At 75.1% G+C, this 57,671-nt stretch carries 31 protein-coding genes (1 of these 31 running past the window's edge); 19 read left to right on the top strand and 12 right to left on the bottom strand.

Translation table 11 applies throughout. The features are described from left to right. The 8 genes from TNCT1_RS27525 to TNCT1_RS27490 form a co-directional block, all read left to right on the top strand. Nucleotides 1-5,093: the 3' portion of a non-ribosomal peptide synthetase gene (locus TNCT1_RS27525; protein ID WP_143637213.1), read on the top strand. 13,792 nt of this gene lie to the left of the window's left edge; the window shows 5,093 of its 18,885 coding nt (coding positions 13,793-18,885); its start codon lies beyond the left edge, outside the window; it ends in the stop codon at nt 5,091-5,093. A 13-nt stretch (nt 5,094-5,106) separates the two neighbouring features. Continuing rightward, nucleotides 5,107-25,152 (top strand): non-ribosomal peptide synthase/polyketide synthase, encoded by a 20,046-nt coding sequence (locus TNCT1_RS27520; RefSeq protein ID WP_143637210.1) that lies wholly within the window; start codon nt 5,107-5,109, stop codon nt 25,150-25,152. Nucleotides 25,153-25,345: 193 nt separating this feature from the next. Further along, nucleotides 25,346-25,549 (top strand): MbtH family NRPS accessory protein, encoded by a 204-nt coding sequence (locus tag TNCT1_RS27515; protein WP_067045059.1) that lies wholly within the window; start codon nt 25,346-25,348, stop codon nt 25,547-25,549. Between the two features lie 132 nt (nt 25,550-25,681). Further along, a complete protein-coding gene (locus tag TNCT1_RS27510) occupies nt 25,682-26,332 on the top strand; it encodes a GNAT family N-acetyltransferase (protein ID WP_143637206.1) in 651 nt (216 codons plus the stop codon). After that, nucleotides 26,329-27,588, top strand: a complete 1,260-nt coding sequence (locus TNCT1_RS27505) for an MFS transporter (protein ID WP_143637203.1) — start codon at nt 26,329-26,331, stop codon at nt 27,586-27,588. Before TNCT1_RS27510 ends, TNCT1_RS27505 begins: the two co-directional genes overlap by 4 nt. Nucleotides 27,589-27,708: 120 nt before the next feature. After that, the gene (locus TNCT1_RS27500) at nt 27,709-30,084 is read left to right on the top strand and encodes a SpoIIE family protein phosphatase (protein ID WP_235902931.1); all 2,376 of its coding nucleotides are present in this window, start codon (nt 27,709-27,711) and stop codon (nt 30,082-30,084) included. Nucleotides 30,085-30,164: 80 nt separating this feature from the next. Further along, a complete protein-coding gene (locus tag TNCT1_RS27495) occupies nt 30,165-30,437 on the top strand; it encodes a hypothetical protein (RefSeq protein WP_143637197.1) in 273 nt (90 codons plus the stop codon). A 71-nt stretch (nt 30,438-30,508) separates the two neighbouring features. Continuing rightward, entirely contained in the window at nt 30,509-31,939 is a 1,431-nt protein-coding gene (locus TNCT1_RS27490; RefSeq protein WP_143637592.1) for a cytochrome b, read from the top strand. Here TNCT1_RS27490 and TNCT1_RS27485 read toward each other — a convergent pair. Beyond that, the gene (locus TNCT1_RS27485; RefSeq protein WP_143637193.1) at nt 31,875-32,258 is read right to left on the bottom strand and encodes a cytochrome c oxidase subunit 4; all 384 of its coding nucleotides are present in this window, start codon (nt 32,256-32,258) and stop codon (nt 31,875-31,877) included. The genes TNCT1_RS27490 and TNCT1_RS27485 overlap by 65 nt on opposite strands. After that, on the bottom strand, nt 32,255-33,919 hold the full coding sequence (ctaD, locus tag TNCT1_RS27480) for a cytochrome c oxidase subunit I (RefSeq protein ID WP_174266480.1): 1,665 nt from the start codon (nt 33,917-33,919) through the stop codon (nt 32,255-32,257). The genes TNCT1_RS27485 and ctaD overlap by 4 nt, the downstream gene beginning before the upstream one ends. 161 nt (nt 33,920-34,080) lie before the next feature. Here ctaD and TNCT1_RS27475 point away from each other — a divergent pair, with 161 nt between their 5' ends. From TNCT1_RS27475 to TNCT1_RS27460, 5 genes are all read left to right on the top strand, one after another. After that, a complete protein-coding gene (locus TNCT1_RS27475; protein ID WP_143637188.1) occupies nt 34,081-34,449 on the top strand; it encodes a DUF6479 family protein in 369 nt (122 codons plus the stop codon). Nucleotides 34,450-34,571: 122 nt separating this feature from the next. Next, complete coding sequence (locus TNCT1_RS35920) at nt 34,572-34,748, top strand: hypothetical protein (RefSeq protein ID WP_174266476.1); 177 nt, start codon at nt 34,572-34,574, stop codon at nt 34,746-34,748. Between the two features lie 105 nt (nt 34,749-34,853). Then, the gene (rfbB, locus tag TNCT1_RS27470) at nt 34,854-35,825 is read left to right on the top strand and encodes a dTDP-glucose 4,6-dehydratase (RefSeq protein WP_143637589.1); all 972 of its coding nucleotides are present in this window, start codon (nt 34,854-34,856) and stop codon (nt 35,823-35,825) included. Further along, nucleotides 35,822-36,688, top strand: a complete 867-nt coding sequence (rfbD, locus tag TNCT1_RS27465; protein ID WP_143637186.1) for a dTDP-4-dehydrorhamnose reductase — start codon at nt 35,822-35,824, stop codon at nt 36,686-36,688. Before rfbB ends, rfbD begins: the two co-directional genes overlap by 4 nt. Further along, the gene (locus TNCT1_RS27460) at nt 36,685-37,488 is read left to right on the top strand and encodes a class I SAM-dependent methyltransferase (RefSeq protein ID WP_143637182.1); all 804 of its coding nucleotides are present in this window, start codon (nt 36,685-36,687) and stop codon (nt 37,486-37,488) included. Before rfbD ends, TNCT1_RS27460 begins: the two co-directional genes overlap by 4 nt. Here TNCT1_RS27460 and rfbC read toward each other — a convergent pair. The 5 genes from rfbC to TNCT1_RS27435 form a co-directional block, all read right to left on the bottom strand. Further along, nucleotides 37,478-38,083 carry a dTDP-4-dehydrorhamnose 3,5-epimerase gene (rfbC, locus tag TNCT1_RS27455; RefSeq protein ID WP_143637179.1) on the bottom strand — a complete coding sequence of 202 codons (606 nt, stop codon included), beginning with the start codon at nt 38,081-38,083 and terminating at the stop codon, nt 37,478-37,480. The two genes, TNCT1_RS27460 and rfbC, sit on opposite strands and share 11 nt — an antisense overlap. A gap of 4 nt (nt 38,084-38,087) precedes the next feature. Further along, nucleotides 38,088-40,025 carry a glycosyltransferase family A protein gene (locus TNCT1_RS27450; protein ID WP_143637177.1) on the bottom strand — a complete coding sequence of 646 codons (1,938 nt, stop codon included), beginning with the start codon at nt 40,023-40,025 and terminating at the stop codon, nt 38,088-38,090. A 122-nt stretch (nt 40,026-40,147) separates the two neighbouring features. Then, nucleotides 40,148-40,732 (bottom strand): hydrolase, encoded by a 585-nt coding sequence (locus TNCT1_RS27445; RefSeq protein WP_143637174.1) that lies wholly within the window; start codon nt 40,730-40,732, stop codon nt 40,148-40,150. A gap of 8 nt (nt 40,733-40,740) precedes the next feature. Further along, complete coding sequence (locus tag TNCT1_RS27440) at nt 40,741-42,138, bottom strand: MFS transporter (protein ID WP_143637170.1); 1,398 nt, start codon at nt 42,136-42,138, stop codon at nt 40,741-40,743. Then, nucleotides 42,135-42,572 (bottom strand): MarR family winged helix-turn-helix transcriptional regulator, encoded by a 438-nt coding sequence (locus TNCT1_RS27435; RefSeq protein WP_143637165.1) that lies wholly within the window; start codon nt 42,570-42,572, stop codon nt 42,135-42,137. Before TNCT1_RS27435 ends, TNCT1_RS27440 begins: the two co-directional genes overlap by 4 nt. A 130-nt stretch (nt 42,573-42,702) precedes the next feature. On the opposite strand from TNCT1_RS27435, the gene TNCT1_RS27430 reads away from it, so the two are divergent. The 3 genes from TNCT1_RS27430 to TNCT1_RS27420 all read left to right on the top strand — a co-directional run bounded on the left by TNCT1_RS27430 (nt 42,703) and on the right by TNCT1_RS27420 (nt 47,398). Beyond that, complete coding sequence (locus TNCT1_RS27430) at nt 42,703-45,750, top strand: FAD-binding and (Fe-S)-binding domain-containing protein (RefSeq protein ID WP_143637160.1); 3,048 nt, start codon at nt 42,703-42,705, stop codon at nt 45,748-45,750. Nucleotides 45,751-45,883: 133 nt separating this feature from the next. Then, the gene (locus TNCT1_RS27425; RefSeq protein WP_143637156.1) at nt 45,884-46,894 is read left to right on the top strand and encodes an SDR family oxidoreductase; all 1,011 of its coding nucleotides are present in this window, start codon (nt 45,884-45,886) and stop codon (nt 46,892-46,894) included. Between the two features lie 9 nt (nt 46,895-46,903). Next, nucleotides 46,904-47,398 carry a metallophosphoesterase gene (locus TNCT1_RS27420; protein WP_143637153.1) on the top strand — a complete coding sequence of 165 codons (495 nt, stop codon included), beginning with the start codon at nt 46,904-46,906 and terminating at the stop codon, nt 47,396-47,398. A 77-nt stretch (nt 47,399-47,475) separates the two neighbouring features. On the opposite strand, the gene TNCT1_RS27415 is transcribed toward TNCT1_RS27420, so the two are convergent. After that, a complete protein-coding gene (locus TNCT1_RS27415; RefSeq protein ID WP_143637148.1) occupies nt 47,476-48,582 on the bottom strand; it encodes an XdhC/CoxI family protein in 1,107 nt (368 codons plus the stop codon). A 464-nt stretch (nt 48,583-49,046) separates the two neighbouring features. Between TNCT1_RS27415 and TNCT1_RS27410 the strand changes: the two genes are divergently transcribed. Next, nucleotides 49,047-51,017: a translation factor GTPase family protein gene (locus TNCT1_RS27410; protein ID WP_143637143.1), complete on the top strand. Its 1,971-nt coding sequence runs from the start codon at nt 49,047-49,049 to the stop codon at nt 51,015-51,017. A gap of 74 nt (nt 51,018-51,091) precedes the next feature. Here the strand turns inward: TNCT1_RS27410 and TNCT1_RS27405 are convergent, their stop codons facing one another. Beyond that, the gene (locus TNCT1_RS27405; RefSeq protein ID WP_143637138.1) at nt 51,092-52,354 is read right to left on the bottom strand and encodes a YncE family protein; all 1,263 of its coding nucleotides are present in this window, start codon (nt 52,352-52,354) and stop codon (nt 51,092-51,094) included. 138 nt (nt 52,355-52,492) lie between these two features. Here TNCT1_RS27405 and TNCT1_RS27400 point away from each other — a divergent pair, with 138 nt between their 5' ends. Together TNCT1_RS27400 and TNCT1_RS27395 are read left to right on the top strand one after the other, a co-directional pair. Further along, nucleotides 52,493-53,155 (top strand): TetR/AcrR family transcriptional regulator, encoded by a 663-nt coding sequence (locus TNCT1_RS27400; protein WP_143637133.1) that lies wholly within the window; start codon nt 52,493-52,495, stop codon nt 53,153-53,155. Between the two features lie 123 nt (nt 53,156-53,278). Further along, a complete protein-coding gene (locus TNCT1_RS27395) occupies nt 53,279-54,304 on the top strand; it encodes an alcohol dehydrogenase (RefSeq protein ID WP_143637130.1) in 1,026 nt (341 codons plus the stop codon). A gap of 480 nt (nt 54,305-54,784) precedes the next feature. Here the strand turns inward: TNCT1_RS27395 and TNCT1_RS27390 are convergent, their stop codons facing one another. From TNCT1_RS27390 to TNCT1_RS27380, 3 genes are all read right to left on the bottom strand, one after another. After that, nucleotides 54,785-56,314 carry an MFS transporter gene (locus TNCT1_RS27390; RefSeq protein WP_143637127.1) on the bottom strand — a complete coding sequence of 510 codons (1,530 nt, stop codon included), beginning with the start codon at nt 56,312-56,314 and terminating at the stop codon, nt 54,785-54,787. Between the two features lie 79 nt (nt 56,315-56,393). Continuing rightward, on the bottom strand, nt 56,394-56,729 hold the full coding sequence (locus tag TNCT1_RS27385; protein ID WP_143637124.1) for a hypothetical protein: 336 nt from the start codon (nt 56,727-56,729) through the stop codon (nt 56,394-56,396). Next, the coding region (locus TNCT1_RS27380; RefSeq protein WP_174266475.1) for a cbb3-type cytochrome c oxidase subunit I at nt 56,726-57,671 on the bottom strand (946 nt) is incomplete at its 5' end. The genes TNCT1_RS27380 and TNCT1_RS27385, both read right to left, overlap by 4 nt.

Here is a 57,671-nt window from a genome sequence, read left to right as displayed (position 1 = left end):
GCCGTGCGGCGGACCGCCCGGCCGGTCCGCCCGACACCGGTGAGCTGCGCGCCTTCCTCGCCCGCAGCCTCCCCGACCACCTGGTTCCGGCCCTCGTCGTACCCCTGGAGCGGCTGCCGCTCGGGGCCACCGGAAAACTGGACCGGCGGGCGCTGCCCGTGCCCGAGTGGGCCGCCCCCGCCGCCGGGACGGCGGGCCGGCCGCCGCGCACCAAGGCCGAGCTGACGCTCGCCGCCATCTGGTGCGAGGTGCTGGGCATGCCCGAAGTCGGCGCCGACGACAACTACTTCACGCTCGGCGGCGACTCGGTCCTCGGCATCCAGATCGTCTCCGCCGCCCGCCGGGCCGGACTGGCCCTGACACCCCGGCACCTGTTCACCCATCAGACCCTCGCCGAACTCGCCGCCGTGGCCGAGCGGGTGCCCGACGCCACCGGGTCCGCCGTCCTCGCCGAGCAGGGCCCGGTGACCGGCGAGGTCCCGCTCACCCCCGTGCAGCACTGGCTGCTGGACACCCTCACCGGCGACCCCGCCCACTTCAGCCAGACGGTCTCCTGGGAACTGGCCGCCGACCCCGACGAGGCCCTGCTGCGGGCCGCCCTGGGGGCGGTGCTGGAGCACCACGACGCGCTGCGGACCCGGTTCGAGCCGGACGGCGCCGGCGGGTGGCGGCAGTACGTCAGCGCGCCCGGCGACCGCGAGCCGCACCTGGAGACGCACGACGGCGCGGCCCCGGACGAGGTGGCCGGCGCCCTGGGCGCCGGGTTCGACCTGGCCGGCGGGCCGCTGCTGCGGGCCGCGCTGTGCCGGCCGGGCGACGGCGGGCGGCCGGTGCTGCTGCTCGCCGCCCACCACCTGGTCGTGGACGCCGTGTCCTGGCGGCTGGTCCTGGAGGACCTGGAGAGCGCCTACCAGGCGCTGCGGGACGGCCGGCGCCCCGCCCTCGCCCCGAAGAGCACCTCGTTCCGGACGTGGGCGCGGCGGCTCGCCGAGCACACCGGGGCGGGCGGCTTCGACGGCGAACTCGCCCACTGGCGGGGCCTCGACACCGCCGGCGCGCTGCCCGTGGACCACCCAGGCGGCGCCAACACCGTCGCCGACGAGGACAGCGTGACCGCGGGCCTCGACGCCGAGGAGACCCGCCGGCTGCTCCAGGACGTGCCGGACGCCTACCGCACCCGCGTCAACGACGTCCTGCTGTGCGCGCTGGGCCGGGTCCTGGCCCGCTGGACCGGACGGGACCGGGTGGCCGTCACCCTGGAGGGCCACGGCCGCGAGGAACTCTTCGCGGACACCGACCTCGCCCGGACCGCCGGCTGGTTCACCGCCATGTACCCCGTGGCCCTGGACGTGCCGCGGGACGCGGACACCGGCAGCGCGCTGAAGGCCGTCAAGGAGAACCTGCGGGCGGTGCCGCACGGCGGACTCGGCTACGGCGCGCTGCGCTTCCTGCACCCCACGGCGGGCCGCGAACTGCCCCCGCCGCCCCCGGTCTGCTTCAACTACCTGGGCCGGCAGGACCGCACCGGCACACCGGGCGGCCTGCTGCACGCGCCGCACGCCGGACTCGCCGGCGGCATGGACGCCGCCGCCGGCCGGCCCCACCTCCTCGACGTCCTCGGCCGGGTCACCGGCGAACGGCTGGAGTTCACCTGGTCGTACTCCCGCGAGGTGCACCGGCGCGAGACCGTCGCCCGGCTGGCCGCCGAACTGACCGAGGAGCTGCGCGCGATCGTCCGGCACTGCGCCGAACCCGGCGCGGGGGGCCGCACCCCGTCCGACTTCCCGCTCGCCCCGCTGGACCAGGCGGCCGTGGACCGGCTCGCCGGCGACGGGACGGACGTGACGGACATCTACCCGCTCACCCCCACCCAGGCCGGCATGGTGATGCACGGCCTGGACGACGCCGGGCACGGCCTGTACGTCGAGCAGATCACCTTCGTGGCGGACGGCGCCCGCGACCCGCGGACGCTGGCCGCCGCCTGGCAGCACGTCGTCGACCGCACCCCAGTGCTGCGCACCTCCGTCGCCCTGCGCGGCGTGCCCGTGCCGCTCCAGGTCGTCCACCGGGACGCGGTCCTGCCGGTCACCGAGCACGACTGGAGCGGGATCCCGCTGGACCGGCACGCCGCGGAGCTGGAGCGGCTGCTCGCCGACGAGCGGGCCCGCGGCCTCGCCCTGGACCGCGCGCCGCTGCTGCGGCTCGCCCTGGTCCGGCTCGGCCCGGACGCGGTCCGCGTGGTGTGGACCTTCCACCACGTCGTGCTGGACGGCTGGAGCGTCTTCCACGTGCTGTCCGACGTCATGGCCGCACACGCCGCCCTGGTCCGCGGCGAGCCGCCCCGGCTGCCCGAGCGCAGGCCGTTCGCGGACTACGCCGCCTGGCTCGCCGGCCGCGACGACCGCCCGGCCGAGGAGCACTGGCGCGGCGCCCTGGCGGGCCTCGGCGCCCCGACGCCGCTGCCGTACGACCGCAGGCCCGCGCAGGACGCCACGGCCCGCTCCGGCACCTGGCTGTCCCAGCGGCTCGACGCGGAACGCACCGCCCGGCTGCTGGAGTTCGCCCGGCGGCACCGCCTCACCCTCAACACGCTGGTGCAGGGCGCCTGGGCGCTGCTGCTGGCGCGGTGGAGCGGCGAGCGGGAGGTGTGCTTCGGCACCACCGTCTCCGGGCGGCCCGCCGGCCTGCCCGGCGCCGACACCATCACCGGCCTGTTCATCACCACCCTGCCCGCCCGCGCGGCGGTCGACGGCGGCGCCCGCTGCGACGCCTGGCTGCGCGCCTTCCAGGAGGCGCGGGCCGAGGACCGCCGCCACGACCACCTGCCCCTCGGCACGCTGCACGGCCTCGCCGGACTCCCGCCGGGCACGGCCCTGTTCGACAGCCTGGTGGTCTTCGAGAACTACCCGGTCGGCGACGCCACCGCGGGCGCGCACGGACTCGCCCTGCGCGACCTGGACGCCCGCGAGGCCACCAACTACCCCCTCACCGTGGTCGTCTCGCCCGGCGACCGGCTGACCGTCGAACTCGGCTACGACCCCCGGTGCTTCGACGAGGACAGGGCGGCCTCGATGGCCGGGCAGCTGCTGCACACCCTGGACGTCCTGGCCGCCTCCGACGGCACCGCCCGCCTCGACGACCTCGACGTGCTCCCGCCGGCGCAGCGCGACCGGCTGCTGCGCGGCCCGGTGCGGCCCGAGACCGGCCCGGTGCCCGCGGCCGTCCTGCCCGCCCTGGTCGAGGCCGCCGTCGACCGGTGGCCGGCCGCGCCCGCGCTCGAGGAGGACGGGACGACGCTGAGCTTCGCGGAGGCCGAGGAGCGGGCCAACCGGCTGGCGCACCGGCTCATCGCCCGGGGCACCGGTCCCGGCGACCTCGTCGCCCTGCTGCTGCCCCGCTCGGCGGACATGGTGCTGGCGCAACTGGCGGTCACCAAGGCCGGCGCCGCCTTCCTGCCCGTCGACCCCGCCTACCCCGAGGAGCGGATCGCGCTGATGCTGCGCGACGCCGCCCCCGCCCTCACCCTCGACGCCAAGGAGACCGCCGCCCTGCTCGCCGCCCCGCCGGACGACGTGCCCGGGCACCGGCCCACCGACGCCGACCGGACCCGTCCGCTCTACCTGGACCACCCGGCCTACGTCATCTACACCTCCGGCTCCACCGGCCGCCCCAAGGGCGTCGTCGTCACCCACCGCGGGCTCGCCGCCTTCTCCGCCGCCGAGGCCGCCCACTACCGGGTCGCACCCGGCGACCGGGTGCTCGCCTTCGCCACGCCCAGCTTCGACGCCTCCGTGCTGGAGCTGTGCATGTCCCTGCCGCACGGCGCCCGGCTCGTCGTACCCCGGCCGGGACCGCTGCTCGGCGCCGAACTCGCCGGCGTGCTGCGGGCCGAGCGCGTCACGCACACCCTGCTGCCGCCGGCCGCGCTCGCCACCCTGCCGGACGGCACCCCCGGCACCCTGCCGGACCTGAAGACGCTGATCGTCGGCGCCGACGCGTGCGGACCCGAACTCGTCGCGCGCTGGGCGCCGCACCACCGCATGGTCAACTCCTACGGCCCCACGGAGGCCACCGTCGTCGCCACCTGGTCCGCCCCGCTGGCCGCCGACGGCACGGCGCCGCCCATCGGCCGCCCGCTGCCCGCCACCGGCGCCTACGTCCTGGACGCCCGGCTGCGGCCGGTCCCCGAAGGCGTCACCGGCGAGCTGTGGCTGAGCGGGCCGGCCCTGGCGCGCGGCTACCTCGGCCGGCCCGGCCTGACCGCCGCCCGTTTCACCGCCGACCCGTTCGGGCCGCCCGGCGCCCGCATGTACCGCACCGGCGACCTGGTGCGCCGCGACGGCGCGGGCGAACTGCACTACCTCGGCCGCACCGACCACCAGCTCAAGCTGCGCGGCCACCGCATCGAGGCGGGCGAGGTCGAGGCGGCCCTGGTGCGCCACCCGGGCGTGCTCGACGCCGTGGTGACCGTACGCGAGGACGAACCCGGCCTGCCGCGCCTGGTCGCCCACCTGCTCACGGCCCCCGGCGCCGAACCGCCCGTACCGGCCGAGCTGCGGGCGCTGGCCGCCCGCTCGCTGCCCGGCTACATGGTGCCGTCCGCGTTCGTGGTGCTCGACCGGTTCCCGGTCACCGAGAACGGCAAGACCGACCGGGCCGCGCTGCCCGCCCCGGACAGGGCCGAGGAGCACGACAGGGCCGAGCACGTGGCGCCCCGCACGCCCACCGAGGAGGCGGTCGCGGCCATCTGGGAGGAGACCCTCGAGACGGCCGTGGGCGCCGAGGACGACTACTTCCTGCTCGGCGGCGACTCCCTGCGCGCCCTGCTCATCGCCTCCCGCGCCAACGACGCCTTCGGCGTCACGCTCACCCCCCGCGACGTCCTGGTCTCCCGCACCGTCGCCGCCCTGGCGGAACTGGTCGAGGAACAGGTGCTGAGCGAACTCGAACAGGCCGCGTACGGGGACGCCCTTGAGGACCCCGCGCACGACGACGCCGGTCCGGACCCCGCGGCCGACGACGCCGGCCGGGACCCCGCGCACGGCCATGACACCGAAGACGCCGCGTCCGGCGGCCACGACCACGAACGGTGAGGACCCGACGACCATGACGTCTTCGACCCCTTCGAACCCCTCCGGCTCCCCGCGTCCCGGCCGCCCGTCCCGCCGGGACCGCGCCGAGGCCCTGCCCGACGAGATGCGCGAGGCGCTGCGCCGCCGGCTCGCCGGCCGGGCCGGCGGCTCGTCCCCGGCCGCCCGCCCCGGCATCCCGCGCGCCGACCGGGACCGCCCGCTGCCGCTGTCGTTCGCACAGCAGCGCCTGTGGTTCCTCGACCGGCTGCGGCCCGGCGACGCCCGCTACAACAGCGCGGTCGCGGTCCGTCTCACCGGCGCCTGCGACCACGAGGCCCTGACCGCGGCGCTGACCGCCGTCGTGGCCCGGCACGAGGCCCTGCGCACCACCTTCGAGGAGACCGACGGCCGCCCGGTGCAGCACGTGCACCCGGCGGGCCCGGTGCCGCTGCCGGTGCGTGCCGCGGGCGACCTGGACAAGGACCTGCTGGCGGAGTACTCCCGGCCCTTCGACCTGCGGCACGGGCCCCTGCTGCGCGCCCTGCTGCTGCGCGAGTCCGCCGCCTCGCACGTCCTGCTGCTGACGGCCCACCACATCGTCACCGACGGCTGGTCGATGGGCGTCGTCCTGGACGAGCTGTGCACCGCCTACGACGCCCTCGCGCACGGCGCCGAACCGCGACTGCCCCCGGTCGCCACGCAGTACCCGGACTTCGCGGTGTGGCAGCGCGACCGGCTCTCCGGGGCCCGCCTGGAGGGCGAACTCGCCCACTGGAAGGAGAGACTGACCGGGGCGGTGGCTCCCGAGCTGCCCCTGGACCGGCCGCGGCGCGGCGAGGAGGCGGGGGAGGGCGCCGTCCACGCCTTCGCCGTGCCCGCCCGCGTGACCGGCCGGCTGCGTGAACTCGCCAGGGAGCGGCACACCACCCTGCACACCGCCCTGGTCGCCGCCGCCCAGGCGCTGCTGGCCCGGTGGTCCGGCCAGGACGACGTCACCGTCGGCTCCCTGACGCCGGGCCGGTCCCGCACCGACCTGGAACGGGCCGTCGGCTTCTTCGTCAACACCGTCGTCCTGCGCACCCCGGTGGACGCCTCCGGATCCTTCCGCGACCTGCTGGCGGCGGCGGCCCGGACGGTGGGCGACGCCTTCGCCCACGGCGACACGCCGTTCGAGCGGATCGTCGAGGCGGTGGGCGCGCCCCGCGAGGCCGGCCGCAACCCGCTGTTCGACGTGATGGTCCTGCTGCACCCCGACCCGCCCGCCGCCACCGCCCCGCGCGGCCTCGCCACCACCCCGGTCACCGTGCCCCGGCAGGCGGCCACCTTCGACCTGAGCATCGAGTTCGTACCCGACGGGGACGGCCTGACCGGCCTGCTGGAGTACCGCACCGACCTGTTCGACGCGGCCACGGCCGAACGGCTGGCCGGACAGCTCCTGCGCCTGCTGGAAGGCGCCTGCGACGCCCCCGACCGCCCGCTGGGCGGCCTGCCCCTGCTGTCCGAGGAGGAGACCCGGCGGGTCGTCCACGACTGGAACCCCGCCCCGCTGCCCGCGTCCGACACCATCCACCCCGAGCTGTTCGAGCGCCGCGCGGCCCGGACCCCGGACGCGCTCGCCCTCGTCGCGGGCGGCGAACGGCTGGACTACGGCACGCTCAACGCGCGCGCCAACCGGCTCGCCCACCACCTCATCGCCCAGGGCGCCGGCCCCGAACAGCTGGTCGCGCTCCGGCTGCCGCGCACCGCGGACATGATCGTGGCCCTGCTCGCGGTCTGGAAGTCCGGCGCCGGCTACCTCCCGCTGGACCCCGCCCTGCCCGAGGAACGCGTCCGGTTCCTGCTGGACGACGCCCGCCCCGCCCTGGTGCTGGACGAGGCGGCCCTGCGCGCCGTGCCCGCCACCGCCCCGGACACCGACCCCACCGACGCCGACCGGCGCGCTCCGCTGCACCCGGACCACACCGCGTACGTCATCCACACCTCCGGCTCCACCGGCCGCCCCAAGGGCGTCGCCGTGTCCCACCGCGCGGCGGCCCACCTGCTGGCCGCCCACCGGGCCGGCTTCGTCGCCGAGGCCGGCGGCGGCCCGCTGCGGGTCGCCCTCACCGCCGCCTTCTCCTTCGACACCTCCCTCGAAGGCGTGCTGCTGCTGGCCGACGGCCATCCGCTGCACCTGGTCGACGAGGTCACCCGGATGGACCCGGCCGCGCTGGTCGAGTACGTCGTCGCACACCGGATCGACTTCCTCGACGTCACCCCGTCCTACCTGCGGCAACTGCTGCCCGCCGGGCTGCTCACCGACACCCGGCACCGTCCCCGGGTCCTCATGCTCGGCGGCGAGGCGGTCGGGCCCGCGCTCTGGCGGGAGCTGGCCGCCCACCCGGACGTGGCCGCCCACAACTTCTACGGCCCCACCGAGTGCACGGTCGACGCGCTGTCCTGCCGCATCGACGGCGGGGACCGCCCCCTGGTGGGCCGCCCGCTGCCCGGAGTGCGGGCGTACGTGCTGGACGACCGGCTCCAGCCGGTGCCGCCCGGCGTCGGCGGCGAGCTGTACCTCGCGGGCGCGCAGCTCGCCCGGGGCTACGCCGGCCGGCCCGGCCTGACCGCGGCCAGGTTCCTGGCCGACCCGTTCGGCGGCCCGGGGGAGCGGATGTACCGCACCGGCGACCTGGCCCGCTGGACCGCCGACGGCCGCCTCGACTACCTCGGGCGCGCCGACGACCAGGTCAAGGTGCGCGGCCACCGCATCGAACCCGGCGAGGTCGAGGCCGCGCTGCTCGCGGTGCCCGGCGTCGCCGCGGCCGCGGTCCTCGCCGTGCCCGACCCGCACGGCCACAACCGCCTCGCCGCCTACGTCGTCCCGGCGCCCGGCGCGCCCCGGCCCGCCCCCGCCGACCTGCGGGCGGCCCTGCGCCAGGTGCTGCCCGACGCCCTGGTGCCGTCCTCGTTCACCGCGCTGGACGCGCTGCCGCTGACCACCAGCGGCAAGCTGGACCGCCGCGCCCTGCCGGCCCCGGAGAACACCGCCGAGGAACGGGAGTTCGTCGCCCCGCGCACCCCCGACGAGGAGACCCTCGCCGGCATCTGGGCCGAGGTGCTCGGAGTAAGCCGGGTGGGCGCCACCGACAACTTCTTCGAGCTGGGCGGCGACTCGATCCTCAGCATCCAGGCCGTCTCCCGCGCCCGCGCGGCCGGCCTGGGCATCGGATCGCAGGACGTCTTCCGGCACCAGACGGTCGCCGACCTGGCCGCGGCCGTGTCCCGGCGCAGCGCCGCCGTGCCCGCGCCGCGCCGGCGCCCGCACGAGGACGGACCCGCCCCGCTCACCCCCGTCCAGGAGTGGTTCTTCGCCACGCACGGACCGCTGCGGCACTTCAGCATGTCGATGCTGCTCGACCTGCCGCACGACCTCGACGAGCCGGCCCTGGAGCGGGCGCTGGGCGCCGTGGCGGCCCGGCACCCGGCCCTGCGCACCCGCTTCACCCGTGACGCCGGCGCCTGGCGGCAGCACCCCGGCGCCGGCCCGGCCACCGGACTGCTGACCCGCCACGACCCGGGGACCCCGCCCGAAGAGGCCGCGGCGGCGGCCCGCGCCGCCCTGGACCCGGGCGCCGGCGCGCTGCTGCGCGCCGCCCTGCTGACCGGCGGGGAACGCCCGCGGCTGTTCCTCACCGCCCACCACCTGGCGGTCGACAGCGTCTCCTGGCGGGTGCTGCTCGCCGACCTGGAACAGACCTACCGGCAGGCGGCGGCGGGCGAGGAACCCCTGCTGGAACCCGAGCACACCCCGTTCGCCGACTGGGCGCACACCCTGGCCGGCCGGGTCCGGGCCGGCGACCTGGACGACGACCTCGCCCACTGGACCGGGGAAATCGCGCTGCCGCGCACCCCGCTCCCCGTCGACCTGCCCGGCACCCCGCTCGCCGGTACCGTGCGCACCGTCCGCACCCGGGTGGACCGGGAGACCACCGAGGCCCTGCTGCGCCGCGTGCCGGGCGTGTACCGCACCCAGGTCAACGACGTGCTGCTGAGCGCGCTCGGCCGGGTGCTGGCCGACTGGACGGGCGCCGACCGGGTGACCGTCGCCCTGGAGGGCCACGGCCGGGAGGAGGACCTGGCCGAGGGCGCCGATCTGTCCCGCACGGTCGGCTGGTTCACCACCCAGTACCCGGTCACCCTGGCCCCGGCCGGACCGGACGACTGGGGCGCCACCCTGAAGGCGGTCAAGGAGCGGCTGCGGGCCGTGCCCCGCCGCGGCCTGGGCTACCAGGCGCTGGGCCACCTCGGCTCGCCCGGCCCCGGGGCCCGCGCCCTCGCCGAACGGCCGCTGCCCGAGGTGTGCTTCACCTACCACGGCCAGTGGGAGGCGCCCGCCGGGGGCGACTTCGCGCCGGTCGCCGACGTACCCGGCCGGGACATGGACCCCGGCGCGCCGCTGGACCACCTGCTCGACGTGTCCGCCCTGGTGGCCGGCGGCGAGCTGGAGATCACCTGGCACTACAGCGACCAGGTGCACCGCGAGGGGACCGTCCGGGACCTGGCCGACGGCATGGTGCGGGCGCTCGCCGCCATCGCCGGGCACTGCGCCCGCCCCGGCGCGGGCGGCCGCACCCCCTCCGACTTCCCGCTGGCCCGCCTCGACCAGGCCGGCGTGGACCGCCTGGTGGGCGACGGCCGGGACGTCGAGGACCTGCTGCCGCTCACCCCGCTCCAGGAGGGCATGCTCTTCCACCGGCTGGTCGGCGGCCCCGACGACGTGTACGTGGACCAGGCCGCGCTGCTGCTGGACGGGGTGAGCGACGCCGGCGCCCTGGCCCGGGCCTGGCAGCGGGTGACCGACCGCACCCCCGCCCTGCGCACCTCGGTGGTGTGGGAGGGCGTGCCGGTACCGCTCCAGGTGGTGCACCGGCGGGCCGAAGTCCCGGTCACCCGGCTGGACTGGCGGGAGCTGGGGGAGGCGGAACGCGCCGAGCGGCTGGCGCCGCTGCGCGCCGACGACCTCGCCCGCGGTCTCGACCTCGGCACCGCGCCGCTGATGCGGCTCACCCTCGTCCGGCTGCCCGACGCCCGGACGCTCCTGCTGTGGACCTCCCACCATCTGATCCTGGACGGCTGGAGCCTGGCCCAGGTGCTCACCGAGGTGTTCGATGAGTACGCGGCCCTCACCGCCGGCCGCGCCTCCCGGCCCCCGGCGCGCCGGCCGTTCGGCGACTACGTCCGCTGGCTGGCCGGGCAGGACACGGCGGCCGCGCACGCGCACTGGCGGACCGTCCTCGACGGGTTCGCCACGCCCACCCCGCTGCCCGCCGACCGCCTCCGGCGCCCGGGGCACGAGACCCGGTCCGCCGGCGTGCACACGGCCGCGCTGTCCGACGAGGTCTCCGCCCGGCTGGCCCGCACGGCCCGGACGGCCGGGCTCACCCTCGGCACCGTGGTGCAGGGCGCCTGGGCGCTGCTGCTGTCCCGCTACAGCGCCGAGCGGGACGTGCTGTTCGGCACCACCGTCTCCGGACGCCCCGACGACCTGCCCGGCGCGGAGTCGATGGTGGGCATGTTCATCAACACCCTGCCCACCAGGGTGCGCGTGGACGCCGGCCGCACCGCCGTGGACTGGCTGCGGGAACTCCAGGAGGAACAGGCCGAGGCACGGCGGTTCGCCGCGGTGTCCCTCGCCGAACTGACCTCGCTCAGCGACGTGCCCGCCGGCAGCGCGCTCTTCGAGAGCATGGTGGCCTTCGAGAACTACCCCTTCGACGAGGCGCGTTCGGCCACCACCGGGATACGCCTGACGGACGTCTCCTCGCGGGACGCCACCAACTACCCACTGGCGCTCAGGGCCTTCCAGGGCGAGCGGTTCGGCTTCGACCTCGCCTACGACCCCGAGCTGTTCGACGGGGCCACCGTGCGCGACCTCGCCGGACGGCTGTGCCTGCTGCTCACCGAGCTGGCCGACGACCCCGGCCGGTCCGTGCGCGACCTGGCCTGGACCACCGCCGGGGAACGGCGCCGGATGCTGGCCGACTGGAACGGCGCCGAGGAGGGCCGGCCCGAGGGCACCCTGGACGCCCTCTTCGCCGCCCAGGCCGCCCGCACCCCCGACGCCGTCGCCGTCACCTGCGGCGACGAGCGGCTGGACTACGCCGGTCTGGCGGCCCGGGCGGGCCGCCTCGCCCACCGGCTCGCCGAACTCGGCGCCGGACCCGAGAAGTTCGTGGCCCTGGCGCTGCCCCGCTCCACCGACCTGGTGGTGGCCGTCCTCGCCGTACTGAGAACCGGCGCGGCCTACCTGCCCATCGACCCGGCGCTGCCCGCGGAGCGCGTCCGGCACCTGCTCGCCGACGCCGGGCCGGTCGCGCTCGTCACCACCCGGCACACGGCGGCCGGCCCGGACGCCCCCCGCCCGCTGCCCGACGACCACGGACCGGACGTCCCCCGCCTGCTGCTCGACGACCCGGAGGTGCGCGCCGACCTGGCCCGCCGCCCGGCCGACGGCCCGGCCGGACGCGCGCTGCCCGACAGCCCCGCCTACGCCATCTACACCTCCGGCTCCACCGGCCGCCCCAAGGGCGTCGTCGTGCCGCACGCCAACGTGATCCGCCTGTTCGGCCGCACCCGGCACTGGTTCGGCTTCGGGCCCGACGACGTGTGGACCATGTTCCACTCCTACGCCTTCGACTTCTCGGTGTGGGAGCTGTGGGGGCCGCTGCTGCACGGCGGCCGGCTCGTGATCGTCCCCGAGGACACCGCCCGCTCCCCGGAGGACTTCCTGCGCCTGCTCGCCGACGAGCGGGTCACCGTCCTCAACCAGACCCCGTCCGCCTTCTACCCGCTGATCCGCGCCGACGCCCGGCTCCGCGACGTCGGGGAGCGGCTGGCGCTGCGCACGGTGATCTTCGGCGGCGAGGCCCTCGACACCGGCCGGCTCGCCGACTGGTACGACCGCCACCCCGACACCGCGCCGCGCCTGGTGAACATGTACGGCATCACCGAGACCACCGTGCACGTCACCCACGCCGCGCTGGACCGCTCCACCGCCCGCCCCGACACCGCGAGCCCCATCGGCACCGGCATCCCCGACCTGCGGCTCTACGTCCTCGACGACACCCTGCGGCCGGTACCGCCGGGCGCCGTCGGAGAGCTGTTCGTCGCCGGCGAGGGGCTGGCGCGCGGCTACCTGAACCGGCCCGGCCTGACCGCGGCCCGCTTCCCCGCCGACCCCTTCGGCCGGCCGGGCACCCGCATGTACCGCACCGGGGACCGGGCCCGCTGGCGGGCCGACGGCACGCTGGAGTACCTGGGCCGGGCCGACCAGCAGGTGAAGATCCGCGGCTACCGCATCGAGCCCGGCGAGATCGAGGCCGCCCTGCACAGCCACTCGGGCGTCGGCGCCGCCACCGTCGGCGTGTACGAGGACACCGCCGGGACCCGCCGGCTGGTCGCCCACGTGGTCGGCGCCGGCGACGGACAGCCCCCGTCCGCCGCCGAACTCCGCGCCCACCTCCAGGGACTGCTGCCCGCGCACATGGTGCCGGCCGCCTACGTGCCGATGGCCGCGCTGCCGCTCACCGTCAACGGCAAGCTCGACCGGCGCGCCCTGCCCGCGCCCGGCCCGGACGGCTTCGCCGCCGACGGCACCCGGACCCCGCCGCGCACCCACGCCGAACGGCTGGTCGCCGCCGCCTGGACGGACGTGCTGGACACGGACGAGGTCGGCGCCGAAGACGACTTCTTCGCCCTCGGCGGCGACTCCATCCTGGCCGTCCGCGTCACCTCCCGGCTGCGCGCCGCCTTCGGCGCCGACGTATCGCCCCGGCTGCTGTTCACCCACTCCACGCTGTCCGAACTCGCCGCCGCCCTGGGCGAACCCGGCGACGAGGACACCGCCGGCGTCATCCCGGCCGCCGCGCCCGACGCCCCGGCGCCGCTGTCCTACGCGCAGCAACGCCTGTGGTTCCTCGACAAGTTCGAACCGGGCAGCACCGAGTACACGACGCTGTCCGTGCTCCGGCTGCGCGGGCCCCTTGACACCGCCGCCCTGCGCACCGCCCTGGACGGCCTGGTCGCCCGGCACGAGGCGCTGCGCACCACCTTCGCCGAACACGACGGCCAGGCCCGGCAGATCGTCCACCCGCCCCGGCCCGTCGAACTGCCGGTCACGGACCTCCCGGACGGCGCCGCCCTGGACGGCCTGCTGGACCGGGAGGCCGCCACGCCCTTCGACCTGGCCGCCGGGCCCCTGCTGCGGGCCCGCCTGGCGCGGCTCGGCGACGACGAGCACGTCCTCGTGCTGGCCGTGCACCACATCGTCACCGACGGCTGGTCCACCGGCGTACTCGCCCGCGACCTGGGCGAGCTCTACGGTGCCGCCCTGTCGGACCGCGCCCCCGAACTGCCCACGCTCCCCGTCCGCTACCGGGACTTCGCCGCCTGGCAGCGCTCCCGCGCCGAGCACGCCGAGGCCGAACTCGCCCACTGGCGCCGCGCCCTGGACGGCGTGACCCCGCTGGAACTGCCCACCGACCGGCCCCGCCCCGCCGTCCGCACCCGCGACGGCGCCCTGGTCACCTTCACCCTGCCCGCCGCGCTCACCGACCGGCTGCGCGAACGGGCACGGGAGGCCGACGCGACCCTCTACATGGCGCTGGTGGCGGCCTGCCAGACCCTCCTCGCCCGCTGGGCCGGCCAGGAGGACGTCACCGTCGGCACCGTCACCGCCGGCCGCGAGCGGCCCGAACTGCACGACGTGGTCGGCATGTTCGTCAACACCCTGGTGCTGCGTGCCCGGATCCGTCCAGACCTGTCCTTCCGGGAGCTGCTGGCCGAGGTGCGCACCACCGTCCTGGCGGCCTTCGCCCACCAGGAGGTGCCCTTCGAGCGGGTGGTGGACGCTCTCCAGCCCGAGCGGGACACCAGCCGCACCCCGCTGTTCCAGGTCATGGTCGCCCTGCACAACCTCGGCGCCGAGCCGCCCCGGCTGCCCGGCCTGACGGCGGAGCCGGTCACCCCGCCGGTCCGCAGCGCCACCTTCGACCTGGCCTTCGACTTCGTGGACGGCGACGACGGCCTCACCGGATACCTGGAGTACAACACCGGCCTGTTCGACGCCGACACCGCGGTGCGGCTGGCCGCCCGGCTGCGCACCCTGCTGGAGGCCGCCGCCGAGGACCCCGGGCAGGCCGTCGGCCGCCTGCCGCTGATGACCGGCGACGAGCGCAGCCAGGTCCTGCGGCACGGGCGGGGCGTCCCGCTGCCCGAGCCCGACACCACCTACCCGGCCCTGTTCGAGGCCCAGGCCGCCCGCACCCCGGGCCACACCGCCCTGGCCGCCGGCGACACCACCCTGGACTTCGCCGCGCTGAACACCCGCGCCAACCGGCTCGCCCACCACCTCATCGCCCGGGGCGCCGGCCCCGAGGACGTGGTCGCCGTACGGCTCCCGCGCACCTCGGACCTGGTCGTGGCCCTGCTCGCCGTCCTCAAGGCCGGCGCCACCGTGCTCTGCGTCGACCCCGGACTGCCCGCCGAACGGCAGGAGTTCCTCCTCGCCGACGCCCGGCCGCACACCCTGCTCACCGACCTCGCCGAGGTGCCCTGGGACCGGCTCCCGGCCCACGACCCGGCCGACGCCGACCGCGTCCGGCCCCTGCTGCCGCGGCACACCGCCTACATCGTCTACACCTCCGGCTCCACCGGCCGCCCCAAGGGCGTCGCCGTCGAACACCGGCAGCTCGTCAACCTCTGCCACGACCACCGGGCCGGCCTGCTCGCCCCGCACACCGCCGGCGGACGGCGGCTGCGGGCCGCGCTCAGCGCCTCCTTCTCCTTCGACACCTCCTGGGAAGGACCGCTGCTCCTCGCCCTCGGCCACGAGGTCCACCTGATCGACGAGGACACCCGCCTGGACCCGGAGGCGTTCTGCGCGCGGGTCGCCGGTGACCGCCTCGACCTGGTCAACGTCACCCCGTCCTTCCTGCGCGAACTGACCGCCGCCGGCCTGCTCGCGCCCGGCCGCCACCACCCGGGCCTGCTGCTCGTCGGCGGCGAGGCCGTCACCCCGGCCGGCTGGCGCGAACTCCTGCGCGCCGAGACGGAACTGGGCGTCGCGGTCTACAACATGTACGGCCCCACCGAGACCACCGTCGACGCCGTCTACGGCCGCTGCGCCGACCGGCCCGACCGCCCGGTCATCGGCCGCCCCGGCGGCAACCTGCGCGCCTACGTCCTCGACGGCGCCCTGCGCCCGGTACCGCCCGGGACACCCGGCGAGTTGTACCTGGCCGGCGCCCAGGTGGCCCGCGGCTACCTGAACCGCCCCGGCCTCACCGCCACCCGCTTCGTCCCCGACCCGTTCGGGCCGCCCGGGGAGCGGATGTACCGCACCGGCGACCGGGCCCGCTGGGACCGGGACGGACTGCTGGAGTTCCTCGGCCGGGTGGACGAGCAGGTCAAGATCCGCGGGTTCCGCATCGAGCCCGGCGAGGTGGAGGCCGCCCTCCTGGACCACCCCGACGTCGCCGACGCGGCCGTCGCCGCCCGCGAACACGCCGGCCGCCTCATGCTCGTCGGCTACGTGGTGCCCGTGGCCGGCCGCGTCCCGTCCGCCGACAGCCTGCGCCTCGCACTGCGCCGCACCCTGCCCGACCACATGGTGCCCGCCGCGTTCGTCCCGCTCGACCGCATCCCCCGCACCACCAGCGGCAAGACCGACCGGCGCGCCCTGCCCGCCCCGCCGGCGCAGCCTGACAGCTCCACCCCCTACGTCGCCCCCCGGCCCGGCACCGAGGAGCGCCTGGCCGCGATCTGGGCGGAGGTGCTCGGAGTCGAGCGGGTCGGCGCCCGCGACAACTTCTTCGCGCTCGGCGGCGACTCCATCCTCAGCATCCAGATCGTCTCCCGCGCCCGGCAGGCCGGACTCGCCCTCACCACCAAGGACGTCTTCCGCCACCAGAGCGTCGCCGAACTCGCGTTGTGCGTCACGGAGTCGGCTCCCGCCCGGGACACGGAGGAGGAGCCGGGCGAGGCGCCGCTCACCCCGATCCAGCACTGGTACCTGGACGGTCGCGAGCCCGGCCGGCCGCTGCGGTTCACCATGACCCAGCGCCTGGAACTCGCCCCGGGCACCGGCGGACCCGCGCTCCGGGCCGCCACCGACGCCCTCGTGCGCCACCACGCCGCCCTGCGCACCCGGTTCCACCGCACGGCCGGCGGCTGGCGCCAGGAAGTCCTGCCGCAGCCGCCGGACGCCGTCTTCACCCGGCACGACGTGACCGCGCCGGACGGCACGGCGCTGGAGTCCGAGGTCCAGCGGCTCACGGACGAGGCGCAGGCCGCCCTCGACCCCACGACCGGACGCGTCGTCCGCGTCCTGTTCTTCGACCGCGGCCCGGACCGTCCGGGACAACTGGTCGTCACCGCTCACCACTTGGTCATCGACGGCGTCTCCTGGCGCATCCTGCTCGCGGACCTGGAGAGCGCCCACCGCGCGGCCGCGGCCGGCCGGCCCGTCGAACTGCCCCCTACCGGCGCCTCGTACAACCGCTGGGCCGCCCGGCTCGACCGGCACACCCGCTCCGGCGCCCTCGACGCCGACCTGCCGTACTGGACGAGCACCGCGGCGGCCCCGGCCGCACTGCCCGCCGGACGGCCCGGCCCGAACACCCACGGCACCGCGGACACCCTCACCGTCACCCTGGACGCGGAGACGACCGACGCCCTGCTGCGCAAGGTCCCCGAGACCTACCGCACCCAGGTCAACGACGTCCTGCTCAGCGCCCTCGGCCGCACCCTGGCCCGCTGGTGCGGACGGGACACCGTCCTGCTGGGCGTCGAGGGCCACGGCCGGGAGGAACTGTTCGCGGACGTGGACCTGTCCCGGACCGTGGGCTGGTTCACCGCCGAGTTCCCGCTCGCGCTGCGCGTCGCCCGCGACGCCGGCTGGCACGACACCCTCCGCTCGGTCAAGGAGCAGCTGCGCGCGGTGCCGCTGCACGGCCTGAGCCACGGCGCCCTGCGCCACCTCCTGCCCGGCAGCCCGCTCGCCGCGGCCCCGGCCCCACAGGTCGGCTTCAACTACCACGGCCAGTGGGACACGGCCGGCGGCGGCGCCGACGGCCTGCTCCGGGGCGCGCTGCCCCCGGCCGGCCGGGACACCGACCCGGACGAGCCCCGTCCCTACGTCCTGGACATCACCGGCGTGGTCCAGCACGGCCGCCTCGAACTCGGCTGGACCTACCCGCCGGCCGTCCACGACCAGGCCACCGTGCGCCGGCTCGCCGAGGACACCCTCGCGGCCCTGCGGGAGATCGTGGAGCACTGCGCCACGGCCGGGGCGGGCGGCCGCACCCCCTCCGACTTCCCGCTCGCCGGACTCGGCCAGGACGAGCTGGACCGGCTCGTCGGCACCGGCCGGCACGTGGCGGACGTCCTGCCGCTGACCCCGCTCCAGTCCGGCATGCTCTTCCACGGCCTCGTGGACACCGAGCACGCCTACTTCGACCGCACGGCGGTGCGGCTGTCCGGCATCGGCGACCCCCGCGCCTTCGCCGCCGCCTGGCAGCAGGTCGCCGACCGCACCCCGGCGCTGCGCACCAGCGTGCACTGGCACCGCCTGCCGCACCCCGTCCAGGTGCTCCACCGCAGCGCCGCACTCCCCGTCACCCACCTCGACTGGCGTGCGCACACCGCCGCCGAGCGCGCAGAGGCCACCGAGCGGCTGCTCGCCGACGACCGCGCGGCCGGCATGGACCTCACCACCGCGCCACTCACCCGGCTCACCCTGGCCGCGCTGCCCGGCGACGAGGTGCTGCTCGTGTGGTCCACCCACCACATCGTCCTCGACGGCTGGAGCACCGGGCAGCTGCTCACCGAGGTCTGCGAACGCTACGCGGCGCTCACCGGCGGCCCGGACCCGGCGCCCCCGGTGCGGCGGCCCTTCGCGGACTTCCTGCGCTGGCTGCGCGAGCAGGACGAGACGGCGGCCGAACGGCACTGGGCCGACGCCCTCGCCGGATTCACCGCCCGCACCCCGCTGCCGTACGACCGCACGCCCGCCGAGGCGCACCGCGCCCGCTCCGCCGCGGCCGTCCACCACGAGCTGGCGCCCGAGGTCTCCAGCCGGCTGCGGGAGACCGCCGCCCGTGCCGGAGTGACCGTCAACACCGTGGTGGAGGGCGCCTGGGCGCTGCTGCTGGCTCGCTCCAGCGGGCGCGACGACGTGGTGTTCGGCACCACCGTCTCCGGCCGCCCGGCCGAACTGCCCGGTGTCGAAGGCATGATCGGCATGTTCATCAACACCGTGCCGACCCGGGTCCGCACCCCCGCCGGGCCGGTGCTGCCGTGGCTGCGGGACCTCCAGGAGCGGCAGAGCGACGCCCGCCGCTTCGACTTCCTCGCCCTGCCCCGTATCCAGGCCGTCACCGAAGTCCCCAGCGGCGAGCCGCTGTTCGACAGCATGGTGGTGTTCGAGAACTACCCGGTCGACGAGTCGGCGACGGCCCGCACCGGCGTCCGGGTCGAGGAGGTGCGCGCCGACGACGCCACCACCTTCCCCTGGTGCCTCCGCGCCCACCTGGCGGAACGGCTCGGCTTCGACCTCGCCTACGACCCCGCCCTGTTCGACCACGCCACCGCCGAGCGCGCCGCGGACCGGTTCGCCGGCCTGCTCACCGCCCTCGCCGACGGCTTCGACACCGACCTGGCCGACCTGGACCTGCTCACCGCCACCGACCGCGAGCTGCTGGCCGCCTGGAACACCACCGCCCGCAGGTCCGCCCCGAGCAGCCCGGTGCGCCTGTTCGCCGAGCAGGCCCGCCGCACGCCCGACGCGGTCGCCGTCCAGGACGGCGACCGGCTGCTGACGTACCGTCAGCTCGACGAGTGGGCCCACGCACTGGCGGCACGGCTGCTCGCCGGCGGGCTGGCCCCCGAGGACCGGGTGGCGCTTCTCATGGACCGCTGCGCCGAACTGGTCGTCGCCCAGCTCGCGGTGCTCCTGGCCGGCGGCGCCTACGTCCCCGTCGACGGCCGCGCCCCGGAAGAACGCCGGCGCACCCTGCTCGACCGTGCGGGCGCGACCGTCCGCCTCACCGCCGGGGACGTGACGGCCGCACGCGAAGGGGTCACGGGAGAGGGGACACCCCCCGCACACCCCGCCGGGCACCTCGCGGCGCCGATGCCGGACGCCGAGCCGGACCGGCTGGCGTACGTCATGTTCACCTCCGGATCCACCGGCCTGCCCAAGGCCGTCGCGGTGCGGCACCGTGACGTGGCGGCGCTCGCCACCGACAGCCGGTTCGCCGACGGTGTGTGCGACCGGGTGCTGCTGCACTCCGCGGTGGCCTTCGACGCCGCCACCTTCGAGGTGTGGGCGCCGCTCCTCAACGGCGGCCGCGTCGTCGTGGCCCCGGGCGACGGCGTCGACGCGGCCCTGCTGCGCCGGCTGGCCGCCGACGGCGGACTGACCGCGGTGTGGCTGACCGCCGGCCTGTTCCGGCTGCTCGCCCAGGACGCCCCCGACTGCTTCAGCGGCCTCGCGCAGGTGTGGACCGGCGGCGACGTCGTACCGGCGGCGGCCGTGCGCCGGGTGCTGGCCGCCTGCCCCGGCCTGACCGTCGTCGACGGCTACGGCCCCACCGAGACCACCACCTTCGCCACCTCCTGCGCCCTCGCCGACCCGGCGGCGGTGCCGGACACGGTCCCCATCGGCCGGCCGCTGGACGACATGCGGGCGCTCGTGCTGGACGCCCGGCTGCGGCCCGTACCGGCCGGCTGCCCGGGCGAGCTCTACCTGGCCGGCGAGGGCGTCGCCCGCGGCTACCTCGGCCGCCCCGGCGACACCGCCGCCCGCTTCCTCGCCGACCCGCTCGGCCCGCCCGGCACCCGCATGTACCGCACCGGCGACCTGGCCCGGCGGCGCCCGGACGGCACCGTCGAGTTCCTCGGCCGCGCCGACGACCAGGTGAAGATCCGCGGCTTCCGCGTGGAGCCCGGCGAGGCCGAGGCCGCGCTCGCCGCCCACCCGGGCGTCGTCGACGTGGCGGTCCTGGCACGCGAGGACCGCCCCGGGGGCGCCAAGCGGCTCGTGGCCTACGTCGTCGGACCGGCCGGGCAGGACGCCGGGGAACTGCGGGCGTTCGCCGCCCGCACCCTGCCCGAGTACCTCGTACCGGCCGCCGTCGTCCCGCTCACCGCCCTCCCGCTCAGCCGGAACGGCAAGGTCGACCGGGCCGCCCTGCCCGCACCGGACGCCGGGCCGGACCGCACCCGCGTCGAACCGCGCACCGAGGCCGAACGCCGTACCGCCGCCGTCTTCGGCGAGGTGCTGGGCAGCGAACCGCCCGGCGTCGAGGACGACTTCTTCCAGCTGGGCGGCGACTCGATCCTCAGCATCCGGCTCGCCTCCCGTCTCGCCGAGGCCTTCGGCGCCGACCTCACGCCGCGCGCGGTGTTCACCCACCCCACGCCGGCCGCCCTGGCCCGTCTGCTCGGCGACCGGCCGGACACCGGCCGCCCGGCACTCGTCCCGGTGCCCCGGGACGCGGTCGCGCCGATGTCCCACGCCCAGCAACGCCTGTGGTTCCTGCACGAGTTCGAACCCGGCAACGCCGAGTACGTCACCGCGCTCGCGCTGCGGCTGCGCGGCACCCTGGACACCGGCGCGCTCCGCGCCGCCCTCGCCGGCGTGGTGGCCCGGCACGAGTCGCTGCGCACCACCTTCGACAGCGTCGACGGGCACGGCGTCCAGCGCGTCCACCCGCCGTGCGAGGTGCCGCTGCCCGTGCACGATGTGTCCGCACTCGCCGACGCCGAACGGGAGGCGGCGCTGCGCCGCCTGCTCGCCGAGGAGCGCGCCCGCCCCTTCGACCTGCGCGAGGGCCCGCTGCTGCGGGCCGGCCTGGTCCGGCTCACCGGGCAGGACCACGTACTGACCCTCGCGCTGCACCACATCGTCACCGACGGCTGGTCCACCTCCGTGCTGCTCGGCGACCTCGCCCACCTCTACCGAGCCGAACTCGGAGCAGAGACAGCGCAGTTGCCGCCGCTGCCGGTGCAGTACGCCGACTACGCCCACTGGCAGCGCACCGCCGGCGACGCCGAGGCCGGCGAGCACCTCGCCCACTGGAAGGAGCGACTCGCCGACATCGCGCCGCTGGAGCTGCCCACCGACCGGCCCCGGCCGCCGGTGCGCACCAGCGCCGGCGCCACCACCCGCCTGCTGGTGCCCGCCCCGACCGCACGACGGCTCACCCGGCTCGCCCGGGACCACGGCACCACCCTGTTCACCACCCTCGTCGCCGCCGCGCAGGCCTACCTCGCCCGGCTCTCCGGCAGCGAGGACGTCGCCGTCGGCACCGTCACCTCCGGCCGCGACCGGCCCGAGATCCAGTCCCTCGTCGGGTTCTTCGTCAACACCCTGGTGCTGCGCTCGCGGGCCGAGCCCGAACGGCCCTTCACCGGGTTCCTCGACGACGTGCGGCGGACCGTCCTCGACGCCTTCGCCCACCAGGACGTGCCGTTCGAACAGGTCGTGGACGAGGTGCAGCCCGTCCGCGACACCAGCCGCAGCCCGCTGTTCCAGGTGATGGTCGTCCTCCAGAACACCCCGGCCGCCGCCCTCGACCTGCCGGGCCTCGACGTCACCGACGTCGAACCGGAGTCGGAGCACGCCGCGTTCGACCTCACCCTGGAGTTCGCCGAGAGCGGCTCCGGAGCCCTGCACGGCCTGCTGACCTACAACACCGACCTGTTCGACGCGGCCACGGCCGAGCGGATGGCCGGACAGCTCGGCGCCCTGCTGCGCGCCGTGGCCGAGGACCCGGGCCGTGCGCTCGGGGCGCTGCCGCTGGCCTCGGACGACGAGGTGAAGACCCTGCTGGCGCAGGGCCGCGGGACCTTCCGGCCGGTGCCCGAGAGCACCCTGCCCGCGCTCTTCGAACGGCAGGCGGCCCGCACCCCGAACGCCGTGGCGCTGATCGACGAAGACCGCGAGCTGACCTACGCCGAGGTCGACCGGGCCGCCAACCGGCTCGCCCACCGGCTCGTGCGGGACGGCGTCGGACCGGAGCGGGTCGTCGCCCTCGCACTGCCCCGCTCGGCGGCGAGCGTCGTGGCGCAGCTCGCCGTGGCCAAGGCCGGCGGCGCGTTCCTGCCCGTCGACCCCGACTACCCCGAGCAGCGGCGGGAGTTCATGATCCGGGACGCGGGCGCCCACCTCGTCCTGGGCGACCCGGCCGAGGTGTGGTCCGCCGACGGGCCTGGGACGGCGCCCACGGACGCCGACCGCACCACCGCGCTCACCCCCGCCCACCCCGCCTACGTCATCTACACCTCCGGCTCCACCGGCACCCCCAAGGGCGTCGTCGTCACCCACCGGGGCCTGGCCTCCTTCGCCGCGGCGGCCGCCGAACGGTACGCGGCGGGCCCCGGCGACCGGGTGCTGCAGTTCGCCTCCCCGAGCTTCGACGCCTCCGTGCTGGAGCTGTGCGTCTCCCTGCTCAGCGGGGCCGCGCTGGTGACGGGCGAGGAGGGACCGCTGGTCGGGGAGCGGCTGGCGGAGGTGCTCAGCGAACGGCGCGTCAGCCACACGCTGATCCCGCCCGCGGCGCTGGCCACCGTGGCGCCGGAGACCGCCGCCGCCCTGCCCCACCTGCGCACCCTGATCGTGGGCGCCGAGGCATGCCCGGCCGACCTGGTGGACACCTGGGCCCCCGGCCGCCGGATGATCAACTCCTACGGCCCCACCGAGGCCACCGTGGTCGCCACCTGGACCGGCCCGCTGACCCCCGGCGCCGGCGCCCCGCCCATCGGCCGCCCCTCCGGCGGCACCCGGGTCCATGTGCTCGACGCCGCCCTGCGCCCCGTGCCGCCCGGGGTGACGGGCGAGCTGTACATCGCCGGGCCCGGTCTCGCCCGGGGCTACCTGGGCCGGCCGGGACTGACCGCCCAGCGGTTCCTGCCCGACCCGTTCGGCGCGCCGGGGGAGCGGATGTACCGCACCGGTGACCTGGTCCGCTGGACCGCCGACGGCCGGCTCCGGTTCGCCGGACGCGCCGACGACCAGGTCAAGCTGCGCGGCTTCCGCATCGAACCCGGGGAGATCGAGGCCGCCCTGCGCCGCAGCCCCCTGGTGCGGGACGCCGTGGTCGTCGTGCGGGCGGGGGAGACGACCGGCGCGCCCGCCCGGCTCGTCGCCTACGTCGTACCGGCGGAGCCGGCCGGCGCCGGGGGCGTACCCGGCGGGCCGTCCGGGACCGGACCGGCCGCCGCACCCTCCGGCGCCGGGGCCCCGGACGGCGCGGCGCCCGCCGCCCTGCCCGTCGGGGAACTCCGGCTGCACCTGGCCGGGGCGCTGCCCCCGCACATGGTGCCGTCCGTCTTCGTCCCCCTGGCCCGGCTGCCGCTCACCCCGAACGGCAAGACCGACCGGCGGGCCCTGCCCGCGCCCGGGCCCGCCCAGGCCGCGGACGGGCCGCGGACCGCGCCGCGCACCGACACCGAACGCCGGATCGCCAGGGTCTGGGCCGACGTGCTCGGCATCGAGGAGGTCGGCGCCGACGACAACTTCTTCGCGCTGGGCGGCGACTCCATCCTGAGCATGCAGGTCGTCTCCCGACTGCGCCGTGACGGCCTGCACGTGGCCACCCGGGACCTGTTCACCCACCAGACCGTCGCCGAACTGGCCACCGTCGTCCGCGCCGCCCCCCAGCGCGCCGCCGAGGGCCCGGTGACCGGCGAGGTGCCGCTCACGCCGATCCAGGAGTGGTTCCTGACCACTCCGCGCGCCGCCCACCACCACTTCAACCAGTCGGCGCTGCTGGAACTCGACGGCGTCCCCGACCAGCGGGCGCTGCGCACCGCGCTCGACGCCCTGCTGGAGCACCACGACGCCCTGCGCATGCGGTTCACCCGGGAGGAGCACGGCTGGCGGCAGTTCAACCCGCCGCCCGCCGGCGGACACGACGTACTCGTCCGGTACGACCTCACCGGGATGCCCGCCGAGGACGCCGACGCGGCCATGGCGAAGGCCGCCGACGAGCTGCACGCGAGCTTCGACCTGGCTCAGGGCCCGCAACTGCGCGTGGCGCTGTTCACCGGTGGACCGGACCGGCCCGTCTTCCTCCTCCTGGTCGTCCACCACCTGGTGGTGGACGCGGTCTCCTGGCGCATCCTGCGCGACGACCTGGAGACCGCCTACCGGCAGGCGGTCCAGGGCGGCCCGGTCGCCCTGGGGGAGCGCGGCACCAGCTTCCGCGAGTGGTCCCGGCGCCTGGCCGCCCACGTCGCCGAGGGCGGCCTCGACCACGAACTGCCCCACTGGGAGCAGGCCGTGGGCACCGAGCCGGCCGCGGTGGACCCCGACCCGGACCCGGCGCCCGCGGCCGGACCGGCCGCCACGGTCGACGTGGAACTCGACGAGGACGACACCGCGGCCCTGCTGCGCGCCGCGCCCACCGCCTACCGCACCCGGGTCAACGACGTGCTGCTCGCCGCCCTCGCCCTGGCCCTCGCCCGCTGGACGGGCCACGACCGGGTCCGCGTGGACCTGGAGGGCCACGGCCGGGAGGACCTGCTCGACGGCGTCGACCTCTCGCGCACCGTCGGCTGGTTCACCACCGTCTACCCCGTCGCCCTCCAGGTGCCCGACCCCGGCACGCCGGGAGCGGACCGCGACTGGCGCTCCCTGGTGAAGTCGGTGCGCCGCCAGCTCCGCGCCGTACCCGGCAACGGCATCGGCTACGGGGCCCTGCGCACCTTCGGCGCCCCCGGGGTCCGCGGACGCCTCGGCTCGCACGCCCACAGCCAGGTGGTGTTCAACTACCTCGGCCAGTGGGACGCGCGCCCCGAGACCGCGGAGGGCGGCCTGATCCGCGCCGAGCACGGCTCCTTCGGGCAGGACCACGACCCCCGGGACCCCGGCTCGCACCCGGTGGAGGTGGTGGGCGCGGTGCAGCACGGCCGGCTCGCCTTCACCTGGCACCACCGGCCCGGCGTCTACGACACGGCGACCGTGCGCCGGGTGGCCGAGGAGTTCGCCGAGGCCCTGAGGCACCTCGCCCGGCACGCCCGGGGAGGCCGGTGACGACGCTCCCGCCCCGCGGGGCACCGCCCTGGCGCACCGCCCGGCACGGCCCTCGCGCACCACGCGCCCCGACCGCCCGCCACCCGGACCCGACGACGGGGAACCGCACCACGACCGCACAGGACCGGCGACAGCCGGCGAACGGCGGACCCACGACCGACGAACCGACGAAACACCGACGAAAGAAGGCGACATGGACGAGAACACCCGCTACCAGGTGCTGCGCAACGACGAGGAGCAGTACTCCCTCTGGCCCGCCGACATCGAGGTGCCCGCCGGCTGGCAGCCCGTCGGCAAGGAGGGCACCGAGGCCGAGTGCTCCGCCTACGTCGACGAGGTCTGGACCGACATGCGGCCCAAGAGCCTGCGCGAGCGCATGGAGAACGCCGGCGCCTGACCGGCCCGCACACCCGACACGCCGGGCCGGCCGCACCCGCGCCGGCCCGGCGCCCCGCCCCCACGCGTCGCCGTTCCGGCGCCCCACCGCCCTCGGCCCCCACCGCACCGCAGCTCACCCGAGGAGCCCGTCATGACCCCCGTCCTGCGCACCGAACGCCTGGACTTCCTCCCCTACCGACCCGAACACGAGGACCACTTCGTCGCGCTGCTGCGCGACGAGGAGGTGTGCCGCTGGATGGGGCAGGACCTCGTGCCCGAACCGCAGCTCCGCGAGCTGTTCCGCGCCATCCTCACCGACGTCTACCCCCAGCGCCGCTTCGACGTGTGGGGCCTGTGGACCGAGGGCGCCTACGCCGGGCACGCCGAGGTGAAGCCGACCGGCAACGTCGAGGGCCACGAACTCGTCACCGCGCTCGCACCCGCCCACTGGGGCCACGGCCTGGGCGGCGAGGCGGTGCGCCGCCTGCTCCGGTACGCCGCCGAGGACCTGGGGCTGAGCGAGGCCTACGGCATGGTCGGCGCCGAGAACACCGCCAGCCTGGCCATGTGCCGCCGGCTGGGCTTCCGGCACCTGCGGGACGTCGTCGGCGACGACGGTTCCGTGACCAAGCTGATGGTCATCTCCACCAAGAACCCGGAGACCGGGACGGAGACCGGGACTGAGAACAGGGCGAAGAACGGGGCGGACACCGGGACGAACAACAGGGCGGACACCGGTACGGAGATCAGGGCGGACACCGGTGCGGCGGCCGGAGCGGCGGCCGTCGAGGACGCCGTATGAGCGGGCCCCCGCTCGGCGAGAGCGTCGCCGAGGCGGCGGACACCGGGCCCTCGCCCGGGCTGTGGCGCAACCGGGACTTCAATCTGCTGTGGACCGGGCAGTGCCTGTCCGACCTGGGCGGCGCCATGGTGGAACTGGCGCTGCCGCTGCTGGTCCTCCAGCAGACCGGCTCCCCGGCGCGGGCCGGCCTCGTCGGCACCGCCGGGCTCGTCACCACCCTGGTGTGCCGGCTGCCGGCCGGCGTCCTCGCCGACCGGTACGACCGGCGGCGGCTGATGATCGTCTGCGATGTGGTCCGCCTCGTCGGGTACGCCCTCCTCGGCTGGGCGGTTGCGGCGGGCACCGCGAACCTCCCGGTCATCCTCGCCGTGGTGGTCGCCGGCGCGGCCGCCACGGCCGTCTTCAGCACCGCCGAGCACGCCGGCGTGCGCAACCTGGTCCGCCCCGACCAGCTCACCGCCGCCGTCGCCCGCAACGAGGCGCGCACCTACGCCGTCTCGCTGGCCGGCCCGCCGCTGGGCGGTCTGCTGTTCGGGCTCGGCCGCGCCCTGCCCTTCCTCGGCAACGCGCTGAGCCACCTGCTGTCCCTGCTGGCCGTCTCCCGTCTCCGGCGGCCCCTGCAGCAGCCCCGGCCGCCGGAGACCCCGTCCGGACCGGCCGGGCGCCCCTCCGCCGCGCAGGGCCTGCGCTTCCTGCTGGGGCACCCCTTCCTGCGCACCCTGCTGCTCATCGCGGCCCCGCTCAACATGGCCTTCACCGGCATGATCTTCGCGATGACGCTCGCTCTGCGCCGGGCCGGCGTCCCCGCGTACCTGGTGGGTCTCGCCGGCGCCGTCTTCGCGCTGGGCGGCCTCCTCGGCGCCCTGGCGGCCCCGGCGCTCCAGCGGCGGCTGCGGCTGCCGGCCCTGATCAGGCTGCTGTGCTGGGCGACCGCCGCGCTCATGGCGGTCGGCACGCTGCTGGCCGGCACCGTCCCGGCCGCCGTGCCGCTGGCCGCGGCCGTGTTCCTCGGACCGACGGCGAACGCCGCCCTGTTCGCCCACCAGGCCGCCGTCACCCCGGACCACCTCCAGGGCCGCGTCGTCGGCGGCGTGCTGCTCGCCGCCGGCTCGGCGGCCGCGCTCGCGCCCGCCCTGGCCGGCGCCCTGCTGGCCCGCTTCGATCCCGGGCCGGCGACGCTGGTCTTCCCGGTGCTGGTCACCGTCGCCGCCGTGACGGCCACGGTCGGCAAGGGCCTGCGGAACCCGGCCGCGTAGCCCGCGTGCACAGGGGCTGCGCGGGCGGCCCGTACGCGCTGTAATGGCCGAGTGGTGGGTGACGGCGCTGCGATCAGCAGCACGCGGACGGAGCGTGCTGAAGCCGCCCTTGTTCTCCTGATGGCTTCACCCCCCGCCCCCGACCGGCTGCGCCGGGTCCTGGAACAGGCACTGGTGTTCGCCGGGGCGTCCCTCGCCGGGGTGTACACACCCGGCGACGACCCCGCGGTGCTGCTGCTCGCCGAGTCGGCCGGCCTGCCGCGCACCCTGTACGGCCTGCGCGACAGCTATCCCGTCCCGGGCGCCCACCCGGTCGCCGAGGCGCACCGCACCGGACGGGCGCGCTGGCTCGGCCCCGCCGAACTGGCCGACTGCCCGGAAGCGCGCCGTACCCCGTCCCCGGAGTTCTCTCTCGCCGCGCTGCCGCTCGGTCTGGCGGGCGGCGGCTGCCTGCTGGCCGTCAGCGAGCACCCCGGCGGGTTCGGCGCGGACGACCGGGCCTGCCTGGAGCTGATCGCCCGGATGGTGGCCGCACCCGCCCCGGTCGCCGCGGGCGAGACCGGCGAACTGCCCGCTGACGCCTTCAGCCTGGCCATGGACAGCGGCCGGGTACAGGCCGGCGACGCGATCCTGCGGCTGTTCGGGATCAGCCGGGACGCCTTCGACGGGCGGGTGGAGACCCTCCTGGGGCACGCGGTGCCCGAGGACCTGCCCGCGCTGATGTCCGTGGTCGAGGCCGACCACCTGTCCATCGGCGACCGCGAGCTTGAGTTCCGCGTCCTGCAGCCCGCCGGGCCGCCCAGATGGCTGCGGCTGCGCGGCCGGCTGCTGCCCGGCGGCGAGGGCCGGCCGGCGCGGCTCGTCGGCACCGTCGCCGACGCCTCCACCCAGCGGGCCGGCCTCACCGACGTGGCCCGCGTCCAGCGGCTGGCCGCCGCGCTCGCCACGGCCGGCACCGTCAAGGACGTCGGCCACGCCGTCGTCGACGCCCTGCGCCGGCCCCTGCGCGCCGACCGGATCGCCCTGGCCGAACTGGAGAACGACCGGCTCGTCGTCACCGTCCTCGACCCGCCCGAGCCCGAGGCCTGGCCGGAGGTGTGGCGCAGCGAGTGGCGCACCGAGTGGCCCGACGCGCCGGTGCGCTCCATGCCCACCCTGGCCACGGCGCTGCGCGCGGGCCGGGCCCGGATCTGGCCCGCCGGCTCGGCGCTGGAGCCCGCCCTCGCCGAGGTCGGCCCGGGCGGCCTGGCCGTGCTGCCGCTGCCCGCCGGCGACCGGATGGCCGGCGCCTGCCTGATCGGCTGGGACCGCCCGCACGACTTCGGCCCCGACGAACGCGCCCTGCTGACGGCCTGCGCCGGCCTGACCGGTCAGGCCCTGCTGCGTGCCCACGCCTTCGACGCCGAGCACGAACTCGTCGGCATGCTCCAGCGCACCCTGCTGCCCCGCCGGCTGCCCCGGCTGCCCGGCGGGGCCGCCGTCGCCCGCTACCTGCCCACCACCGCGGGGCTGGAGGTCGGCGGCGACTGGTACGACGTGATACCGCTCGCCGACAACCACGTGGCCTTCGTCATCGGCGACGTCCAGGGCCACAACGCCGGCGCCGCCACCCTGATGGGCCAGATGCGCACCGCCCTGCGCGCCTACGCCGCCGAGGGCCACTCCCCGGACGTGGTCGTCGCGCACGCCAACCGGCTGCTGCTGGACATGGAGACCGACCTCTTCGCGACCTGCGCCTACGTCGACGTCGACATGGAGCAGGGCACCGCCCTGTGCGTGCGCGCCGGCCACCTGCAGCCCGTGCTGCGGCATCCGGACGGCACCACCGAGATCGTGCAGGCCGAGGGCGGCCCGCCGCTCGGCGTGCTGGGCCAGGCCGAGTTCCCCATGACCCCGCTGCGGCTCCAGCCCGGCACGGTCCTCGCGCTGACCACCGACGGATTGGTGGAGTCCCCGGACTCCGACATCGACGAGGGCATGGACCGGCTGGCCGGCGAACTGGCCGCCGCCGACCCCGGCCATCTCGGCCTGGTCGCCGACGCCCTGCTCGCCGGCGCCCACCGCGGCGACGACGTGGCCCTGCTGCTGATGCGCTACGACGGCATGGCCGTGCGCCCGCTGCGCGAGAGCTGGACCGTGTGGCGGGTCCCCGAGGCCGTGCGGCACGCGCGCCGCTTCACCCGGCGCACCCTGCGCACCTGGGGCGTCCGCCCGGAGACCGTCGAGGCGGCCCTGCTGGTCGTCTCCGAACTGGTCACCAACGCCCTCGTGCACACCGGCGGGCCGGTCCGCCTCGACCTCAGCCTGGTCGGCCACCGGCTGCGGCTCGCCGTCGCCGACACCTCGCCGCGCAGCCCCGTCCAGCCGACCAGCATCGGCTGGGAGGCCACCGGCGGCCGCGGCATCCTGCTGGTCCAGGCGGTGTCGGCGGCCTGGGGCACGGTTCCGGTCAGCGGCGGCAAGCAGGTGTGGGCGGACCTCGTTCCGCCCGGCTGACCCGCCACTCGGGTGCGGGTGCGTCCCCGGCGCGGCAGGTCGACGGGCGCCGCGCGCCGAGCGTGCCTATGGTCGGTGGGGTGGCACACACCTTCGAGGAACTGGTGGCGAAGCAGCGCGCCGCCGAGGCGGCGCACCGCACGGTCAGGGAGCTCCGGGAAGCGTACGGGCCGCCCGCCGGGCGGCAGATGACGGGCGCCCAGTCCGGCACCTACGAGACGGCCCTGCGCGCCTGGCGGGACCTGGACCGGGAGGTGCAGACCGCGGTGAGCGAGTACGCCAAGGACAGCGGCCGGCCGCGGACCGAGGTGGAGGCGGAGGTGACTCGGGCGGCCGCACCGGAGGACTCGTGAGACGTCTCTCCCGTGCGGCCGGCCGCCGGGCCGAGCGCCTCGTCGACGCGGCCGACGCCCGCCTCCCGGTGATGGAGGGCGGGTCGCTGCTGCGCAAGGCGTTCCCCGAGCAGTGGTCCTTCCTGCTGGGCGAACTCGCCCTCTACAGCCTGCTGGTGCTGCTGCTGACCGGGGTCTGGCTGACGTTCTTCTTCGAGCCGGAGATGCGCGAGGTCGTCTACCGGGGCTCCTACGTGCCGCTGCAGGGGACGCTGGTGTCGTCCGCCTTCGACTCCACCCTGCGGATCAGCTTCGACGTGCGCGGCGGACTGCTGATCCGGCAGATGCACCACTGGGCGGCGCTCCTCTTCGTCGCCTCGATCGGCGCGCACATGCTCAGGATCTTCTTCACCGGCGCCTTCCGCCGGCCCCGCGAACTGAACTGGGTCATCGGGGTCACCCTGTTCGCGCTGGCGCTGGCGGAGGGCTTCGCCGGCTACTCGCTCCCCGACGACCTGCTCTCCGGCACGGGCCTGCGGATCGCCCAGGGCATCATCACGTCGATCCCGGTGGCGGGGACGTACCTGGCCTTCTTCGCGTTCGGCGGGCAGGTCCCCTCGCACGACATCATCACCCGGCTCTACCCGGTGCACATCCTGCTGATCCCGGGCGCGCTCGTCGCCCTGGTCTCGGTGCACCTGATCCTGGTGTTCCACCTGAAGCACACCCAGTGGCGCGGCCCGGGCCGCACCAACCGCAACGTCCACGGCAAGCCGCTCGTCCCGCAGTTCAGCGCCTCCTCCATCGGCCTGTCCCTGACGGTCGCCGGCGTGCTCGCGGTGCTGTCGGCCGTCGCCCAGATCAACCCGGTGTGGGTGTACGGCCCCTACCGCCCCGACCAGGCCTCCACCGGGTCCCAGCCCGACTGGTACGTCGGCTTCCTGGAGGGCGCCCTGCGGCTGGTGCCGCCGTGGGAGACCGGCTTCGCGGGGCACACCGTCATGTGGAACGTGCTGCTGCCGGCCGTGGTCCTGCCCGCGGTGCTGTTCGTCGTGCTCTACGCCTACCCGTTCGTCGAGCAGCGCCTGACGCAGGAGTGGCGGCAGGAGCGGCACCTGTGCGACCGGCCGCGCGAACGGCCCGTGCGCACCGGACTGGGCGTGGCGGCCGTCGTGTTCTACGCGGTGCTGCTGCTGGAGGGCGCCAACGACGTCAGCGCCCAGACCTTCCGCGTCTCGGTCAACGCGCTGACCTGGGTGTACCGCGTCGCGCTCGTGGTGGCGCCCGTCCTCGCCTTCGTGCTGACCCGCTGGCTGTGCCGGGCCCTGACCGCGGCCGAACGCGAGCGCCTCGCCGAGGGCGTGCCCACCGGTGACATCAGGCAGACCCTGGCCGGCGGCTACGAGACCGATCACGAACCCGTGGAGTCGTTCCGCCCCGGAGCGCCGCGCAGGGAGATCACCGACGCGCGTACTGGAACACCATCCCGAACACCCCGCGGGCCAGAACGCCGCAGCCGATGAGGAACAGCCACAGCCCGTAGACGACGCCGGTCGCCGTCACCGCGAACCCCAGCGCGGTGACGACCGGCCACGGGCTCTCGTCCGGGAAGAAGGCCACCGGCCCCGCGCCGTCGGCCACCTCGGCGTCCTTGCGGTCCTGCGGCCGTCTCCCCTTGCGCCGGTACTGCACCAGGAAGAAGAACGACACCAGCGAGGCCATGCCGCACGCGACGACCAGCGCGGCCGTGCCGGCCGGCTCGCCCGACCACACCCCGTACAGGGCGGCGGCCCCGCCGAAGAACGCCGCCACCCCGCCGAACAGCATCGACTCGGTCTTCATCGCTTCCCCTCCTCCTCGGCCCGGCGCACGACCTCCGGGTGGTGCAGGTCGAAGGCGGGTGACTCCGACCGGACCCGGGGCAGCGCCACGAAGTTGTGCCGGGGCGGCGGACAGGACGTCGCCCACTCCAGGGCCCGCCCCCAGCCCCAGGGGTCGTCGATGTCGACGCGCTCGCCCTTCACGGCGGTGCGCCAGACGTTGTAGAGGAACGGCAGGGTGGACACGCCGATGAGGAACGCCCCCGCGGTGGAGATGCTGTTGAGCAGGGTGAAGCCGTCTCCCGGCAGGTAGTCCGCGTAGCGGCGGGGCATGCCCTGCTGGCCGAGCCAGTGCTGGACCAGGAAGGTGAGCTGGAAGCCCGGGAAGAGCAGCCAGAAGTGCACCTTGCCGAGGCGTTCGTCGAGCATCCGGCCGGTGAACTTCGGCCACCAGAAGTAGAACCCGGCGAACATGGCGAACACCACCGTGCCGAACAGCACGTAGTGCAGGTGGGCGACGATGAAGTACGAGTCGGTGAGGTGGAAGTCCAGCGGGGGCGAGGCGATCAGCACGCCGCTGAGCCCGCCGAGGAGGAAGGACACCAGGAAGCCGCAGGACCACAGCATCGGCGTCTCGAACGACAGCGAGCCGTACCGCATGGTGCCGATCCAGGCGAAGAACTTGATGCCGGTGGGAACGGCGATCAGGAACGACATGACGGAGAAGAACGGCAGCAGCACGGCGCCGGTGGCGAACATGTGGTGGGCCCAGACGACGGCCGAGAGCATGGTGATGGCGATGGTGGCGCCGATCAGCGGGAGGTAGCCGAAGAGGGGCTTGCGGGAGAAGACCGGCAGGATCTCGGAGACGATGCCGAAGAACGGCAGGGCGACGATGTAGACCTCGGGGTGCCCGAAGAACCAGAACAGGTGCTGCCACAGCAGCGCGCCCCCGTCGGCCGCGTCGAAGACGTGCGCGCCGAACTTGCGGTCGGCCTCCAGGGCGAGGAGGGCGGCGGTCAGCACGGGGAACGCGGGCAGCACCAGGATCGAGGTGAACAGCACGTTCCAGGTGAAGATCGGCATCCGGAACATCGTCATGCCGGGGGCGCGCAGGCACATGATGGTGGCGATGAAGTTGACCGCGCCGAGCGTGGTGGACACACCGGTGACGACCAGGCCCATGGCCCACAGGTCGCCGCCCGCGCCGGGGGAGTAGTAGGCGCTGTTCAGGGGTGCGTAGGCGAACCAGCCGAAGGCGGCGGCCCCGCCGGGGACGACGAAGCCGGACACCACCATCAGGCCGCCGAAGAGGTACATCCAGTACGACAGCGCGTTCAGCCGGGGGAAGGCCACGTCCGGCGCGCCGATCTGCAGCGGCATCACCGCGTTGGTGAACCCGGCGAACATGGGGGTGGCGAACAGCAGCATCATGATCGTGCCGTGGATCGTCACGAACTGGAGGTAGCCCTGCTCGCTGAGCACCTGCAGTCCCGGCTCCGCCAGTTCGGTGCGCATCCCCAGGGCCAGCACCCCGGCGAGCAGGAAGAAGCAGAACGCGGTGACCATGTACAGCCGGCCGATCACCTTGTGATCGGTCGTCGAGAGCCAGCGCAGCAGGGTCCGGCCGGGCCGTGGGGCGGTGGTGGAGTACCGTGCGGTGATCTCCGCGATCTCCGACATCTCCGGTGTTTCGGTCATCCTGCGCGACGCTACTCCCGGGCCCGGCCGGGCGGCCCGCGCCACGCCCTGCGCCAGGCCGCCGGATACGCCGCCGGCTCGGCCGATCGGCTGAAGCGCCCCGTGCCAGGCATCCGGCGGGCACTCCCGGGTACCCGCAGGTCATGAACACTGCCACGTACGAAGCAGCCGCAGGCGCTCAGGTGTTCGGGTACGTCCTCGTCCTCGTGATCGGCGTCGTCCTGGTCGCCGGACTGCTGTGGGCGTTCCGGCTCGGTTTCAAGGTGCGCCGGCGGGAGCCGGCCCCGCCCCGGCCCGAGGAGCAGCCGAAGATGCCGCCGACCGGCCCGGTCCGTGAGACCAGCGAGATGCGCGAGCCGCACGAGGTGCCCCGCACCGAGGACGGCGACGAGCGGCTCACCCCCCACCAACTGGGCAACGTCGGCAGCCGGCGCGCCGAGGACCAGCAGCGTCCGCGCTGGTCCCCCGGCTCCAGCGGCTCCTTCGGCGGCGGTGGCGGCGGGCGCACCTGAGCCGCGCCGCCCACGGGTTCGCCCGCCCCGGCAGCGGGCACCCGGGCGCCCCGACACCACAGCCGCCGGGCCGGCGCACAGGCCGGCCCGGCGGCAGGGCAGCAGAGAGAAGATGAGACGCCGTGACCGCGCACCCCGTCGACAGGCCCGTGCTCCCCTACGCCGAGACCGGCTGGTCCAAGGCCCGCAGCGGACAGGGCGGAGGCGTGCGCACCTGTGTGCCGGCCGTCGCCGAGCGCACCGGTCCGCAGCAGCCGAACGGGGAGCGGGAGGGCAACATAGTGCGCGGCGAGGACTGAGCGGCGCCGGAGTGATGAGCGGCGCCGAGACGAGGACCGGCGGCCCGGCCCAATAAGGCGAACAAGGGTCCGGACCGGGCAGTCCGCCATTAGGGTATGGCCAATATGAACCTCCTCGTCACCGGCGCCGCCGGGTTCATCGGCTCCCACTACGTCCGCGGCCTCCTCGCCGACGACTCGCCCGGCGCGCCCAGCGTCACGGTGCTGGACAGGCTCACCTACGCCGGTAACCGCGCCAACCTCCCGAGCGGCCATCCCCGCCTCGACTTCGTGCACGGCGACATATGCGACGCCGCCCTGGTCGACAAGCTCATGGCCGGGGCCGACCAGGTCGTGCACTTCGCCGCCGAGTCGCACGTCGACCGGTCGATCGACGGCGCCGGCGAGTTCGTCCGGACCAACGTGGTGGGCACCCAGACGCTGCTGGACGCGGCGCTGCGACACGGCGTCGGCACCTTCGTGCACGTCTCCACCGACGAGGTCTACGGTTCCATCGAGTCCGGCTCCTGGCCCGAGGAACACCCCCTCGCGCCCAACTCCCCGTACTCCGCCTCCAAGGCCTCCTCCGACCTGCTGGCCCTCGCCCAGCACCGCACCCACGGCCTCGACGTCCGGGTCACCCGCTGCTCCAACAACTACGGCCCGCGCCAGTTCCCGGAGAAGGTGATCCCGCTCTTCGTCACCAACCTCCTCGACGGCCTGGCCGTCCCGCTGTACGGCGACGGACGCAACGTCCGCGACTGGCTGCACGTCGAGGACCACTGCCACGGCATCGAACTCGTCCGCTCCAAGGGCCGCCCCGGCGAGGTCTACAACATCGGCGGCGGCACGGAGCTGAGCAACAAGGAGCTGACCGGACTGCTGCTTGAGGCCTGCGGCGCCGGCTGGGACCGGGTCGAGCGGGTCCCCGACCGCAAGGGCCACGACCTGCGCTACTCGGTCGACTGGAGCAAGGCCCGCGACGAGCTCGGCTACCGCCCCCGCCACGACTTCGCCGCCGGGCTCGCCGCCACGGTCGCCTGGTACCGGGACAACCGCTCCCGGTGGGAGCCGCTCAAGCGGCGGAGCAGCCGATGAGGTGGCTGGTCACCGGCGCGGACGGGATGCTCGGCCAGGACACCGTCCGGGAACTGCGCGAGCGCGGCGAGGACGTCACCGGACTCGGCCGCACGGCCCTCGACATCACCGAACCCGGCTCGGTGCGGCGCGCGTTCGACGACCACGGCCCCGACGTCGTCGTCAACTGCGCCGCGTACACGGCGGTGGACGACGCCGAGACCGACGAGGCGGCAGCCCTGCGCGTGAACGGCGACGGCCCACGGCTGCTCGCCCGCGCCTGCGCCGCCCGCGGCGCGCGGCTGATCCACGTCTCCACCGACTACGTCTTCTCCGGCGAGGCCCGCGACACCCCCTACGCCGAGGACCACCCCCCGGCCCCGCGCACCGCCTACGGCCGCACCAAACTCGCCGGTGAGCGCGCGGTGCTCGCCGAACACCCCGGCGGCGCCGCCGTGTTGCGCACCGCCTGGCTGTACGGCGCCCACGGCCGCAACTTCGTGCGCACCATGCTCGAACTGGAGATCCGCCGCGACACCCTCGACGTCGTGGACGACCAGCGCGGGCAGCCGACCTGGAGCGCCGACGTGGCCGTCCGCGTCGCGGACCTCGGCGCCGCCGGCGCCACCGGCGTCTGGCACGCCACCAGCGCCGGCGAGGCCACCTGGTACGAGCTGGCCCGCGAGGTGTTCCGGCTGGCCGGCGCCGACCCGGACCGGGTGCGCCCCACCGACAGCCGGTCCTTCACCCGGCCCGCGCCCCGGCCCGCCTACAGCGTCCTCGGGCACGCGCGGTGGCGGGAGGCCGGCCTGGAACCGCCGAGGGACTGGCGGTCCGCCCTGTACGAAGCCCTGCCTCACATCCGCAAGGAGATGTCCCAGTGAAACGGCACGAGTTCCTGCGGGAGCTCCACAAGGTCACCGCGAACCGCAACTACCTGGAGATCGGCGTCAACGACGGCCGCAGCCTGACGCTGTCCCGGGTGCCCAGCGTCGCGGTCGACCCGGCGTTCAAGGTGGTCACGGAGATACGCTGCGACGTGCACCTCGCCAAGGCGACGAGCGACGACTTCTTCGCCCGCGACAACCCCCTCGCGCACCTCAGGGGCGGTCGCCACCCGCTGCGCAACCTGGCCCGCAACCGCAGCCCGTTCGGCTACTGGCGGCGCACCACGCTCGACCTGTCGTTCATCGACGGCATGCACCTGTTCGAGTACGCGCTGCGGGACTTCATCAACATCGAGAAGCACTCCGACTGGGCGAGCGTGATCGTCTTCGACGACATGCTGCCGCGCAACGTCGACGAGGCGGCCCGCGACCGGCACACCGACGCCTGGACCGGAGACGTCTACAAGCTCGTCGAGATCCTCGGCCGGCACCGACCCGACCTGGTCACCGTGCTGGTCGACACCGCGCCCACCGGACAGCTCGTGGTCTTCGGCGCCGACCCGTCGAACACCGTGCTCAAGGACAGGTACGACGAGATCGTCGCGGAGTTCGAGGTCCCCGACCCGCAGAAGGTCCCCGAGGCTGTCCTGGAGCGCACCACGGCCGCCAAGCCCGAGGACTTCCTCGGCGCCGGCTTCTGGAAGCCGCTGGCCGCGGCCCGCAACCGGGGCACCAAGCGGGCCCGCGGCTGGGAGCCGCTGCGGCGCGCGCTGGAGCCGTACGCCGTCAGCCGCTGATCCGGCCGCGCAGCCGCTCGTAGTGGGCGGAGCAGTCCGCGTAGGAGGGCAGCAGCCCGGACCGCTTCGCCTCGGCGAGGGTGGGCGCCTGCGCGTCCTTGTCCGACAGCACCGGCTCGATCCCCGCCGGCCAGGCGATCCCCAGAGCGGGGTCGAGCGGGTGCACCCCGTGCTCCCGCCCCGGCGCGTACCCGGCCGAGCACAGGTACACCACGGTGGCGTCGTCGGTCAGCGCCATGAAGGCGTGCCCGAGACCCTCGGCGAGGAACACCGCGTGCCGTGTGTCGTCGTCCAGCCGTACCGCCTCCCACCGCCCGAAGGTGGGGGAGCCGGCCCGGACGTCCACCACCACGTCCAGCACGGCGCCGCGCACACAGGTGACGTACTTGGCCTGCCCGGGCGGTACGTCCGCGAAGTGGACGCCCCGCAGCACACCCCGCCGCGACACCGAGCAGTTGGCCTGGGCGAGGTCCAGGTCGTAGCCGGTCGCCTCGCGGAACTCCGCGCCCCGGTACCACTCGTGGAAGCTGCCCCGGTCGTCCGGGAACACCTTGGGCTCCAGCACCCACGCGTCCGCTATCTCCAACTGCCGCACCGGATCAGGCCTTTCGTGTAGTCGTCGGTCCCAGTACTCGGCCCAGCACCCGCCGGGCCCGGCCGAGCAGCCGCCGCAGCAGCCCACGCGGCGCCACCCGGACCACCCGCACGTCGTCGCGGCCCGCCCTCAGCAGCAGCGGCAGCTTCAGCGCGCGGCCGCCCGGCAGGACGAGCGCCGTGCGCCAGGCCGCGTTGCGCAGCTCGCGCACCGGCACCCGGGCCGAGAGCAGCGCGCGGGCGCCGTCGGCGGGCGTCAGCACGGCCTCCAGGTCGAGCGTGCGGCCGGAGGCGGCGCCGGTCAGCCGCAGGGTGATCGCGGTGCGGTCGGGGACGTACAGCGGCAGCGCGAGGGAGAGCACCTCGCCGTCGGACAGGGCCGCGTCGGCCGGGGTGAGCCGGTTCAGGCCGAGGGACTTCACCGCCCGGGCCACGTCCAGGGAGAGGTTGGCGTGCCCCTTCGTCCGGTACGGCAGCACCACCCGGCCGGCGACGAGCGCGGCGGGCGGCAGCGCGACACCCTGCGCGGGAACGGGTCCGAGCCTGCACTCCTTGGTCCAGCCGCCCAGCGTGAGACGGACGTGGGCGTCCCACAGCCCGTCGGTCAGCGGGCCCCCGCCCACCGCGTCGGCGGGGTCGATGGTGGCCGTGCCGTGCAGCACCAGCCGGCTCCGGCCGTCGGCGGCCGGCACCCGTTCCCGCCCGGTCCGCACCGGCTGGAAGTAGGAGGCGCCGGTCTCCCGGTCGCGCAGGATCAGGTCGGCGGTGGCCTTCGTGAACCCGGCGTCGGCGGCCGCGGTCAGCCGGGACACGGCCTCGGCGAGGTCCGCCGGCGCGTCGTCGGCCGGGGGCCGGGGCCCGCCGGGGCCGACGGCCAGCGGGCCGTCGGCATCGGTGTACTCGGCGGTGAAGCGCACGCGCAGGCTGCCGTCGTGCCACTCGACGCCGGACGGGACGGCCCGGGGCCGGACGCCGGCCTCCCACTCGGCGTAGGCGACCAGGTCGTCGTAGCGGTCGTCCCGGATCAGCGCGGCGACGATCCGCTGGCCCGGCCGCATCCCGGGGGCGACACCGGGGCCGAAGCGCTCCTTGACCACCGCGTGGGTCTCCCGGAACACCTCGCGGCGGTAGTCCTCCGGCATCGCCAGCAGCCGGCGCCCGCTCATCCGGTCCACGATCTCCACCCGCAGCCAGCGGCGCAGCAGCCGGTCGCGCAGCGCGCCGGGCTCGGTGTACCGCTCGACGACGTCCAGGGCCTCGCGGAGGTTCTGGAAGTAGCCGACCGGATCGAACCTCTGGAAACCGGCGTTGGCGGCGTCATCGCGTTTGACGTGGTAGTAGCAGACGTAGTCGCTGAGCACGGAGACGTTGTCCGCGCGCAGGTAGGCCTCGGTGACGAAGACATGGTCCTCGAGGCGCCGCCGGCCCTCGGGGAAGCGCAGTCCGGTGCGCTCCAGGAAGGAGCGCCGGAGCATCTTGTGCGGGGTGAGGCTGTCGATCAGCGGGGCGTTGGCGACCGTGGCGTGCGGGTGGTTGCGGCGGAACAGCTCCACCGGCACCGGGCGGCCCTTGCCGGCCATCTTGCCGACGACGACGTCGGCCTTGTTGGCCACGCCGTACTCGTACATGCGCTCCAAAGCCTCGTCGCCGAGGTGGTCGTCGTTGTCGACGAACATCACGAACTCGCCGCGCGAGGCGTCGATTCCGACGTTGCGGGGCTTGCCCGACCAGCCGGAGTTCTCCTGGTGGACGACGCTGAAGTGCGGGTGCTCGGCGGCGAGCGCGTCCAGTCTCGCCGGGGTGGCGTCGGTGGAGCCGTCGTCGACGAAGACGACCTCGAACTCGTCCGGGGGCAGCGACTGGCGCAGCAGCGAGGCCACGCAGTCCTCGATGTACGGCCCGGGGTTGTAGACGGGTACGACGACGCTGACCTTTACCGGCATCCGGTTTCCAAGCCCCCTTGGTTCGCTTTCCGTTGCCTGGATGGCACGGCGCGTGGCCGAATGTTAACCCGGTGCCCTGCCCGGGCGAACCAAAGCCCGGGCAAGGCATCGTGCCGGAATGATCAGGCGTGGGTCTTGGCCAGCAGCTCCAGGATCTCGGCCGTCGTGCCGCTCTCGCCGAGCCGCGGGAAGATCCGCTCGACGCTGCCCGCGTGCGCCGCGGGGTCGCCGTCGGTCATGGCGTCGGTGGCGAGGGTGACGTGGTAGCCGTGGGCGTAGGCGTCGCGCGCGGTGGACTCGACGCCGATGCTGGTGGCGATGCCGGCCAGCACGATCTGCGTGATGCCGCGGCGGCGGAGCTGGACGTCGAGGTCGGTGCCGTGGAAGGCGCTCCAGTTGTGCTTGGTGACGTGGATGTCGCCGGGGTGGCCGGAGAGTTCGTCGACGACGACGTCCCAGCCCTCGGGGAAGGCGAGGCCGCGCGCCTGGCGCTCGGTCCGGCCGGGGACGGCGTCCGCCCCGTCGGGCGAGAACGACACCCGGACCAGGACCACGGGCAGGCCCCGGTCACGGAAGGCGGCGGCGAGTCCGGCGGCGCGGGAGACGACGTCGGCGGCCGCGTGCGGCCCGGTGGGCATCGCCACGATGCCGTTCTGCAGGTCGATGGCGACGAAGGCGGTGCGGGGGTCGAGTGCGGTGACGGACATGGGGTCGATCAGGCCTTTCCGGAGGTGAGCCGGCCGAGTGAACGGTCGGAGACGGTGGTCGCCAGCAGCAGGGCCGAGCCGGCGAGCATGAACAGGGCCAGGCCGTGCAGGCCGGCGGTGTCGGCGCGGTGCGGGTAGAACGCCGCGGTGGCGGCGGACGCGCCCAGCGCCCCGAGGTACATGAAGGTGCGCAGCAGTCCGGCGGCCGACGCGATGCGTTCGGGATCGGCCTGCCGGTACAGGGCGCTCTGCGCGGCCAGCCCGACGAGGCCCTGCGGGACGCCGAGGAGCGCGCCGACCCCGAGCAGCAGCCACGCCGGGCTGTCCGCGCGGACCAGCAGCAGGGTGGCGGAGCCGGCGATCTGCAGCGCGGAGCCGGTGAGCAGCTTGACGCGCACCGCCTCGCGCCGCCCGGTGAGGGCGGAGACGGCGAGCGCGGTGGCCGACAGCGGCAGCAGGACCAGTCCGGCCTTGGCGGCGCTCAGCCCGCGGCCCTGCTCCAGCCACTGCGTGTAGCCGTACATGAACGCGTAGGACGTGGTGTAGGCGAGGAGCTGGCGCAGATACGTGGCGAGCAGCGGGCCGTTGCCGCCGAGGACGCGGAGGTCGATGAACGGGTCCCGGGAACGCAGCTCGCGCAGCGCGAACGCGGCGGCAGCGGCGGCGGCCAGGAGCGGCAGGTACCAGCGGTCGGTGCGCGGGGCCGTCAGGAACAGCATCAGCGCCACCAGCATGACCGTGAACAGCGCCATGCCGGGCAGGTCGACGCCCCGGCGCCCGCCGCGGGGCGGCGCGGTGCGCGGCAGCCTCCGCACGCCGAGGACCAGACAGGCCGCGGACAGCGGCACGTTGACGGTGAACACCGCACGCCAGCCGCCGAACCCGATCAGCAGCCCGCCGAGCGCGGGCCCCACCACGGCCACGGTCTGGGCGGCGACGGCCAGCGCGGCCAGCACGCCCGCCGGACTGTCCTGCCCGGTGCGCTCGGCCTCGGCGCGGGTCAGCCGCATGGCCGCCGGGTACGCCGCCGAGGTGCCGAACCCGAGCAGCACCCGGGCCGCGATCAGTGCGCCGAGCGAGGGCGCGAGCGCGCCCAGCAGTCCGGCGACGCCGACCAGGGCGGTGCCGGTCAGGTAGAGCCGGCGCGGCCCGTAGGTGTCCACCAGCCGCCCGATCACGGGCTGGCCGACGGCCGTGGCCAGGTAGAGCGCCGAGACCAGCCACACGGTCTCGGCGGGCGGCGCCCCGAACGCGATGCCGATCGGCACCAGCGCCACGGCGATCATGGACGAGTTGACGGGGTTCAGCACCGAGCCGAGCACCATCGGCGCGATCAGCCGGCGGTCGAACCCGGCGGGGGAGGTGCCCGCGGCCCGGCCGGTGCGTGCGGTGAGCCTGGGTATCACGGGCGCGAGAGCCGTTCCAGCAGCTCCAGCGCGGTCAGGACCGTCTGTCGCTCCTCCTCGGAGTAGCGGTCCTGGAAGGCGCGGGCCAGCCACTCCTCGCGCAACTGCTTGTTGCCCTCGACGCGGGCCCGGCCGGCCTCGGTGAGGGTGACGAGCTGACGGCGGCCGTCGTCCGGGTCGGGGGCGCGCCGGACCAGGTCGTGCTGCTCCAGGGCGGCCAGCGTGGTCGCCATCGACTGGGGCCGTACGCCCTCGGCGCCGGCCAGCGCGCTGGCCGTGGCCGCGCCGTGCTTGCCGACCAGGGAGAGCGCCGACTCCTGCGAGGGGGTGAGGTCGGCGTCCTGCGCGACCTCGCGGATCCGGCGCCGCAGCCGGCTGAACACCACGCGCAGGTCGCGCGCGGTGCGCACAGCGGATTCGGAGATGTCGGCCATGCCGTCACCCTAGGACCGCCAGGAGAAACTGTCCAGTCGAAACTGTTCAGTTTTGCCTGTCTAATACTCGGGTACTCGCCCGTCCCGGACAGGGGCAGGACAGGTGCCGAGCCGAGTTCGAGGAGCGCGGATGACCGGGTGGGACATCGCAGGGCTGCGGGCGGCGCTCGCCGCCGAGGTGGACGGCGAGGTCCGCTTCGACGCGGGCAGCCGCGGGGCCTACGTCACGGACGGCTCGAACTACCGGCAGGTCCCGATCGGGGTCGTGGTGCCGCGCACGGTGGAGGCGGGCGCCCGCGCGGTGTCCGTCTGCGCCCGCTTCGACGTGCCCGTCCTCTCCCGGGGCGGCGGCACCAGCCTCGCCGGGCAGACGACCAACACGGCCGTGGTGATCGACTGGACCAAGTACTGCGACGCGCTGCTGTCCGTGGACCCCGGGGCCCGCACCTGCGTGGTCGAGCCCGGCATCGTCCTGGACGAACTCAACCGTCTGCTGTCCCGCCACAAGCTGCAGTTCGGGCCCAAGCCGTCCACCCACAGCCACTGCGCGCTGGGCGGCATGATCGGCAACAACTCCTGCGGCGCCTCCGCCCAGGCCTACGGCAAGACCGTCGACAACGTACGCCGCCTGGAGATCCTCACCTACGACGGACAGCGCGCCTGGGTAGGCCCGACCCCGCCCGGCGAACGCGCCCGGATCGCGGAGCGCGGCGGCCGGCTCGCCGAGATCTACGCCGGCCTGGACCGCATCGCCACCGACTACCTCGCCGACATCCGCCGCGGCTTCCCGAAGATCCCGCGCCGGGTATCCGGCTACAACCTCGACTCCCTGCTCCCGGAGAGCGGCTTCGACGTCGCCAGGGCGCTCGTGGGCAGCGAGGGCACGCTGGTGACGGTGCTGCGCGCCGAACTCGACCTGGTACCGGTGCCGGCGTACCAGTCACTCCTGGTGCTCGGCTACGAGGACATCTGCGCCGCCGCCGACGACGTCTCCCGGCTGCTGGAGCACTGCTCGCCGAGCCAGCTCGAAGCCCTGGACGGGCGGATGGCCCAGCTCATGCGCGAGGAGGGCGCCTACCTCGAGTCCCTCGGCATCCTCCCGCAGGGCGACAGCTGGCTGATGGTGCAGTTCGCCGGCGACAGCCAGGAGGCCGTCGACGAGCAGGCGCACGCCCTGCTGCGGGCCGTCGGCCGGGGCGAGAAGGACCCGGACGTCGCCTTCTCCGACGACCCCGAGCGCGAGCAGCGGATGCTCAGGGCACGCGAAGCCGGGCTCGGCGTCACCGCGCGCCCGCCGGACGACCGCGAGACCTGGGAGGGCTGGGAGGACTCCGCGGTCCCGCCCGAGCGGCTCGGCGACTACCTGCGGGACCTGAAGGCGCTGTTCGAGGAGTTCGGCTACGACCACCCGTCCCTGTACGGGCACTTCGGGCAGGGCTGTGTGCACACCCGCATCCCGTTCGGGCTGAAGACCGCCGACGGCGTCGCCGGGTTCCGCCGTTTCGTGGAGCGCGCCGCCGACCTCGTCGCCTCCTACGGCGGTTCCCTGTCCGGCGAGCACGGCGACGGCCAGTCCCGGGGCGAGCTGCTCACCCGGATGTTCGGCGAGCGGCTGGTGACCGCCTTCGGCGAGATGAAGGCCCTGTTCGACCCGGGCAACCGGATGAACCCGGGGAAGATCGTGGACCCCAACCCGGTCGACGGACAACTGCGCCTCGGCCCGTCCTGGCGTCCCGCCACCCCCGCGACCCACTTCCAGTTCCCGGAGGACGACCACTCCTTCAACCGCGCCGTGATGCGCTGCGTCGGCATCGGCAACTGCCGCGGCCACACCGGAGGCGTGATGTGCCCCTCCTACCGGGCCACCCGGGAGGAGGAGCACTCCACCCGGGGCCGCGCCCGGCTGCTGTTCGAGATGCTCGACGGCCACGCCGACTCGGCGGTCAAGGACGGCTGGCGCTCCACCGAGGTGCGCGACGCGCTGGACCTCTGCCTCGCCTGCAAGGGCTGCAAGTCCGACTGCCCCACCGGTGTCGACATGGCGACGCTCAAGGCCGAGTTCCTCTCCCACCACTACGAGGGCAGGCCACGCCCCGCGGCCCACTACGCGCTGGGCTGGCTGCCCCTGTGGGCCCGGCTGTCCCGCCTCTCGCCGGTCCTGGTCAACACCGTGCTGCACGCGCCCGGCCTGGCCCGCGCCGGCAAGCGGCTGGCCGGCGTCGACGGGGCCCGCCCGGCGCCGGTGTTCGCCCAGCGGTCCTTCGTGCAGTGGTGGCAGGCCCGCGGCGGCGAGGAGCCCGACCCCGCCGACCCGCGCACCGTGGTGCTGTGGCCCGACACCTTCAGCACCTACTTCCACCCCTCGATCGCCATCTCGGCCGTGCGGGTCATGGAGGACGCCGGCTTCCGGGTCGCCGTGCCCACCGAACCCGTGTGCTGCGGCCTGACCTGGATCTCCACCGGTCAACTCACTGTCGCGCAGAAGGTGTTGCGTCGCACCCTCGGCGTGCTGCGGCCCTACCTGGAGGCAGGCACGCCCCTCGTCGGCCTCGAACCCTCCTGCACGGCCGTCTTCCGCGCCGACGCCCCTGAACTGCTCCCCGCCGACAAGGACGTGCAAAGGCTCGCCGGGCAGTTCCGCACCTTCGCCGAGCAACTGGTCCACCACGCGCCCGGCGACTGGCGGCCGCCGGCGCTCGCCCGGCACGCGACCGTGCAGACCCACTGCCACCAGCACGCCATCATGAAGTTCGACGCGGACCGCGAACTCATGCGCCGCGCCCACCTCGACGCCGACGTCCTCGACGAGGGCTGCTGCGGACTGGCCGGCAACTTCGGCTTCGAACGCGGCCACCACGAAGTGTCCATGGCCGTCGCCGAACAGGGCGTCCTGCCCGCTGTCCGCGCCGCCGCCCCGGGCAGCGTCGTCCTCGCCGACGGCTTCAGCTGCCGCACCCAGATCGAGGACGGCGGCACCGGCCGGCGCGCCCTGCACCTCGCCGAGGCCCTGGCCCTCGCCTTGGACGGCAACCTGCCCAGCGACGCGCCCGAACGCCTGGCCCAGCGTCCGCCCGGACCGTCGCGCACCGCGCGCTGGACGGCGACGGCCTCCGCCGCCGCCCTCGCCGCCGCCGCGGCCGGCACGGGCGCCGCGCTACGGCTGCGCCGCCGGACCTGAGGAGGCGGCCCTGAGGAGGCGGCCATGAGGAATCGGCCACGAGCGTCCGGCCGGCCGTCGCGTCCCGGCGACGGGCCCGGCCCAGCCCGGTGACCCGGACAACGCCGCACATCGCCGCGCGAGAGGAGACATCATGCCCCCCACCGTCGTCATCACCGGTGCCAGCGCCGGGATCGGCCGTGCCACCGCCCGCCTGTACGGCGGCCGCGGCGCGAACGTCGTCCTGGTGGCGCGGGGCGAGGGCGGCCTGAGCAACGCGGCCGACGAGGTCGCGGTCCTCGGCGGGCGGCCCCTGGTCCAGCCCGCCGACGTGGCCGACCCCGCCCAGGTCGAGGCCGTGGCGGAGGCCGCGGAGAAGGAGTTCGGCCCGATCGACCTGTGGGTCAACTGCGCCTTCGCGTCCGTGTTCGCGCCGTTCGACGAGATCACCCCCGAGGAGTTCCGGCGCACCACCGAAACGACCTACCTGGGCTTCGTCAACGGCACCCGCACCGCCCTGAAGCGGATGCTGCCGCGCGACCGGGGCACGATCGTGCAGGTCGGCTCGGCGCTCGGGGAGCGGTCCATCCCGCTGCAGTCAGCGTACTGTGGCGCCAAGCACGCCATCAACGGCTTCACGTCCTCCGTCCGCCTGGAACTGCTGCACCGCGGCAGCAACGTGCACATCACCGTCGCGCAGATGCCCGGCGTCAACACGCCCCAGTTCAACTGGGTGCGCTCCCGGCTCGACAAGCACCCCATGCCGGTGCCGCCGATCTACCAGCCGGAGGTCGCCGCCCGGGGTGTGGCGTACGCGGCCGACCACCCGCGCCGCAAGCAGTACTACGTCGGCGCCTCCACCGTGGCCACCCTGTGGGCCAACCGCCTCGCCCCGGCCCTGCTCGACCGGTACCTCGCCCGCACCGGCTTCGGCTCCCAGGAGACCGACAGCGTCCCGCCGACCGGCCTCGACAACCTCTTCGAGCCCGCCGACCGGGCGCCCGAGGACGACCAGGGCGCCCACGGGGCCTTCGACGACAAGGCGCACGGGCGTTCCTGGGAAGAGGCCCTGGCCCGGCACCCGGCCGCCACCGCCCTCGGCGCGGGCGTCGCCGTACTGGGCGCCGTACGCGGCATCCGCCACCTCACCTCACCGCATCCCTAGAGTGGCCGTGTGCGACTGCTCCTGATGTCCGACACCCACCTGCCCAGGCGCGCCAAGCGGCTCCCGGACCCGCTGCTCGCCGAACTCCCGCGCGCCGACGTGGTGTTCCACGCCGGGGACTGGGTCGACACCGCCACCCTCGACCTGCTGGAGGAGCGCAGCCGCCGGCTGGTCGCGGTGTACGGCAACAACGACGGCCCCGAGCTGCGGGCCCGGCTCCCCGAGGTGGCGTACGCCGAACTCGGCGGGCTGCGCTTCGGCGTGGTGCACGAGACCGGGCCCGCGCGGGGCCGCGAGGCCCGCTGCGCGGCCCGCTTCCCGGAGCTGGACGTGCTGGTCTTCGGCCACAGCCACATCCCCTGGGACACCGTCGCCCCCGGCGGACTCCGGCTGCTCAACCCCGGCTCCCCGACCGACCGCCGCCGCCAGCCGCACCACACCTACCTCACCGCGGCCGTCGCCGGAGGCGCCCTCACCGACGTGACCCTGCACCGCCTCACCTAGCGGTTCGCGCATCGCGCCGCTGTGGGGTGCCGGGGACGGTGAACTCGTGGTGCCGCTCCACGCGTTCCTCCTCGCGCTCAGGGGGCGGCGGCCGGATGGATGGCCCCGGCGGTCGAGGTCAGCGGAGCGCCGCTGCCGCCCCAGCGCAGGGCGACGATCTCGGCGGCGACGGACACCGCCACCTCCTCGGGCGTACGGGCCCCGAGATCGAGCCCGAGCGGCGAGCGCAGCCGGGCCAGCTCGGCCTCGGTGATACCGGCCTCGGCCAGCCGTTCACGCCGCTCGTCGTGGGTACGGCGGCTGCCCATCGCCCCGATGTACGCGGCCGGCCGGCGCAGCGCCTCCTCCAGCAGCGGCACGTCGAACTTCGGGTCGTGGGTGAGCACGCAGATCACCGTGCGCCGGTCGGTGCCGGTGGCGGCGAGATAGCGGTGCGGCCAGTCGACGACGACCTCCACGCCGTCCGGGAACCGCTTCGGCGTGGCGAAGACCGGGCGGGCGTCGCAGACGGTGACCCGGTAGCCGAGGAAGGACCCGATCCGCGCCACGGCCGCCGCGTAGTCGATCGCGCCGAAGACCAGCATGCGCGGCGGCGGCGCGAACGACTGCAGGAAAACCGTGACGGAGTCCTCCCGGCGCTCCCCGTGCGGCCCGTAGTGCCGCAGCACCGAGGCGCCGAGGGCGAGTTCACCGCGGGCGTCGGCGGTGACCGCCAGGTCCAGCCCGGCCGCGCCCAGGGTGCCCTCGGCGCCGTCCGGCCAGACCGCGCGGGCGGCCCCGCGCGGGGCGGGCCCGTCGATCACGGTGGCCACGGTCACCGGCTCGCCCGCGGCGACCGACGCCGCGACCCTGCCGAACGCCGGGTCCGAGCCGGGCGTCACCGCCCGCACCAGCAGGGTGATCTCGCCGCCGCAGGTGAGCCCGACGGCGAACGCGTCCGCGTCGCTGTACCCGTAGGTCACCAGCCGCGCCGCGCCGCTCGCCGCGACCTCCTGGGCGAGTTCGAACACCGCACCTTCCACGCAGCCCCCGGACACGCTGCCGAGGACCTCGTCGTCCGGCCCGACGGCCATCGCGGCGCCGGGGCCGCGCGGCGCGCTGCGGCTGACGGCGACGACGGTGGCGAGCCCGAACGGCACCCCCGCCCGGTACCAGCGCTCCAGCGCTGGGAGGATCTCACGCACCTTCCGCTCCCTTCACCCGGGGCCGGCCGCCCGCGGCCCCTCCTCCGGGCGGCCCCGCACCTGTTCCGGGCCGTCCATCCGGGTGATCGGCGCCCACCCCGTTCCGGCGGCGGTCAGCACGACCCGCCCGGTCCGCGCCCGACCGTGCCGGGTCGCGCCGGTATCCGGGCCTGGCGGCCGCGTCCTGTGACGACTCGGCACGCGCCCTCCAGACAGTGCGGGCAGGGGTGACAAGGGTTGAATTCGGTCCAAACGGCGCGACGCAGGTCACTCTAAGGCGGCGGTCGTGACCCGGCGAGCGCTGCGGCGGATGTTTCGTTGAGCATTAATCCATTGCCGTGGCGGGACCGGCCCTGCTGCACTGCACCGGTCGAGTCCCCGGCCGGAACCAGGAGCGATCATGCGCGCACCGTTCATGTCCCCCCAGGAAGGAACATCCCTCTCACCCAAGGACATGACGCTTCGTGCACTCGCTCAACCTAGGGATCCTGGCCCATGTCGACGCCGGTAAGACCAGCCTGACCGAACGGCTGCTGCACGCGGCCGGCGTGACCGACGAGATCGGCAGCGTCGACGCCGGCAGCACCCGCACCGACACCCTCGCGCTGGAACGCCGGCGCGGCATCACCATCAAGTCGGCCGTCGTGTCGTTCCCGCTCGACACGGTGACCGTCAACCTCATCGACACCCCCGGCCACCCCGACTTCATCGCCGAGGTGGAACGGGTGCTCGGCGTGCTGGACGGCGCCGTCCTGGTCGTCTCGGCCGTCGAGGGCGTCCAGGCGCAGACCCGGGTGCTGATGCGGACCCTGCGCCGGCTGCGCATCCCCACCCTCGTCCTCGTCAACAAGATCGACCGGCGCGGCGCCCGCTGCTCCGCCGTGCTCGACGAGATGGCCCGCAGGCTCGCCGTACCGCTGGTCGCCATGGGGACGGCCGCCGCCTCCGGCACCCCCGCCGCCCGCTTCGTCCCGGGCCTCGCCGAGTCGGCGCTCGACGTCCTCGCCGACCACGACGACGCCCTGCTGTCCGCGTACGTCGACGGCCGGGTCACCCGGCGGCGGCTGCGCGCGGCCCTGGCCCGGCAGACCCGGCGGGCCCTGGTCCATCCGGTCTACTTCGGCTCCGCCGTCACGGGGGCCGGGGTGCCGGAGCTGGTCGACGGCATCGAGCGGCTGCTGCCCCCGGCCGGCGGCGACCCGGACGGCCCGCTATCCGGCACCGTGTTCAAGGTCGAGCGGGGACCCGCGGGGGAGAAGATCGCCTACGCCCGTCTCTTCTCCGGCACCCTGCGCGTACGCGACCGCGTCCCCGTCGGCGCCGGCCGCGAGGAGGGCCGGGTCACCGCGCTCACCGTCTTCGACCGGGGCGCCGACACCCGGCAGGACGGCGTCGCGGCGGGCCGCATCGCCCGGGTGTGGGGGCTCGGCGGCGTCCGGATCGGGGACGCGCTCGGCGCGCCCGGACGGGCACAGGAGCACCACTTCGCGCCCCCGACCCTGGAGACCGTCGTCGTGCCGGGCCCCCACGCCGACCGGCGCTCGCTGCACCTCGCGCTCGCCCAGCTCGCCGAGCAGGACCCGCTGATCGGCGCCCGCCACGACGAGGTGCGCGGGGAGACCTCCGTCTCCCTCTACGGCGAGGTGCAGAAGGAGGTGGTCCAGGCCACGCTCGCCGAGGAGTACGGGCTGGACGTCACCTTCCGGGAGACCACCACCCTGTGCGTCGAACGGCTCGTCGGCACCGGCCACGCGGTCGAGTTCAACAAGAAGGACGGCAATCCCTTCCTCGCCACCGTCGGCCTGCGGGCCGACCCCGCCCCGCCCGGCGCGGGCGTCGAGTTCCGGCTGGAGGTCGAGTTGGGCTCCATGCCGTACGCCTTCTTCAAGGCCGTGGAGGACACGGTCCGCGAGACGCTCCGCCAGGGGCTGCGCGGCTGGCAGGTCCCCGACTGCGCGGTCACCCTGACCCACTGCGGCTACTCGCCCCGGCAGAGCCACGCCCACCAGGGCTTCGACAAGAGCATGTCCAGCACCGGGTACGACTTCCGGGGGCTGACCCCGCTGGTCCTGGCCGAGGCGCTGCGCCGGGCGGGCACGGTGGTGCACGAGCCGATGCACCGCTTCCGCCTCACGGCCCCCGCCGACGCCCTGGGCGCCCTGCTGCCGGTGCTGGCCCGGCTGCGCGCCGTACCGGAGGACACCGGGGCGGACGGCGGGGTCTGTGTGCTCCGGGGAGCGGTGCCGGCCGCGCGGGTGCACGAACTGGAGCAGCGGCTGCCCGGGCTGACCCGCGGCGAGGGCGAGCTGGAGACCGCCTTCGACCACTACGCGCCGGTCACCCGCCCTCCGGTGCCCGAACGCCCGCGCACCGACCACAACCCGCTCGACCGGAAGGAGTACCTGCTGCGCACCACGCGCAGGGTGGGCGACTGAGGCCGTCCCGGCGTCCGTCGCAGGAGTAGCACGGCCTCCCCGGGGCGGGGCACCCTGGGGAGGCCGTGCGCCGATCAGCGTCCGGCCGGGCCGGTCCAGCCGTCCTGGACGTGCCCGAGGCGGACGCGCTGCGGATGGTCGCCGACCGGGACCGACGTCACCTTCCGGCCGGTGGCGAAGTCGATCGCGGTGACCTGGTCGGCGCCCGACTCGGAGACCACGCAGTCCTTGCCGTCGCCGCTGACCGTGGCCCAGTACGGCTTGGACGCGGTGACCAGCGGACCCTCCTGGAGGGTGGCCCGGTCGACCACCGTGGCGTAGTCGTCCATCGTGCCCGCCACGCAGAGCTTGGTGCCCGCTGGATTCATCGAAAGACCGTGGTGGCGTGAGTCGTTGACCCAGGTGGTGCGGTCCGCGCTGGTCGCCGGGTTCTTCGGCAGGGTCTTCATCCGGGTGATCCGGTCGGCGGCCACGTCGTACTCCAGGAAGCCGTTGAAGAACGACACCTGGAAGTACAGCTTCGACTCGTCGGGGGAGAACACGGCGGGCCGCACGGCGTCGGAGAAGTCCTTCAGCCCGTACGCGTCCAGCCGCTGGCGCATGTCGATCACCTTGACCTGCTTGAAGGTCGTCGCGTCCACGACCGTGATGTGCCGGTCGCCCTTCGTCCAGTCCCAGACCGGGTCGTCGAGGGCGGTGTTGACGTCGCCGATGGACATGTTCCAGATGTACTTGCCGTCCCTGGTGAAGATGTTCTCGTGCGGCTTGTCGCCGGTCGCGAACGAGCCGAGCTGCCTGCCGGTGTCGATGTCCAGGACGTGCACGGTGTTCGCGGTCGAGGCGGACACCGCGACCCGGGTGCCGTCCGGCGAGACCGCCATGTGGTCGGCCCGGTAACCGGACACGGGGAAGCGCCAGTTGACCTTCCCGGTGGCCAGGTCGATGGAGACGACGTCGGCGAAGCTCGGGCGGGAGACCACGACCGAGCGGCCGTCCGGGGTGGAGTACATGTCGTCGGCGAACTGGTCGTGGCCCTCGCCGACGCTGTTGCGGATGGCCTGGAAGTAGATCCACCGGATCGGGTCCGCGTTGATCTCCGCCATCCGCTGGGCCTTGTCCGGGACGACGTCGACGCGGCCGATCTTCGCGAAGTCGCCGGAGGACTTGATCACATCGGCGGTGCCGTCCCAGTTGTTGCCGACGAACAGCACCTCCCGCAGACCGGCGGCGTCCGAGGCGGAAGCGGTGGCGGCGCAGGCGGCGGACGCCGGGCCGGCGAGGGTCAGCGCGAGGGCGGCGGCCATGGAGCAAAGGTGCCTGGTTCTGGAGGCAGGCATGACTGCTCTCTTTCCTCGGGGAATCTGAACACGGGCGCTTTCACTGTGAACTTACTGAAAAGTAAGGAAGGTTCGGCCTTCTCGACAAGATGTGTGCACGACAAGATTGGGGGAGTGGTGGGACCGGGAGGGGGCAGCGTGACGGGCAGGCTCAGGGCGCCGACGGGCCGATACGGCGGCAGGTCCGCCGAGGAGCGGCAGGCCGAGCGGCGCCGCCGCTTCCTGGACGCCGCGCTGCGGCTCTTCGGTGACGCACCGGGCTACCGGGCGACCACGGTGGCCGCGCTGAGCCAGGCCGCGGGCCTGTCCACCCGCCAGTTCTACGAGGAGTTCCGCACCCTGGAGGACGTCCTCGCCGCCCTGCACCTGGAGGTCAACGCCTGGGCCGAACGGGCCGTGCTGGACGCGCTCGCGGCGGCGGAGGGCCTGCCGCTGGCCGAGCGGGTCGCCGTGCTGTTCCGCGCCTACGCCCGCGACGTCACCTGCGACCCGCGCCGCATCCGCATCGCCTTCGTGGAGATCATCGGCGTCAGCGCCCGGCTGGAGGAGCAGCGGCTCGCCCGCCGGTCCCGCTGGGTCGGCCTGATCCGCGCCGAGGCCGACGCGGCCGTGGCCCGCGGGGAGGCGGCGGCGCGCGACTACCGGCTCGCGGCCACCGCCTTCATCGGCAGCGTGAACGGCCTGCTGCACGACTGGAGCGCCGGCTGGGTGGACGCGACCCTGGACGAGGTCGTCGACGAACTGGTCCGCCAGCTGATGGGCATCCTGCGCCCGGAGGGCTGGCGGGCCGGGCGGGGATGAGCGGGGCGCGGGCCCCGGTCAGCGCCGGTGCGCGGCCCCGGCCCGCGGGCTCGGCGCGCGGCATCCGGCCGCACCTGGTCTGCTGGTGCAGGGGGCCGTCGTAACCGTTCTCCGGAGATGCAGATGAGTACCTACCGAGTCGCGCAGGTGACCGTCCCGGACGGCACGTTCGAACTCGTCGAGCGAGAGGTGCCCAGCCCCGGGCGCGGACAGGTCCTGGTCGCCGTCGAGGCGTGCGGGGTCTGCCACAGTGACGCCCTCTTCGTCAGTGGCGCACTGCCCGGCGTGACGTTCCCCGACGTGCCCGGGCACGAGATCGCCGGGCGGATCGAGGAGCTGGGCGCGGGCACCGAGGACCGCGGGTGGCGGACCGGCGACCGGGTGGCCGTCGGCTGGTTCGGCGGCAGCTGCGGACACTGCGTGCCCTGCCGCGAGGGCGACTTCGTCGTGTGCGAGAACCTGCAGGTCCCGGGGTGGACCTACGACGGAGGCTTTGGCGACAAGGTGCTCGTGCCCGTCGACGCCCTGGCCCGGATCCCCGAGGGGCTCGCGGCGGGCGACGCCGGGCCCATGGCCTGCGCCGGCGTCACCACGTACAACGGGCTGCGGCGCAGCTCCGCCCGGCCGGGCGACCTGGTCGCCGTGCTGGGGCTCGGCGGTCTCGGGCACCTGGGGGTGCAGTACGCGGCCGCCATGGGCTTCGAGATCGTGGGAATCGCGCGGGGCGCGGAGAAGGCCGACTTCGCCAAGCGGCTCGGCGCCCACCACTACGTCGACAGCACCTCCGGCACCCCGGTCGCCGAGGCCCTGCAGTCGCTCGGCGGAGCCAAGGTCGTGCTCGCCACCGCCGGTCACTCCGAGGCCATCACCGCCACCGTGGAGGGTCTGGCGCCCCGCGGCGAGCTGGTGGTCATCGGGGCGGACACCGAGCCGCTCGGCATCAGCCCGGTCCAGTTGCTGATGAGCGGCCGGGTGGTCCGCGGCCACCCCTCCGGCACCGCCAAGGACGTCGAGGACACCATGGCGTTCAGCGCCCTGCACGGCATCCGCCCGATGACCGAGTCCGTACCGCTGGAACAGGCGGACGAGGCCTACCGGAAGATGCTCTCCGGCCGCGCCCGCTTCCGTATGGTGCTCACCCCCGGCTGACATCGTTCCGACGGCCGGGGACGCGCGACATGGCCGGTGTGCCTCGCCGCCGCGGGCTCGGTCCCGCCCTCCCGGCGGCGCGCGTCGGGGCTGTGCGACCGCCGCCGTGCGCTGGCGTGAGGCCCGCGCGAACGCCCCGGTGTGCCCCGCGCGCCGCACGCTCGGCCCCGCCCTCCCGGTGGCGCGACCCGGGGCTGTGCGGCTGCGGCCGTGCGCTGGCGTGAGGCCCGCATGAACGCGCCGGTGCGCCCTGCCGGCGCGGGCTCGGTCCCGCCCTCCCGGCGGCGCGGTTTGTGCGACCGCCGCCGTCCGCTGGCGTGAACTCCGCGCGAACACGCCGGTGGGCCGCGCCGCCGCGGATTCAGCCCCGCTCTCCCGGCGACGCGACCCGGGCGGGCTGTGCGACCGCCGCCGCGCGCGGCGCGAAGCCTGGGCCGGCCCCCGCCGGACGCGGACGGCCCGCTCGGGTCCGCCGCCCGCTCAGGTCTGTCGGGCGTTCACCGGGCTGTTGGCGACCTCGTCCGGGCACTTGCGGCGCGGCCCGCCTATCCGCCGGTCGCGACGCCAGTCGGAGGTGGCGAGGGCGAGGGAGGCCGCCATGCCGACGAGGGCGGCGCCCAGCGCGGCGAAGAGGGCGCCGTGGTAGTCATGGTTCCGGCCGAGCACCAGGTAGAAGAGCCCGGGCAGGGCGGCGGTGCCCACCGCCGCGCCGAGCCGCTGGCCGGTCTGCAGGGCGCCGCCCGCCGCTCCCGCCATGCGCACCGGCACGTCCCGCAGGGTCATGGTGATGTTGGGGGAGACGACGAAGCCGCCGGCGACACCGCCGAGGAACAGCAGCGGGGCGGCGAGCCAGGGACCGCTGTCGGCGGGCCCGTAGCGCAGCAGCAGCGCGGTGCCGCCGAGGCCGAGGATCACGCCCGTGAGACCGCACACGGTGAGCAGCCGGCCGAACCGCTCCACCAGTCGGCCGGCGACCACGGCCGAGATCGCGGAGCCGACGGCGAACGGGGTCACCGCAAGCCCGGAGCGCAGCGGGGTGAAGCCCAGGCCGTGCTGGTAGAAGAGGGCGAAGACCAGCCAGACGCCGCTGAAGCCGATGAAGTACAGCGTGCCGACACCGGCGCCGACCGCGTAGCCGCGCACGGTGGTGAACAGGCGCGGGTCGAGCAGTGGCTGCGTGCCGCGGGCGACCAGGCGCCGCTCCCAGCGCGTGAACACGGCGAGGATGGCGACGCCGACGGGGAACAGCCACCACAGCTGCCCGATGCCGCCCGAGTCGGCCTGCACCAGCGGGTACATGATGCAGAGCACGCCGAGTCCCAGCAGCAGGGTCCCGGGCACGTCCACGTGCCCCCGGCCGGAGCGCCGGGTGCGGGGCAGCAGACGGCGGCCGAGCAGGACCGCGAGGATGCCGATGGGGACGTTGACGTAGAAGATCCACCGCCAGCCCTGGGCGCCGGAGGCGAGCGCGAGGATGACGCCCCCGGTGATCGGTCCGACGGCCGAGGAGATGCCGACGATCGAGCCGAAGAGCCCGAAGGCGCGTCCGCGTTCGGCGCCGCGGAAGAGCTGCTGGATGAGCGCGGAGTTCTGCGGGGCCATGACACCCGCCGCCAGGCCCTGGGCCAGCCGGGCCACCACCAGCAGCGTGATGTCGGGGGCCGCGCCGCAGGCCGCGCTGAAGACCACGAAGCCGCCGAGCGCCAGCAGGAAGATGCGCCGCCGGTCCAGGGCGTCGCCCAGGCGCCCGGCGGTGACCAGGGCGAGGGCGAAGGTGAGGGCGTAACCGGAGACCACCCACTGCACCTGCGCGGCGGAGGCGTGCAGATCGCGCTGGATGGTGGGCAGGGCGACGGCCACGATGGTCACGTCGAGCAGGCTCATGAAGCCGGCCACGAGAGTCACCCACAAGGCCCGCCACCGGCGCGGGTCCGGCTCGTACCCGGCCTCCCGCGTGCCCGGGTCCCGACCGTCCGCCGCCGACACTGTCACAGGCGCCGCTCCTCTCATCCCTCCCGAACCCGGACGAAACAGGTTCCCCACCGGGCGCCCCGCACACATGGCCGGCGCACAGGCCCCCGGACCCGGCCTAGCCGGCCGCCAGCACCAGCAGCCCCGTCGCGGCCACGAGGGCACAGCCGAGGACGCCCCAGGCCGCCAGCCGCAGACGCAGCGACCGGTACCTGCTCTCGTACGCCAGCCGCAGCTCCTCGGCGCGCCGGGCGGTGCGCCGCCACGAGGTGCGGGCCAGCGCCAGGTACTCCGCCTCGAACTGCCGCTCCAGGTCGTCGCGCTGGCTGTCGGTGAGCCAGCCCAGCCGGGCTGCCAGCCGGGCTGCCGCCGCACGGCCCTCCTCGCGCGCGGCGGCCAGCAGCAGATGGCCCTCGATCTCCTGGACGAGCGTCCGGCCGTCGTCGCCGCTCATCGCGCGGTCAGCTCCCGCTCCCGTTCGGCGAAGCCCGGATGGTGCAGGTCGAACGCCGGGGACTCGCTGCGGATCCGCGGCAGGGTGAGGAAGTTGTGCCGCGGCGGCGGGCAGGACGTCGCCCACTCCAGCGAACGGCCGTAGCCCCACGGGTCGTCCACGCCGACGGGCTCGCCGTACTTCGCCGTCTTCCACACGTTGTAGAAGAACGGCAGCATCGACGCGCCGAGCAGGAACGAGAAGACGCTCGACACGGTGTTGAGCGTGGTGAGCCCCTCGACCGCCAGGTAGTCCGGGATCCGGCGCTGCATTCCGTTCACGCCCAGCCAGTGCTGGACCAGGAAGGTGCCGTGGAAGCCGACGAACAGCGTCCAGAAGGTGATCCTGCCCAGGCGCTCGTCCAGCATCCTGCCGGTCATCTTCGGCCACCAGAAGTGGAAGCCCGCGAACATCGCGAAGACGACGGTGCCGAAGATGACGTAGTGGAAGTGGGCGACGACGAAGTAGGTGTCGGAGGTCGGGAAGTCCAGGGGCGGCGAGGCCAGCATGACCCCGGTCAGCCCGCCGAACACGAACGTCACCAGGAAGCCCATGACCCAGAGCATGGGCGTCTCGAAGGAGAGGCTGCCGCGCCACATGGTGCCGATCCAGTTGAAGAACTTCACACCGGTGGGGACCGCGATCAGGAAGGTCATGAAGGAGAAGAACGGCAGCAGCACACCGCCGGTGACGTACATGTGGTGCGCCCACACCGTCACGGACAGACCGGCGATCGCGATGGTCGCCGCGACCAGGCCCATGTAGCCGAACATCGGCTTGCGGGAGAAGACCGGGATGACCTCGGAGATGATGCCGAAGAACGGCAGGGCGATGATGTACACCTCTGGATGGCCGAAGAACCAGAAGAGGTGTTGCCACAGCAGTGCGCCGCCGTTGGTCGCG

The sequence above is a fragment of the Streptomyces sp. 1-11 genome (assembly GCF_007176755.1).
Lineage (GTDB): Bacteria > Actinomycetota > Actinomycetes > Streptomycetales > Streptomycetaceae > Streptomyces.
This window is presented reverse-complemented; position numbering and strand designations above follow the sequence as displayed.

Coding starts and splice junctions, on each gene's coding strand:
- TNCT1_RS27520 (WP_143637210.1), top strand. CDS start 5,107: ATGACGTCTTCGACCCCTTCGAACCCCTCCGGCTCCCCGCGTCCCGGC.
- TNCT1_RS27515 (WP_067045059.1), top strand. CDS start 25,346: ATGGACGAGAACACCCGCTACCAGGTGCTGCGCAACGACGAGGAGCAG.
- TNCT1_RS27510 (WP_143637206.1), top strand. CDS start 25,682: ATGACCCCCGTCCTGCGCACCGAACGCCTGGACTTCCTCCCCTACCGA.
- TNCT1_RS27505 (WP_143637203.1), top strand. CDS start 26,329: ATGAGCGGGCCCCCGCTCGGCGAGAGCGTCGCCGAGGCGGCGGACACC.
- TNCT1_RS27500 (WP_235902931.1), top strand. CDS start 27,709: ATGGCTTCACCCCCCGCCCCCGACCGGCTGCGCCGGGTCCTGGAACAG.
- TNCT1_RS27490 (WP_143637592.1), top strand. CDS start 30,509: ATGGAGGGCGGGTCGCTGCTGCGCAAGGCGTTCCCCGAGCAGTGGTCC.
- TNCT1_RS27485 (WP_143637193.1), bottom strand. CDS start 32,258: ATGAAGACCGAGTCGATGCTGTTCGGCGGGGTGGCGGCGTTCTTCGGC.
- ctaD (WP_174266480.1), bottom strand. CDS start 33,919: ATGTCGGAGATCGCGGAGATCACCGCACGGTACTCCACCACCGCCCCA.
- TNCT1_RS27475 (WP_143637188.1), top strand. CDS start 34,081: ATGAACACTGCCACGTACGAAGCAGCCGCAGGCGCTCAGGTGTTCGGG.
- rfbB (WP_143637589.1), top strand. CDS start 34,854: ATGAACCTCCTCGTCACCGGCGCCGCCGGGTTCATCGGCTCCCACTAC.
- rfbD (WP_143637186.1), top strand. CDS start 35,822: ATGAGGTGGCTGGTCACCGGCGCGGACGGGATGCTCGGCCAGGACACC.
- TNCT1_RS27450 (WP_143637177.1), bottom strand. CDS start 40,025: ATGCCGGTAAAGGTCAGCGTCGTCGTACCCGTCTACAACCCCGGGCCG.
- TNCT1_RS27445 (WP_143637174.1), bottom strand. CDS start 40,732: ATGTCCGTCACCGCACTCGACCCCCGCACCGCCTTCGTCGCCATCGAC.
- TNCT1_RS27435 (WP_143637165.1), bottom strand. CDS start 42,572: ATGGCCGACATCTCCGAATCCGCTGTGCGCACCGCGCGCGACCTGCGC.
- TNCT1_RS27430 (WP_143637160.1), top strand. CDS start 42,703: ATGACCGGGTGGGACATCGCAGGGCTGCGGGCGGCGCTCGCCGCCGAG.
- TNCT1_RS27425 (WP_143637156.1), top strand. CDS start 45,884: ATGCCCCCCACCGTCGTCATCACCGGTGCCAGCGCCGGGATCGGCCGT.
- TNCT1_RS27405 (WP_143637138.1), bottom strand. CDS start 52,354: ATGCCTGCCTCCAGAACCAGGCACCTTTGCTCCATGGCCGCCGCCCTC.
- TNCT1_RS27395 (WP_143637130.1), top strand. CDS start 53,279: ATGAGTACCTACCGAGTCGCGCAGGTGACCGTCCCGGACGGCACGTTC.
- TNCT1_RS27390 (WP_143637127.1), bottom strand. CDS start 56,314: ATGAGAGGAGCGGCGCCTGTGACAGTGTCGGCGGCGGACGGTCGGGAC.
- TNCT1_RS27385 (WP_143637124.1), bottom strand. CDS start 56,729: ATGAGCGGCGACGACGGCCGGACGCTCGTCCAGGAGATCGAGGGCCAT.